The organism is Noviherbaspirillum sp. FW303-A3, assembly GCF_058788695.1.
The window spans coordinates 1-55,033 of record NZ_JBYTAZ010000004.1 but is presented as its reverse complement, the minus strand read 5'-3'; the positions used below and the strand labels follow the sequence as shown (position 1 = coordinate 55,033).

Genomic DNA, 55,033 nt, shown 5'->3' with positions numbered 1-55,033 from the left:
ACACCATCACCGAGCAGACCGACCGCTACGGGTTGTCCGAAGAGCATGCGCAACGCATGGCCGCGCACAACGAGTCGTATGAAATTCACGCCATGGGCGCGACGTACGACCTCCCCAACCTGTTCGACCGTCTCAAGGGATTGGCAGTGGCGCATCCGGAAGCCAGCACGGAAGACGTGTTGACCGAAATCGGCCTCTACAAGTACCAAACCGGCGGCGGCTGCATGGCGTGGGCGATCTTCAATCCCGACGACATGCATATCCTGATCACAGACGAAGACGGATCGGCCCTTCCGGCGACCATGGGCGAAGCGATGATCGGCCTGTACGATGCCGAAGGCGACACGTTGCAACTTTATGACCCGAAAGGCCAAGCATGAACGGTTTCCCCAGCCACTGCGCGCGCTGTAATGCCGACCTGAGCAAGACGTCCAGCATCATGTCGCGCTTCTCCACCGAGACAATCTGCTCGGACTGCGAGAAACGTGAACGCGTGCATCCGAAATATCAGGAAGCGCACGACCGCGAACTCGCCGAAGTCAAGGCCGGCAACATGAACTACGAGGGGATCGGCTCGCCGCCCGAGTTGTATAGGCCAATGACCGGCGCCGAAACGCTTGCGGTCGCCGTGTATGGCAAGAGCGAAACAGAAGCGTTCGCGCTCGCCAAGGAATCCAGCGGCACCATGGTTGATCTCGATCCGCAGCACTTTGTGTATCGATTTGATGACGGAAGTACCGTCTCGATCACCAAGACGTCGCCGGTAAAGGCAGTAGTGGCCTTTCCGCCCAGCGCCTGAATTGGAACCGCGAATCGGCGGGTGATATAACAGGATCACCCGCTAAGAAAGGAACTGCAATGGCAGTGCTGACCAAAGTCACACCAGCGCTGCAGGAAGCGCAGCGGAATACCGAAAGGAACCCCATGCCACATCAATCGTTGTCGTCCCAGTTTTGATTCCAGTCCGGCGCGAGCCGGATTCCCGGATTGCAACTCCTCTTGAGGGAGTAGGTACCGAAGGAGCGATTCGCCCGCAAGGGTACGGTCAAAGGGCCGAAAGCATCGTTGGTCACGCCTGAACAGGTGATCTCCGGTTTGGCCGGGTGAAGTCCACCCTACCCAACGGAGAAGTCAAATGAACGAATCCCCCGATACTGCGGCGATGACCCCGCTGCAGTTGTCGATCGCCAGCCGCGGACTGCTTGAACAGTCTGCGATCTGGCACCTGCCTACCGGAAGCGGCAAGACCTGGTTGGCCGGGTGCGCCATCCGGAGAGCGCTCGGCCGCAGTCGCCGCGCCGCCTATCTTTGTCCGCTGCGCTCGCTTGCGCGCGAACTTGCCGTCGGATGGTCGGACTGGCCAGAGACCGCTACACGCGGAATTGCCGCCTTCACCGGCGAGCACGCCGCCGACGACGCAACTACCCCTCCCTCTCCGCGTGATGTGGCGCTGGGCATCTACACCGCCGAGAAGTTCGACGCCTACCTTCGCGCCTGGCAGGCGAACCTCGACTGGATTGCCGATCTTGACCTGCTGGTTGTCGACGAGCTGCACCTATTGGGGGCAGGACGTCGCGGCGCAACGCTCGAAGGCGTCATCGCGCGCTTCCGGCTGATCAACCCGTACGCCTGCGTGATTGCCATGTCAGCAACCGTGGGCAATGCCCCGGAGTTAGGAGCGTGGCTCGACGCGGGCGTTGCAGCAAGCACCGAACGGACGGTTCCCCTGCAGTGGCGGATCGTGCCCTTTGTCGCGGGCAGCAATGCCCAGCAAAGCAAGGCTGACGCGATCGCCGCAGAGGTCGGCGCAACGCGCGGCGCCGGCGGGCAGGTTATTGTGTTCTGCCAGTCGCGGCCGCGGACCGAAACGCTTGCGGCACACCTACGGGAGCTCGGCTTTAGGGCCGAAGCACACCACGCCGGGAGGTCGCGCGCGGCGCGAATTGATGCGGAAACGGCGTTCCGCCGGCGGCAGCTCGACGTCCTGTGCTCGACCCCCACCCTTGCCATGGGAGTCAACCTTCCAGCCCGAAAGGTGATCATTGCGGACCTGCAGCGGTTCGACCATGGGAACTGGAGCAACCTGCCGGTCAATGAGGTCTGGCAACTGGCGGGCCGCGCCGGTCGGCGGGGGCTGGATACTTGTGGCGAGGTGGTGTTACTGGCGCCCAAGCACAATCAGAAGGCGGCACGCGCGTACATCCTTGGGCGCTTCGAGCCGATCCGCACGCAATGGATGCTTCGAACCCATCTGGCCGAGCAGGTCCTCGCGCTCTTTGGGAGCGGGATTGCGCGTTCGCGCGCCCAGGTACTGCGTGCAGTGGGCACCACGCTGTTCGCTAAGCAGGCTCCGGGCGCCGCAGCATCTGTCCGATCGGCGATCGATGCCATGCTCGAGGCCGGCATGCTTGCCGAAGAAGACGGAAAACTCCGGGCAACACGGCTTGGTGCAGTAGCGGTACGTCATCAGCTGTCGCCGGAAACCGTGCTGTCGTGGCAGCGGTTCCTCGCGAACCGCGGTAGCGGCATTACGTTTCTCGATGCGCTCGCTCTGGTCGCGGCGTCCGGGGACTACAACGGTCAGCTTCGCGCCTCGTTCGAGGAGCTGGATGAGCTGACGGGCATCCTCAATGCCGAAAAAACGGTCCTCCACACACTTCCCGTTGACCAATGGTGTGCGGCGTTCGGGCAGCCGAGTGGGCGGGAGATGGTCGGCGCGCTGAAGACGGCACTGGCGTTGCGCGCGTGGACGAGGCTGGGCGAGATCGATGAGGCAGCCAAGATGTTCGGCGTCGATCCCCATGCGCTTGACGAGGCCAGAAAGGACGCCGTGAGAATGCTCGGGGCGCTGCGGGCAACCGTTGCCATCGCATCAACGGCTGACCAGTCTGATTTGCAGGACGAGGTGCCGATCGCGGAGCGTCTTGCTGCCGTCGCCGCCATGGTGGCGACCGGACTGGACGAGCAGGCTGCCACGCTAGCGCTGGTGGACGGTATCGGCCCCGTTTTTGCCAGAAAGCTTCTGGCTGCCGGGGTGGAGGACATCGAGGACCTCGCGCTTGCAGATCCCGAACAACTGGGCCGCATCGACGGGCTAAGTGAAACCCGGGCAGCGCGATGGATTGATGCCGCCGCGGATCTGCTCTCCGCAGGCGGTGCGTTTCGGTACCGGGAAGCTGCCGGCGCCGGAACGCTCTCCGCTGGCAAGGCGGAGTTGGACTTCTACCGCTGGCGGCGAGCGGCGGATTTAAGGGTTGAAAGAGACGGAAATGGCTGGTGCGTGACCGGCGGCGCCGCGCCGCACCGCGTTGCGGCAGACGGACAGCACTGTGACTGTCCGGACGCAGGCAAGGGAAATCTGTGCAAGCACCGGATTGCGGTGTTGCATGCGCTGGGCGACCCATCGATCCCACTATTCGACCGTGCCTGGACTGATCAGCCCCTGGCTACGCTGGCCGACCTCTGGAATAGCGCGTTGCCGTGCGCGTCCGGCTGGCGCTAACCCATTTCGAAAGGGAACAAACATGCTGCGAGGATTCATCCCCGTCACCACGTTCGGGTCGACCTACCCGCTGGACAACCTCATTCGCCCGTTCTTGCCGCGCTTTGCCAGCACCATCATGGTGAGCTACCACTACGCGCGCCAGGCCACCTGCCCCCTGCCGCTGCCTGCCTTCGTTGACTCCGGGGGCTTTGCTGCGCTCCTGCCCGGCGCCTACGTCGTCCCGCGCGAGGATGGTACCGGTGAGATCGTCATTCCGACGGAGGATGGCGAGGACGTCGTGTCGCCGCAGGCAGTGTTGGCGTTACAGCGGCGCGTGGCGACCTATGCCTGCCCGCTGGACTTTCCGCTCCCGGCCCATCTGGGGGCGACGGAGCGCGATCGCCGGGTGGAGCTGACCTTGGCCAACGCCCGGTGGTTGCTGGAGCAGGATACGGGCGAGCTCGTGGTGTTCGGGGTGGTTCAGGGCTGGGACGCAGCCAGCTACCGGGCGTGCGCCGAGGCGCTGCTGGCGATGGGCTACGAGCATCTGGCCATCGGCGGCATGGTTCCGCGGTTTGCCGACGGCGATTTCGCTGAGTCAGTTGTGCGTGGCGTGCGGGCGTTACTGCCGGAGGGGGCCATGCTGCATGTGTTCGGAGTCGGTAGGCCGGAGCGGGTGCGCTCCATGCTGCTTGCGGGTGCTACCTCAACCGACAGCAGCAGCTACGTCAAGGCAGCGGCGGACGGGTTGCGCTGGGATGGCATGCAGATGCCGGGCGATCCGAGCCCGCTGGAGCGCGCACACCTTGCGTTAGCGAACCTCCGCTACCTCAACGAGGCAACTGCCGATGCGGGCGCTTCCGCCTCTGGGTGATGCCGGTCGACGGGTGCGGGATGGACGTCAAGTTCTCCTGTCCAAAAGTATTCAGTGCGGTCCTTTGCACGTGCGGTGGCGTCAAGGTGGACGTACCACAAGCCTTCCGGCCTCCCGAAGCCGTTCTCTCCGACAACCGTACCTTCACGGCCGGGGTATTTGGGTCCACCGAGGCGGCGCTGGTCGCGTCGCACCGTGACCCTGGCGCCAAGATGGACAGCGCACTCGCCGAGCGGATGGGTGTCGGCCCACGTGATCGTTCTGGGGTTGGTCATGAGCAGTCCTTACCGATTACAAAGACAATGTACCTGTGGCGTCATGCGTCGTCGCCTTGATTCCAGTTTTTAAGCGCATTGACCTGAATGTCTGGAACCTCGTGTGAAAACAAGCCATTGGTGTAGCAGAGTCGCAAGAACCGGCGCACCTGATGTATCGGCACAGGCGAAAGCACAATGGGGTCATGGTTACCGTAATCACCGCGGATTTCGACGCGACATTCTTCCTCGACCGGCTCGACCGTCACCACCGCTTTGTACATCGACACTGTACCGAGCTGCTTAACGTGGTTGTCGGCAATGCAGAAAAAACTTGCCTTCGCCGCCAGCATACCGAGGCCGTCCGGATCAGGTACATGAAATACGCCTACAGCATAGTCCCCAAGATAAACTAGATGGTCGCCCGGAAGTCCCTCCCGCGCGAGCGAGGCTTCCAGAACGCCTTGGGCATTGTTCTCCTGATACAGCACGCCACGCCCGAGCGCGGTGCCGTCGCCTTGCATCAGTGTAGCGAGCACGCGGAGTGCCGCATCGCCAAACGTTTCGTCGGCGTTGTCCGCAATGCTCCAGTAATCGTTGTAGCCACAGTGAATCACCGGCTCCGGCAGGTACATAAATTCAAGACGTCGCTTCTCGAAGTCGGCGTGGGTGATGAACTGGATGAAAACCTGATAGGTCATAGAGCCAAGGTCGAACCTATCCAAGAACACGGGGTCTTGCACTTGCCTTAGAGCGTCACCTATCGCAAAGATGGCTTCCTCCGAGGTATGGTAGAAACGCTCAACGGCACCGCCCGGCCCTTGATAGGTAAGAGCCACTGGCATGGTTGATGGGTCGAGTTCATGTTGATGCCGTATGAGCTGGTGCCAGTCGCTCGCGCCAAAAAACACGGCGGCAAGCTCCTGGGCTTGGCTCTGTTTGACGGAAATACCGACCTGTTTAAGGGCGCTTCTCATGGCAAACGCCCAGTTCGCGGGGAATCCGAGAAGCAGACAAGCATCCGCGCGCTCGTCGTCCGCCTGGGGGACAACGTCACGGAACATGTCATAACCGGGCAAGCGCGCGACGCGTGACCGGAGCATGGAGGTATGGTATCGGCGCACGCCCTTGAACGCCGTACGTACGCGATCCCGCACGTCGACGTCGAAAGGCTCGTAGGTAATCGGTCCAAGCTGCGCGACCACCGTACCTTCGATTATTACCGCGACTCCCCCTTCTTCGTGACGAAATGCGTCTATGCCAACGGAATCAGAATCGCATGCGCAGATGATTGCGGCAATCGCGTCCTTGAGCGACGGACACAGCATGTTGGGGCCAATTTCGCGCGGACATTTGTCCTCGTCCAACACTCGAATGACATACCAGTCCTTGCGAGGCTGCCGGTAATTGATCAGCGCTTGCGCTTGATCGTAGTCGCGACCTATAAACCAATCGAGCATCGCGTGTTCAAGGCGCGTGAATTCCTGCCACGGCTGACCCGGACCAGTATGCGGCGGGATTTCGAGCGCCTGCCGAGGAACGGTTATTCCCATTGAGGCCAATTTCGCGACGACGCGCTTGGTTCCGGAGGTATAGTAATTGCCGGCGTGAATAGCCGACGACCTATCATTGGACGACATGATCAACTCCTGTTATGGAACGCAGTGAAGAATGGTGTGCGCTTTCCATTCGCGTCCCGAAGCGATCATGGGAGGAAAAATGCATACTGCGACCGAATTCGTCACCCACGTGGGGCGCACTAACAGGTGTTCGGCAACCAGTTAGTAGGATAGCACGCCCGTAGCGGCGCGTCATCGCTCTTGCTCCAACCACACGGCTAGGCGCGACCAAAGGCATTTCAGTCAACTCGGTGAAGGTTTTCGACCAAGAAAATGTCGTCTGTCTGGCGCTCCCGGCGCAGTTTCGTCTGCCGTCGGGTCCATCGCGGGTGTCTTGAGGGGTAGATAGCAATGGGTCACGGAGTGACCGCTGCGGCTTTGACGGCGGCGATCGCTTCTTCCACGGTACGTGCGCGCAGGCATTTGAAATCATCGAACCGTCCCTCCTTGACCAGCAACTGATCCCAGTAGCCGTCCGTGTCGCGATAGACCACGTGCATCTGATGGACGGGAACGCCTGCACGGACAAGGTCCGCAATGACGTTCTCCGCATCGTTCGTGACCGATTTGCCGTCGTCGTGGTCAACAATGCAGACCACGCCTTCCCGGATGGAGGACGAATAGCTGCTGCGATGGGCTTGCGATCTCATGGTTCTCCTTATCTCACTGTAGGCGCCGGGCCGGCGGCGCTGGTGCACGAAAGTTGGGTCATTAGGCCGACACAGGTCTGATCGGGAAGTTGGCCGCGCTGAAGCAAGTCCCCCACGAAATGGAGGAAAGCGTTCTGGATCGGCGTCAGGGTCGGTGACGGCTGGATGTACGCGTGATCCGGTATGCCTGCCATCTGCTTCCACTCAGCATGCACGCGTTTGATCGCGGCTTTTGCGATGGTGCGTGGAACGCTGGTATCGCGCTCCCACTTGGAATATGTCTGCTGCCGCACGTTGATCTTGCTCGCGAATTCCGCCTGGCTAAGCATCATGGCCTCGCGAAGTGCGCGCAGCCACGCTCCAGTCAGGACTGCGGGCATGGTAGCTAATGGCGTTGGGAAGACTGGGTTCATGACACTTATGATTGCACCCGGCGGCGGCCGATGCAATTTTCGGGCAGGCGGGCTGAACCATTTCCGTTGTTGCTCTGGCTGCCCGCCCGTGCCACGATAGGCGCTGCGCCCGATCCTTGGGCTTCTCCGTCGATAAAGGCCGTCCATGAAAAATTCCCTGATCGGATTGCTGCTGGCAGTCGCCGCCGGCGCGGCGTGTGCGGAGGCATACGAAGTCACGGTGTCTCGCAAGGACAGCAACCTGTACGCGGTGTCAGGGAAGGATGTGATCATCCAGACGCGATACTGCTACGTGTACGCCTACTCTGAAGATGCCATCCTGAAGACCAACGGCTATGGGGGTGAACTGATCTTCCCCGACAGCCGCGATAAATGCGACGTGAAGGCCGTGTATGGCGCCAGCACGCAGAAGCCGGGGAAATACCGGGTCATGGCGACCAGGGAGGACGACAACTGGTACGAGGTGTTTGGCACGAACACTTTCATCAAGACTGCCATGTGCCTTGAGCTGGCACTGGCGGATGATGCGGTCCTTGTGATCCGCCCGCCCGCCGGCGGCACGCTCATCTTCAAGAACGGCACCAATTGCATGGTCGAGCAAGTCTATTCAAAGATGCGCCCGCAGTAAGGCCGCATCCCTTGGTGCGGTCGGAATTTGAATCCGGAAAGCGTCTCCGTATAGTGGTTTTCATCACCACACAGGAGGCAACATGCTCACCCCGGACACCGTTATCCGCACCGAAGATGGCTACACGTTCAAGGTTCAGGCCGATGGGACCATTTCCGATGGCGACCTGACGTTTGATTCGGAGTATTCCATGGACGTGCGATTCGAGGTCCTTCAGCACGGGCCGCAAGTGGATCTCACGCCGGCAGCGCCGACCGCTTTCTTGGGCCGACGGTTCCTCGTCAAGGACGAGGATGTGCAGCGCATCCTGTGCGCCATCGTCGAGCGCCATATCGAGGTCGAGACCGACAAGGGCATCCAGGGGATCGGCTGGAGCCTCCTTGCGCGATTGTCGCCGGTTCTGGTAGAGCTGCAGGGCGCCGAAGCCCCGGCAGTCATCACCGTAACACCGCTGGTTTTCGAGCTGCTTTCCGAGGCAGTGGACGTGCAGCGCGGCGGCTTTGATGGCTCGGCCCCATTCATCGAGATCCTGTCCCAGTTCGGCCTGATGGTGCCAGTCAAGTCCAGCGGCGATGATGTGGTAGTGCCCGACGTAGCGCGTGTCAGTATTCTCGATATGGGCGACGAAGGCAGCCGCAAAACCCGCGTGCCCACCATCTGGGTCAAGGGCCCGTTGACTGACCTTCTGATGACGTGGCAGCAGGCCCGCGTCCTCTCTGCCGGTATCGAATCCGTTACAAACGTGGGTGAGTTCGGCTGACCAAAAGTTGACTTACGGCAAGGTTTCTGCAAAACGGGTCGGCGGCAGCGCCAATAGCTGCACCGCCTCTTTGTGGATCGCTATAGACTGGAATCGTGCCATATCCCGATAGAGCCTATGCAAAACACGATCCCGGACGTCTCCCAAACCTCTGTCCTGTTGCAGATGGGTTTCAAAGTCATCAGCATCCAGTACGGGGTCTATCATCTTCAGCAGTTCGAAGGCGAGAGCGGCGCGCTGTCATTCGACGGCGTGGGCATGTTTGTCAGCCCGCATCCGGTCAGCAGCGACAAACCGGTGATGTTCTTCGAATTCAACGGCATCGCCTTTAGCAGCGACGCGAAGGCCTTTTCCAACCTGATCCGAAACTGGGCCGAGCTCGATGCGCGGCGGCTGGAACAATCCGGCGTGTACGGTGTGCCGATTCCCCGTCACCAAGACCATTTCGGCCAGATCGCCAAGGACATGCAGGCACTGACCCGCCCCTGCGGCGACCGCTTCCGCATGTACGCGCTGATGGAGTCCGGCGACGTCATCTGCTACAACTAGCGGAATCTGCCTCGCGATCAGTGGTTTGCCGGCGGCGCCTCGGGCGCTTGACCCAGCATGTTGAACCACGCCCAGGCTAGGCCGCGCTCGAAATCTCCCAGCCATCGTACCGCCCCAACCAGGACTGTCCCGGCCGGTTCAAGGCGAACGGCGCACCAAGCACCTTCCGGTGGACGCATGGCGTTCGTGGCAATCGGAAGCGTTGCGCCCTCGTGCAGGTTGCGCCATAGTCCGGCGCCGTCCGGGTCTCCCGGGCTGACGGCGCAGGTCGCGACAAGCACTTCGTTGATAGCGCCCCGGGTGCGGCTGAAGATCTGCAGGTGAAGACTGCGCCCGGCCTGCCCGGCGGCGATTCCCACTGATTCACCGTTACCCAGTTCCACCAACGCGGGCTCGCCCGCCAGCGCGCGGCCAAGCAATACGCGCCCGACCTCGATCGCATCGGGGTCGATGTCCACTTGATACGACTCGGTTGAATGGCCGGTGGTGACCGTGACGTGATGGAAGTAGTCGATCATTCAGTTCTCCGGTAGCGCTCAAAGCCGATCCCGGCCCACGCGGTCAGGATCATAGCAACGGCAAGGACGCTTGGCGACCTTCCGTCAGGTGATGGGCGCGCACTCCATGTGGAAGCCCTCGTTGATGACCATGCCGTACTGCCCACGCTGCGCGTAATCCTGTTCGGGAACAAGGAAGTAACGGGTGCGACGGTCGCACCGTCGCATTGCCTTCACGACCACCATCCCTTCCGGGACCGCCTGGTGCCACGATCCCCATGCGGCCTCGGTCACGAAGCGTTCGCAGTGCTCGGCAAAAAATGCCTTTCGCTCGCGCTGCATTTGCTCGATGTGGCGCCTTGCGGCTCGTGCGAGCGCCGGACGGGTCAGGGACTTGAGCTTCTCGTGCGCGGCGGCGGCGAAGTCGCGGTCAACGAACTGGTACAGCCTTTCGGCAAGCGCCGCATTGACCTGCGCACGGCGAAGCAGCGCCTCAACAACGTACTCGTCGTCGCCCTCCTGGAAGCAGCGGGCATAGCCTCGGGATCGACGTCGACCGGCCAGTATGCAGGCCGCCGCGTAGTTCACACGCTTCTGGAACGGCGCCGGGCCGTGGATGGCACTCATTGCGCGCCCTGTTACGCCGCTTTCGGGAATTTCTGCTGCAGCCGGGCAAGGTATTGCGTGCCCTTGACGGTGATCGTATAGCAGTCGCCCTCGTGCGCCACGCAGCCGTTCTCGGCAAGACCCGCCATGAACTGCTGGTACTGGGTGAGCGTCATGCCGAAGAGCTGCATGGCGACGTAGAGATGCCCGCCGGGAGCGCCCAGCTCCCCTGCTTCCTGGATCGTTTCGAGCACGGCTTTCGAAACACGCTCGATGGCTTCAACCTTTTTCGCTTCGCTGGTCATACACATGGCTCCCTGTAGTGAACTTAATATCGGTGTGTTGACTAGTGTTGCACCGTCGTCCATGGTTTTCCAATTTCCGCACTGCCCTCGTCGGGCGGATTGATTTATCGAAGTGGTGCTCATATTTTGAAAAGCGCGTACATGGTCGGTAACCTGGTTGTATTCATTGAACAGGAGGTCACCATGGCAAACGACAAACCGTCCCGCAGCGATAACCCCAACGAGAACTGCCTCGTGGATATGCAGTGCCCCAAGTGCGGCGCGTTCGCGCCCTTCACCATCGAGGTCGTGACGACGGTGAAGGTGTATGACAGCGGAACTGATGCTCCGGGCGGGGACGTGGCATGGGACGACAGCGCTTCGTGTTCCTGCGTCTCCTGCGGTCATGCCGCTACCGTTGCGGAGTTCAAGGGCATCGACTCGACGGCGGCACCGCAATCGGCACGCGGGGTGATTGCCGCGATCAAGAGGCATGAGTCCGAGCTGGAGCGCCTGCGCGATGAGCTGGAGACGATGTATGTCAAACGTGCCGATCTGAAGGTGGGCGCCACCTATACCTTCCGCGATAAGTACGACATGTATCAAAGCGGGAAGCTGGAAAGCCTGACGTCTCCTGTCGGCCCGCACTATGTTGAGCTGCGTGTCGACCTCGGGTTGTCCTCCGGAGCGGTGTTGTGCGCCGTGCCGGGGGACAGGTTATTCGCTGAGTAAGTCCAGACGAAGCAAAGCGGGCGTCCAAAGCCCGCTTTTTTTTTGCGTGATGCTGCCGATCTGTGCCTAAGCGGTGGAAGCGCCGTCGCCGATCTTCCAGAATGACCAGTTCATCGTGTTGGGCCGTACCGTCTGAAGGACGGGGACGTAACGGATGGCGACCAGTGAAGGAGGCGCATCAACTGTAAGGCGCTTGTACAGCATCTCGATGCGTTGGCCCACGGCCAGCGGAAGGGGCGAAATCGCTGACACGCTGTTGCGGCGCAGAGTCCGGTCGCCGGGTGTAGAACTGGTCTCAAGGGTATAGGCATGGCCGCCGTCTGGCCCTGGTGACGGGCACGGGGTCGCGCACCGGATATAGTGCGCCACCGTACAGCCGAACGCGCCGAGGTCAATCACTTCGTCGCTGGTGATAACTGGGATAGGTAGGGGTTGTTCCACGATGCTCTCCGGAGGCCCATGTGAGTCGGACCTCCCCTTCATTATGCTCACGTCTCGCCCCGTGTCCATTTTCCGCTGGTATTTTGAATACCGACGGTGCAGTCGATAGGATGGGTCTTCAACTGAAGGAGCTTCCCTATGCATGCCACATCCCACTCCATCCCGTCATTGCCCGCCCCCATCCATGCTGGGCTGTCGGTTCACGATCTCCAGCAGCAGTATCGCTTCGGAGATTGCGGCGTATTTGCGATTGCCGTATCCCGCGAGACCGGCTGGCCGGTTGTTCTGCTGCGCGCGCCTGGCGGGATGGTTGTCCATGCCGTCTGCCAGGTCGCCAGGGATACGTATTTCGACGCGGCGGGGCATACCGACGTGTCGGCCCTGCGGCAGTGCTACGGGCATGATGTCCAGATCGACAACGACTGCGACGAAGATGACCTTGCCTTCATATTTGCCCCGGACGAGGCGGAGATCGACAAGGCGCGCGAGGTGTACTTCCAGCTCCTGCTTACAACGCCCTCGGCAAGCTGAGCGTGCGGCGAAGGCGGCCGGCAGTGCCACCGCCTTTGCATCACAGCTTGAACAAATCCTTGTGCACCAGGATCACCTTCAGGTGACTCTGACAGATGTTCCTGAACATGTCCCGGTGCATCTTCTTCTTGCTTTGCCTATGGTCGATAAAGAGATCGACCGCGTTCATCATCTCCACCAGGCTCCTGCGCAGTTGGTCGTTCTCCTGTTTCAGCAGCTCCAGTTCGGACTCCGCCGGCGGGGGTGCTGAAGCGACTGGGGTCTTCGGCTTCTCGATGTCGCGCTGTTTCTTGCGCATCCGATAAAGACGGGCGCGTTCGGCGTCGCTCTTGGCGTTGCCAGTGGACGGCCTCCCTCTTCCCCGTTTGGGCGGTGTTACTGCATTGTCACGGGATTTTTTGCCGCTCGTTGCCATTGGTTGCTCCAGTCTTTGGCGCATTATCCGTGACGCATCACGATAATACAAGACGAACGCGCGCCGTTATTAGCAGCTAATTTGCCCAGCCCGTAGGCTGGTACGCCGGATATTGAATGCGGAAGTGTGCTCGGTATATTGGGATCAATCACACGAAAACATGGAGGTAGTACCGATGGCCCGACTTCACCCCTACCCTTATCCCGGCTTCCAGCGTGATCCCGCGGAGACGTTCGAGACCCATTTCACCCGCACCGCTGCGCTCCTGGCGCAACTGCGCGCGGCGTCCGATGCCTTGCCGGAGGGCACGATCGTTGGCGGCCTGCTTTCCTTCCCGCGCGGCGACGGCAACGCCTTTTACGTGGTCGTGTCGGCCAAACCCTTGACGCTGCAGCATGTCCCTTTTGGCGACGCCTACCGTCTGGATCCAGTGACCGGAAGAACCCTACAGGTTCTTGACGTTCAGGACATGCTCGCACGGCGCCGCGGCCTGCAGTCCCTGCTTAGCCGGAGCGACGCATGAAGAAGGCACTCCCGGGGGCTATCCAGCAGGCCAAGCGCGCTGCATTTCGCAGCATGATCGACAACATGGAATCCGTGCTCCGTGTTCGAGGCATGCTGAGCAGTACCCCCGCGCACACGATTGCCGAGAACCAGGCACTCTGCCGCCGGCACTTCGAGACCCTCGTCGAGCTGAACGCGTTGCTGCCGTCCGTGCGGGAGGACGACGAGCCAGCCGGCAGGATTCGGTTCCTGCAGATCATCCTTGAGCACGACCTCGAGCGCGAGGTCCGGTCATACGCCTTCTACGACGTGTTCGAGGTCGGTGATCGGCAACTCGACGCGTGTGTCGAAGCCGGTGACGGGGAAGCTGTCGTGCGGGCTCTCATTGCCTGGTCGCGTGACAGGCCAACCACGCGGGCGGCCATGCTGCGTATGTTCGGGCAGAACGTGTTCGAGCGGTATCCTGACCCCTGCCCGTCCAGTTAATTCATGTCGTGGAGCGGTGTTTCGGTACGGAAATTGCTTTTTCCGATACTGTTTTCAACCACTTCCATACATCATGCGCAGCAAAAACCTACAGCGGGGTCACACCCTCGCCGGCCTCCTTGGCTTCATCACCATTGCCGGATCCATCGCCTTCGTCGCCATGAAGGTCGTCCCCACTGTGACGGAATACGGGAACATCAAAAAGGCGGCTGCCCAGGCGAAGGCGGCTGGCAGCACCGTGCACGAAGTGCGAGCTGCTTTCGACCGCGCGGCCGAGCAGATGGGTATTACCTCGATCTCGGGTCGTGACCTGTCCATCGTTCGGGCCGACAGCGGTGTGGACGTCGAATTCTCCTACGAGAAGATCATTCCGCTCGTGGGGATTGCAAGCCTCGAGATCGTTTATGAGGGTAGTACTGCAGTGGCACTTGGCCGTGCCCCAAAGGGTCTCGATTAGACCGTCTCGGTATAACGCACTGTCATCCTGTTGACGCTCCTTGCGCCGTTGCTGTTACGCTCTCTCGCTGACTTGAGGGGTAACAGCGACAGGCGGGATTGACCCGCCTCGCCCTTGGTCGCGCCGGTTTACAGCAGTCTCGACACTGACGTTTTCGGGAAATTGAATCCCTCGCGTGGGTCGGTATTCTGGTTCTTGTAGCACTAACCTTCAGGAGCCAACTAATGAACGCAATCGTCGATTTCCCCCTCGCCCCCGCTGGCGCAACCACTACCCTCGAACAAGTCTCCCTGCGTTTCTGCCAAGGCAGCTCGGACAAGGTCTATCACGCTCAGCTGATCCAGCACGCCGACGGCTTGTGTGACGTGACGTTCCAGTACGGGCGCTACGGTTCCACCCTCACCACGGGCAGCAAGACCCCGTCGCCGGTCGAACTGGCGAAAGCGAAAAAGGTGTATGACAAGCTCGTCGCCGAAAAGACCGGCAAGGGTTACACCAGCAGCGAGTCGGGCGTGGCTTACCAGAACACCAGCTTCGAGGAGCGTGTCGTGGCCGGGATGGTTCCGCAACTGCTCAACGAGATCGGCGAATCTGACATGCTGGCGCTGCTGGAGGACGACCGCTGGCTGGCGCAGGAAAAGCACAACGGTGAGCGCCGCATGGTGCGCAAGGACACCGAGGCGACTGGCGTGAACAAGAAGGGACTCGCCGTTGCGCTGACCGTGCCGATCGCAAGCACACTCGCCGCCTTCGACGGACGTACCATCGAGGCCGACGGCGAGCAGATCGACGATACGCTCTACCTGTTCGACGTCCTGTTTGACTCCGCTGCGGGCGGCGATCTGCGCGGCCTGAGCTGCGAGCAGCGTGTCGCGGCGCTGGAGAAGCTGCGTCCGGCGTTGGACGGCTCGCCGGTCAAGATCACGTATACCGCGTACACGACCGCAGAGAAGAAGGCCTTGTACGAGGCGGTGAAGGCGCGAAACGGCGAAGGCCTTGTGTTCAAGCTCAAGGCATCGCCCTACGAACCGGGCTGCCCTGCTTCCGGCGGAACCCAGTTGAAGTTCAAGTTCTGGAAGATGGCTACGGTTCGCGTGTCGGCGGTCAATGACGGCAAGCGAAGCGTCGCAATGGAAGTGTTCCGCAGTGACGGTATGGCGATCGCGATTGGCAACGTGACCATTCCTGCCAACAAGCCCATCCCGGCAGTCGGCACCTTGCTCGAAGTGCGCTACCTTTACGCCTACCCGAACGGTTCACTGTTCCAGCCGACCTACCAGTTCGTGCGTACCGACAGCGACCTGTCGGCGGCGAGGGAAAGCCAGCTCTACTACATCCCGGACGACAAGAGCGGCGCGATCGCGGCCTGATCGGGACAGGCGTGTCTGAGAGACGAGGGGCGGAATGCCCTCGTTTTTCATTTGAGCAACGATGTATCATCGTAGCGGCGCGTCGGCATCGCGCGAAAGGGAGCAATGAAGAAAATCAGTGGAAGCAGCGATACAACCCCGTATGCCGGGTTGAGCCGCGAAGGCCAAGTCATGTTCCTCATGCTGGCAGTAGGTCTTACCCTGTGCCTCGTGGTGGGTTTTGGCGCAATCGTACTCGCGTGACAGAAGGGCAATCTGCTATGGATGACGTTCGCGAGGATAGGCAAGCTGGCCGAGGCAGACCACAAGTCGGCGACCGCGCCAAGGAGGTGGCGGCACGTATTGCGCAAGCGCGCGTTCTGGCCGGGCTGTCGATCGCAGATTGCACCGCTGCGCTGGGGATGTCGAAGAGCCAGTACACCTATATCGAGCGGCAATGCAGTGCGCGGCAGGAGACCGCTTATCTCGACCGCCTGGCCGAGCTGTTCAAGGTATCGCGTGAATGGCTGGCCAGCGGTGACAAGGGCACTGGCACTCCGCCAAGCGCAGACGGGGATATCGTGGATTCCGCCGAGCGGGCGCAATGGCTGGGAGATAGAGCGCGGGCGAGACGCGAGGAACTGTCCTTGTCTCGAAACGCCGTGAGCGAGCGCATCGGTTCTGGGGCAATGAGTCTGCTCAGTTGGGAAAGGAGCCTTCCCCGCAGGCGCCGCCCGATCGAGGAGGAGTGGGAAAAAGTCTTGTGCGTACCTCCTGGATGGCTGCGCAATACGGCGTTGCAGCCCTACCCTCCTCCCAGCTTTCCCGAGCCTGCATCTGTGGAAGGCGTCACAGTTGCTCAGGAAATGCGCGCAGTGGTGAACTGGTTCTCCCGCCAGAACCGGTTTCGCCGAACCATCGACTTCTCGGCGTTGACCCCAAGTGAACAACGGATGGCCGAGATCATGCTATGGCGTTTCGGCGTCTACGGTGAGGACGGCAGCACCTTGCAGGATATTGGCGACCGTATCGGTCTTACGCGTGAACGGGTGCGGCAGATCGAAGAGGACTTTGTCGCCAACCTCGATGACACCGCTGTCGCCACACCGGTGATCGATACGCTTCGCCACGCGCTGCAAGCCAACTTGCCGGGCAAAGTGGACGACCTGGACCGAACTTTCCGCGGCCTGCTGGGCGAATCCCTTTCGCTGGTTGGCGTTGATCGCTTCGCCCGCGAGGTATTGGGCAAGAGCGTGGTCAAGATCATCAGGAAACCGGCCAACATGCAGGGTTACTCCGAGCCGGTCGCGGTGCCGGACGACACGCCCGATGACGACGTGGTGCGCGCAGTGCGGCAAATAGCGCTCGCGATGGTCAGAACGTGCGGCGCGGCCCAGCTTCACTACGTCACGGGGATTGCGTCCGCGGACCTTGGACGCGGGCTGATGCCGGATTACGTTCTGCAATGCTGTCGTCTGTTCAGCAAATTTGAATGGTTGATTGAAGAGGACGGCTGGTTCTGGTTTGGACCGGACACTGAAAACCGTGCAAGGACGGCCGCGCTCAAAGTCCTCTCGGTGGCAACGCGCAACATAGACGTGGAAGAGATCCATGACGCGATGTCGCGGGCGCGAATGACGCGCTACGAGGCGGACCGTCCCCGGCTGCACCTTCTGGACGCTCCGCTGCCCGTGCTCCGGGAAGTCCTTCGTCGGATACCCGGCGTAGAACAATTGCAGTACAACGATTTCCGGCTTGATGTCCTGGTGTCACCGGAAGAAGTGCTGTCGGTGACGGAGATGGCGATACTGCGTGTCATCCAAAGACACGGCGGTGTCGCCGCGCGGCGCACCATCGCCGAGGAGGTGTTGGCCGATATCGACGTTACGCTTGTGGCGGTCAATTTCGCGCTCGACGGCTCGCCAGTTTTCGTCCGCCTGGACAAAGGCATGTGGGGCGTGCGCGGCAACCGGGTTGACCATGTCGCGGTTGCTGGTGCGCAAGCCAGCGTCGGCTATAGCGGTAACGGTGTCAGATATACCGCGCAGTCGCCGGTGCCCGTGGACGGCTGGTGGAAGATTCGTGTTCGGCTGCCAGACAGCGCATTCCCCCGCCGTCACTGGATCGTGCCCGTCGCAGTGGAAAGCCTGCTACAGCCAGGCGAGTATGCGGTGGATGGGTTCGAGGAACCGGCTCAGTACGTGGTGGCATCCAACCCGGCGCTCTGTGCGTTTGTGGGGAAGGTGATCGAGATGGGCATCCAGCCCAAGGAGGTGTTTTCGCTCGGTATTCATGAAAGCGAAAAGCGTCTGCGCGTCGAGCGCGTAGCGCAGCCGGAAGCCCTGCCCAACATGACGGACGGAGAGAAAGACGCAGCAACGAATTGACCATCACACACGGCGCTGGTAATTGGAAATCCGGGGAGTGAATTGCGAAAATGGATTCATCGAAAACGCCTTTTGCGAGAATCCAAAATGACCTTCACCAACTTGCCCATCGTTCAAAGCGTCGATCTCCATTGCATCACCAACACGTCCAACAAGGTCTACTACCTGCGCATCGTGGATTGCGGCGGCGGCCAGTATCGCGTCGAAGCGAACTACGGTCCGACAGGGAACGCCAACCGCTACGAGGATAAGTCCAAAGGGCTTGTGACGTTGGGGAAGGCGCAGCAGGTGTTTGACAGCGTCAAGAACCAGAAAGTGGGCAAGCGTGGCTATGTCGTTGTCGGGAGTTCTCCTGCCTCGCAGACCAGCGCCGCCGCTCCTGCGCCCGCTAAACCAGCGCCTGCTCCGCAACCCGTGAAGGCGTCTGCGCCGCCTGCACCTCCCGCAATGCCCGCTCCGGTCAATCCGGAAATGGCGAAGCTGCTCGCTTCGGTCGGTGGCGGCATCCCGGTTTTCAACATGGAGTGAACATGATCTACGTTGAGATTGAACTGAACGACGTAACCTGCCCGAAGCGCTGTCCGAATTACCGCACGGCGGAGGGCGACCTGGACCGCGAGCGCATCCGGGAGTATTTTGGCCATATGGGTTACCGGGTGGGGTCGATCCGTCTGCTTTAGCGTGACGGCCGCCCGGCTCCGGGAACCGGTGTCGGCAGCGGCCTATGCCATCTCGAAACTGGTGTGAGGTGCGGATCTCCGCGGCGATCATTCCTCGTCGGTCATCACATCGAATTGCATGCCCTGCGGCCAGCCGTAGGGATTGACGCCGAGGGCGTCCTCCAGGATGAGCTGCGGTGCGACGTCCTCGTAGCCGTCGTCGGTTCCGGTGATCTTGACGAAGGCGCAACTGCCGCCGGTTGCCGCACGCACCAGGTCGGCCAGCCGGCGAATCTCCTTTTCCCATGCCTCCACCTTAGCCGCAATGAGGGTCTGTTCGACCGGTGCGGCGTCCTGCTTCTGCATGTCGATTGCCTTCTGCAATTGCGCGTCGAAACACGGATCGCATATCGGCCGCCGTGACGGGTGCGGATGGGCATGCATCAATGCCCCCTTGGGCTGCATGTTTCCGCAACGGCAGCAACGCATCGCGCGTCCGTAGGTGACCGCTTCCATGCGAAGCAACAGCCCCCGCTCCATCGCCTTGCCTGCCTCGATTGTGCTCATGTCCGGTTCTTCCAAAGGGTGTTGGTCAAGAAGTGTATACGTGGCGCTGAGCGTTGCCTACTCGCCATCGCAGCGGCGCGCATGGCACCGCTACGGGACCCCCACTCCGTGCGCGCTTCGTTTGTTATCCTGCCCGGCACTGGAGAACGGCAGGCAAAGCGTCGACCGCCGTCGCGAAAGTGCAATCCCAGGCAACGGAGCTGGCTGTACGGGTCTGTTGATGCAGAATGCCGCGCTTGCGCCACTCCGCCGCGACATCATCGAGGTCCGCGAACTTGCCCTGGGCGAGGTTCGCGGCGACGATCCCCTCCTCAATCCGGCGGTCTGCTTCCGCGTCATCCATCCAGCCGGGAACGAGCACAAGCGCGTCGGTCTCGAACCCGTCCACGCCAGACACGGATACGGCCTTGATCGGAAGCGCTATTGCGAGTTTCTGCAGCCCGATTACCAAGGCTTCCGCCTGCTGGCGCGCTGCGACGCTGACCGCCCCATTCGAGCCAAGTAGATCGCGGAGGGCGACCGCAGCCTGTAGCAACGGCATGGCGTCGGTAACTACCGCGTCCTGTGCCTGCTCTGCACCCGCCGCGAGCTCAAGTGCCTTGGCGTCGCGGTGGATGACTTCACCGGTCTCCTGTGACGTCGACTGGATCTTCACGATGGGATAGCTGGCCAGATGGTAGGTGGCGAACCAGCGGGCTTTCGCGAGCGTCTCAATTCCTTCGGTCGTTTCACAGAAGCGGGCCTGCTCGAAATCCTCCTTCGACGCATAGCAGATGACTTCGTACGAAGCGCCGTCGCCGTCGGTCAGCGTTTGCTGAACCGCAAGATCGAGCGCCAGTCCGGAGACGAGAACCTTCTCGACCAGGTCGTCGATCAGTTCGTTGTCTTCCAGCGAGCGCCATTGGCCGCCGGTGAGATCGACCGACGACTCCACACCGTCTGCCGTCAGCGTGAGCGAGGCCGACTCGGTACCCAAGACCGGCTCGGTATCCCAGCTTCCGTCACTGCGAATGGTGCCCTGCTCGGCTCCGCGGGTGAAGGTGATGTCGCAGTGGGCACCGCAGCCGCTGGTGAGGGCGATAACGAGGGTACGGGTAGACGGGTGATGGGTCATGGATGGATCTCCTTAAGTGATGAAACCATCGTACCCATCGCCGTCGGGAATTCAAATTCCCCAAGCCGCGGTGCGGCGAGCGGCAAGTTGACGAATCTCCATGCGAGGCGGTCGTGCGCCGCTACAGTCAAATCAATAACAAGAAGCGGAGACAAAACACATGCTGCTGTTGGGACGCGTCGTTGCGGTAGTGCTCCTGATACTGCCCTGCCCCCAGGTCTTTCAGTGGCTGCGTCACGGTATTTCATGGACGGCAGACGTGGAATCGGACATAGCCGCCGTCGCGGTGCTATGGATGCTCGCGGCGATCGTGCACGCCATTGTCCACATCGCGAACCGGGCCGACGCGAGCCCATCAGTGCATCGGAAATTGGAAGAAGGCACGCCGGCCAAGTAGGATGGGTTCATTCTGAAGGAGCCATCCATGAGCGACTATTCCCGTATCCCCACGAGCGCCGAAGTTTGGGCCGTGATTCATGCGCGCCATAAGGACGACCTCGGCGTTTACGCGACTTTCAGCGCACCTGATGGCGATCCCAACGGTAATGCAGACCTCGGGCGGATGGAAACGGCCTACGGCCTCCGTGGCTCGGATTATCCCTTGATGGAAGCGCGCACGACCTGGGAGATCGACCGGAGCCAGCCGCATCGGCGGGTAAATGAAAAGCACGAATACTGGCTCTGCGTGCCGAAAAAAGACGATTGAGGACCAATCCCTCCGTACTTATACGCAGCCTATATTTGCGTTTTGTTGCCTTTGATCAATGTTGTCAGCATCTTGTCGTCGATATGATGTGCGCCCATCGGTTGTCAGGTTAGAAAGGTTTTTGTGATAGTGGAATGTGCTCCAAAGCGGGTGTCCGAACAGTCCCGCGACATGCTCGACGGCGGTGCTGCCGCCAGTTTCGTACGTGCCTTGTACCCAGAGAAGGTCGGCCGCTTCGAGGCGCACCACCATGCGCTGATCAACGGCGCTGCGGCAATCGAAGATATTCCGCATTCCGTCGGCATCACAACCGGCCGACCGCTCTATCGACTCGAAGACCTCGCCCTTTGGGCTGACCAAAGCTAAGCTCCGGGCTGCGTTGACCGCCGCTGCACAACGCGGATAATCGCGGTCATGAAAACGCGCACCCGCCTCCCCCGCTTCGCATTCGACCTCAGTCGCCCGCTCTCCGTCGTCCAGCTGCCGAACTCCGGTGGCATGGCGCTGCCAGTGCTTGCCGCGTGCGACTTCATCGAGCTGGAGTTCGTGCACAACGCGTCGCCCAGCCTGCAGGCGAAGATGCAGCAACGCTTGCTCGATCTGCGCGTACGCGAATGGACTGCGCCCGCCGGTTGATCGAGATCATCTTTCCCCGTTTTAACATCAAAAAGTCGTCAAACCGACCCGTTTGCGCTTAAGTGACCCCGCGTCGTGATATAGCCTAAGTAATGCCGGATCCTCGGCGTCACCTATGGTTAGAAATGAACACACGACAAAAAGCCACCTACTCCCTGATTGCCCTTGCCCTCGCTGCTGCGCTCTTTCGCCTGAAAAGCGCACCGGCCTGGATCGCGGTCGCCTTCCTTCCGACCCTCGCCCTTGTTGCCATGATCCAGTGGCGCGAACGGCTGGCCGCCCTGCCGACGACACACTGGCTCAGGCGCATTGCCTTCGTCAATGATGTCGACGCGCTGGTCCGCCGCACGCTTGCACTGCCCCAGTCCATGCGTGTCCTGACGCTGGCCGGATGCCTTGCCTGGTGCTACGTGATATTGGTGATCGTGATGCCTGAAGCGGTGTCCGTGTAAGGCGCACCGCGGGCGCTTGCGGTAATTTGAGTCCGCAGCGTGCTTTGGCAGAATGGTCTGCATGGATACCCCAGCCACCACCACCATGACCGCACTGCTCCTCGTTGCCCTTGGCACGACCGCTGCCACTGCCGTCATCCTGGTCCTGCTTGCACTTGCTACTCCGGTGCTTGGGTATCCAGCGGTGGGCCGCGAGCCCACCACCCGCGCAGGAAGGCTGATGCCAACCACATCACGTTCCGTTCCGGCCGGATCGACCTCCCGCCCATGGACGCTCGACTACGGCTGAACTCCGCGCGGTCCTTGTGTTGGCGAGGATCGCGCGACCCTACCAAACAACGTCACGTGAATAGCCCGGCGCCCATCGTCGGGCTATTTGCATTGAGGGGCGCTTCCTCACATCGGGATAGGGATTGTCTTGTAGCCGACGTAAAGGGGATGCTTTGGCGTACGGTCCTGATTGAGTTGAAGCGCGTACGGTGTAACGCCGGTTCCTCGCAGTAGCCGCAATACCGCTTGGTCCCTGCCGCCCAGGACGCCGGGCTTCCCCCATCCGCACACCACCACAGCCGCATCGCGCGCTGCATCGAGGATCATTTCGTCATTGTCCGGTCCAACCAGGTCGAATCCTGAAGCATGCAGGCCGGCAAGCTTGGTGGAATCGGTTTCCCTGTAGGCGAAAGCGTTCGCCACTTCCAGCCCACCCACATGGAATTGAAAGCCGATCTTCGGCCACATTTGGACGCGCTGGATCTGGCGCTCGACGGTGGGGTCGTTCGCCACTTCATCGGCGGTACTGGGATTCATCATCAGCAACAGGGCACGCGGAAGCGTATCGTCCCATACGCGCCAAAGCCGGTAGCGGTATGTCTCGCAGTCGGAAAAAATTGCGCCGGTCGTTCCGAACAGTGTTTTCAGTTCACGGCGAATCACTTTCACCCCCCCCTTGGTTCTACGCTTAGTTCGAAACCCTGATACGAGCGGAGTGCGGTCCAGACGTTTTCAGGAACTTGTGCCTCTCATATGCGACGCATAGTGGATCTTCCTGGCGCCGCGTCACGCTCAGCATCGGACAGAGCGCCTTGGCTTCTTCAAGCCCCTTCCCTTGCTTCATCTCGGCCAGGCGGGTCTGCACCTGACGCGCGAATTCTTCGTTGGACATTGCTGACGCAGTTGCAGAGACAGAAGCGAGCAAGGCGAGCATAATTATTCGACGCATAGTTTTCCTAGTCCCTGATACCGTATTCTCTGGGCGGCCGGTCCATGCACATCCGGTCGAGCACCGCCGGCGCCTCGTAGGGCGTTCCAAATATGCGCTCCAATCGCGAGCGGAATCCCTGTGGCACTGTGCCGTTCTGTTCAAAGAATTCCGGATTGGTCATCGCCTCGAGCGGGTCGAACGGCTGCAAGCCTAAGGTCGGCCGCGTGCTGGCGTGCCAGATCATTGCGTCTTCGAAATCAATCGCAGTTACAACAAACGGAAGGATTACCGGAGGTGGCGCAAACTCTCTGTCCGGAAGTGCATGTAATTTCGCCCATGCCGAGCGTACATCGACGACCTGGCTGTCGGTATTCCTGGCGCATGCTAATAATGCTTCGTACATGGACGCCCCCAGTTTGCCAAGCGATCAATCATGTGAGGCGAAGGTAAAGATTGCACCCGTACATCCGGACTCTGCGTTTGGCTTTTTGCCAAGGTCCCTAATGGGATTTGCTGGTTGGCTCCTCAATCGCCAAAGCGCACTTGTTGTGCCATAAGCAAAGCGGGGTTTGCCAACCACGGTCTGACCTGTTCGCCATCACTGCTTGATTGCTTGAGCAACCGAGACATTCTCCTTTTACTGAAACTGCTTACTGTCGTACTTCTTTATCGACCGCAGCGATTACGCGGCAGCGTAATCGCTGCGGAAGGTCCGGTCGCGTGCCAGGAGCGCCCATACAATTCTGGCGTTTTTGTTGGCTAGTGCGACCGCGGCAACATTCACATTGCGCCGGCTGATCAACTTGCCCAGCCAGCTGTTTGCCTGGAGCTTGTGCCGGACATGCCATATGACGGCCCTTGCGCCATGAATGAGCAATGTTCGCAAATACGTGTCGCCACGCTTGCTAATCCCCAGCAGAGTCGTCTTGCCGCCGCTCGAATGCTGTTTGGGCACCAGGCCCAACCATGCCGCCAGCTGGCGGCCATTGGCGAAGTTCTTGGCATCGCCGACCGAAGCGACCAAGGCACTGGCGGTGATTGGACCAATGCCGGGAATGTGTTCCAGCTTGCGTGACAGTGCATTGGACCGATGCCAAACCTGGATCTGCACCTCGATCTCTCCGGCTTGCCGGTCCAGTTCCTTGAGATGCGCCAGCAGACGTTGTACCAGTTCGCGCATCAAGCCTGGCAGTTCGTCATTGGCTTGATCGAGCAACGCGGGCACATCCTGGTAAAGCGCGTTGATTCCCTGCGGCAGAATCAGGCCGAATTCGCTTAGCAAACCGCGTATTTGGTTGGCGGCGGCAGTGCGTGCTTTGACGAATCCCTGCCGCGCTCGATGCAGCGCCAGCACGGCCTGCTGATCCACATTTTTGACAGGCACGAACCGCATGGTTGGGCGGGTGACTGCTTCGCAGATGGCTTGGGCATCGGCAGCATCATGTTTGTTCGCCTTGACATAGGGCTTGACGAACTGCGGCGCCATCAGCTTGACGGTATGTCCCTGCGCCTGCAGCTTGCGCGCCCAGAAATGGGCTCCGCCGCAAGCTTCCATACCGATCAGGCAAGGCGATAGCTTGGCGAAGAAGGTGGCCATCTGATGCCGCTTGAGTTGTTTCTTCAAAACAGTATTTCCTTGCCGATCCACACCATGTAGCTGGAAGACATGCTTTGCCAGATCGATGCCAACTGTCGTAATCTCCATAATGACGCCCCTCTCGATTCAGGTGGAAGTTTGACGCTCTCACTTTGGCACATCGATGCCGTTGCGAGTAGGGGAGGATCGGCCGGGATTAATGTTTTTTTCGCCAAAGTTAAGTTAACTCGATGATTTATAAGGTGAAATCGAGTTTGTAGTTGATCGGCTCAACTCGCCGATCCAGGTCCAGCGGATATTCACCGAATCGGTTGATGTGCTCTCTCCGGTACGGTGCCGTGCCGCGCAGGAGATCCTCGGTCAGCGGGAAACCTTTGGCCTGCAGTCCCTTCAACACACGCGTCATGCCCTGCACGTTATGCAGGATCACCATGTTGGCGACCAACTGGTTGTACTTCACCACCTTGCGCTGCTCGTGCCGGATGTTTTCGGCGATGATGCCATCTCCGCCGAAGAACAGCCATTTGACGAAATCGTTGAACTCCTCGCTCTTGTTCGTCGCAGCGTTGATCGTCCGGCGCAATTCTGCGTCGCTGATGTACTTCAGCAAGAACTGGGTGCGCACCGCCCTGCCCAACTCGCGGAAGGCGTAGTACAGCTTGTTCTTGCGACTCGCCGTGCCGAGCCGGCGCAGGATTGTCGACGGCGCGATCTTGCCGGCCTTGATCGAGATCACGACTCGCAGCATGTCCTTCAGGTGCAAGGCGATCAAGTCCCAATCGATGGCGCCGCGAAACAGGCTGTTGATGTGCTCCAGCTCATCGTCGCGGCCGGCGCGGTAGAACTTCAGATCCTTGATGTTGCGGATACGCGGCATCAGGTTGATGCCCAGTAGGTAGGCCAGGCCGAACACCGGCGTACTCTGCGCCTGTGTGTCGCCGTGCAAGGTGTCCGGCTGGATGTCGGACTGGTTGTTGATCAGGCCGTCTAGGATGTAGACCGCCTCGTAGACGCCACAGGGAATGAAGTGGCTGAACAGTGCAATGTACTTGTCCGAGACGTGATAGTAGCCAATGCCGCCGTAACCGCCATAGCGGATGTGGTATTCCGATAAAAGGTTCTGCTCGTACATACTCCACTTGGTGCCGTCGGCCGAGGCACTTTTGCCGGAGCCCCAGTAGCGCGGCAGCGCAAAACGATTGTAGGCGTTGATCACCTTGAAGATCGCCTTGTCGAGCCGCTGCTCGGTCACATGCTTGAGATTGAGCCAGGCGACTTGCTTGCGGCTCAGTCCCTTGACCGATCTGGCCGTTTGTGTCGGTCCGAGATTACAGCCGTAGCAGAACAAGGTCGTGATGAAACGCTTGCGTGGGGCGTCGATTTTGGACTCGAAGCCGGACAGCGGGCCGAACAGACGATGCAGGTCAAGCCAATTTTCCACCTCGGTCAGCACGTCGAGGATGCTGGCCTCGGGAAGCTGGCTGCGGATCGCTTCGTCGACCATTTCCTGTTCCGCGGGCGGCTTCTGCTTTTCCGGACGGCGGATGATCAGGCCCGATTCATCGATATCGACGCCTGAGTTTTCCGGGAAATTACGGTCGACCGCGCGTGCCAGCTCCTTCATCTCGCGTCGCAGCTTGGCAACAAACTCCCTCGGCTCGACCGGCAAGCCGACCATCTCGCTATAGCCTTGCACCTCGCATTCATACTCTTCCCAGCTCACCAAGTGGTTGCGGTAGTCGTCGTAGTCGCCGCTATGTTCAACGAACAGGTCGCCCGACTTCAAGGCGATCATCACTTCGGAGAACACGGCCAGCTCGTAATACTTGCGGTGGTAAGTGGACGGCTCGACGTGCTGGCGGCGTCCAAAGACCAGATCGCGCCACTTGTCTGCCATCCAGTCGTGGTCGGCGACGTCCATGCCGCTCTCGGCAACCGAAATGTGCTCGCGGTGACTGGAACGGTATTTTTGAACCTGCGCGATCGAGCGCAACAGGCTCGTGTCCTGGGAGCTTGAGCGTAGTTCCAATGCCTCCAGGCATTTGAACAGGAGACTGCGCTTGCCCGGGTAGTTGTTGAGCATGAACGGGAAATAGTTGTTCCCGGCGTAGGCCATGTGTTCGTCACAAGCGCCAATCCACCGTTCGGCATCGCCGTCGAGCACAGTCTCAACGCGGGCAACGCGCTGATCGTTGGTTCCCTCTTCGCTAAACACGGTTAGCACATCGCGAAACTGACCGATCAGGCGCTCCACCTGCTGGGCCTGCTGCAGATGATATTGCCGTAAGCGCTCTTCGGCCGCGCTGTGCATGTTGCGCAGGGTCTTGATGAAGATGTCGGCAATATCGTCCATCGCCTTTTGCAACTGGGTCTGGACCAGCAGCACGGCAAGCGTGTAGCGCTTGAGCGGCTTCATCGCCCGCATCTCGGCCAGATCGAGCGCCCGAGCCTCCAAGACCAGTTGCTCGCGCTTGGCGGCGGCAATCTGGCTCGTATCCGGCAAATCCTTCGACAAGATCATCATGTTGTCGATGTGGGACAGGAAATCGGTCACTTCGCGCACATTGGGCTGTTTCGGCTCCCGCTTCAAGCCGTCCCACTGACTGCGGCCGGCCACGGTCCTGAACAGGCCATCCAGGCGGGCAATAACGGCGTTCGGCAATTGCCCCGCAACCGACTTGTAAATGCGTTCGTTGACGGTTGCCCGCGCGTTGATCGACATCCGATACAAGTCGGTGTAACTCGGCAGCTCAAAGCGGCGCTGCACCAGTTCCTCAATGAGCACATTGATGATGTCGGCCAGTTCCTGCTTGGTCTGCGCTGCCTGCAGCGCCTGGCCTTGCAGCCAGGTTTCGTCGGTTGCTGTCAGCTCTCGGATGCCGACAAATTCACGCAAGTATGCGCGGTGCCGGTGTTTGGTGCCGGATTTGTCATAACGGGCCAACGCCGCCTTGGTCGGTACTCTAACCTCGGCGCGGCTGCAAACGTGCTTGACGATCTCCGTCGGTACGCCGGTAAGCGCGACGAAATAACCCAGGCGCTGCAGCAGTTTCAGCTGGACCAGCAAGAAGGTCTGGAGAGTAACTTGGCGGTAGCGCGCTGCAACGAATTTTAACTCCGCCGGCGTCGGGGTATAGATGGCAATGAGTTCCTGCTCGGTGAACTCTTCCTTGAGTCGAGGATATGCGGTTTCGTATGCGCTGCTCATTGCACCTGCTTGCCTGGCGCTTGATGGTCAATTGAATAAGGCGAGAACTTGATGGCCTGCGACTGCGCCGGAGAACGGGTTGGCGCATTTCTGCAAGTGGTCCGTCGACTGGAGCACAGGGCGTAAACGCCAACTCGCCTAAGCGCGCCATCGATGTCTCATTCCGTCCCCATGGCACTTCGACCTTGCCATTCAGCAGCCTTTGTGCGGCGCGCTGAAATCTCCGGGGTTAGTGCGACGACTGCAGCCTCAAGACCGCGTACATATTGTCACTAAAGGGATTTCGATCCAGGACAGTCATTCTCGCCAGTCGAAGCCCGGCCTTATCCGCCATCAACCTCAGCGTTGACGGCGTAAAGTAATTGACATGGTCAGGCCAGCGAAAGCCGCACCACCGACGTCCGCGTAACATGCGGTTCAAACACCCGTAATTCGGGACCTTAACGATGATCGAGCCACCGGGTTTGAGTCGAGCGCCACAGTTCCGTAAAACCGGAAGCGGGTTTGTCTCGTGCTCAAGGTATGAGGCCATGATAATGACATCGAAATAGCGCTCGCCAAAGTGCAAGATCCCTTCCTTCGCCGAAGCATGGACGCAACTTCCGTTCAGGCGCTGCAGCTTTTCGTTTGATATGCGCGACAGTTCCTGGGAAATTTCAACGCCGTGGGGGATGCAACGCTGCTGCAGCGCTGGCGACAATGTCTTGAAGAGCTCCTTCAACAGCGATCCCCATCCGCACCCGACGTCGAGAATGTTGATGCGTTCGCCAGGTATCGTTTGAATCAAACTGCGAACCAATCTTAAGGTTTTGTTTCGCTTCAAGACCCGGCCGCGCAAGCGCTTGAGTGCAGTGCTGAACGCATATCTCAGCGGTTCTGCCTGTCTGCGTGCATTCGACTCCCTCTCGTACGTTACCTCATATGCAAAGTCGACTTCCAGCTCTTCATACGCCGGAGGATTAGCCAGAAACACAAGACCGGTTTCCATGCATTTCTTCAATATCCACGGTGCCGGCGCATACGGAACATCGGCTTCCTCGCCGCGGCGTTCCAGCAGGGGGGATACGCGATAAGCGCCCTGATTTTCCTTCACAGCTTCCCTCATTGTCTACGTCCTCACATTCAGCTCGTTTGTCCGCGAACCATAGCGTGATCGCATCGCGCTTCGACGATAGCCGGCCCGATGTGAAGATTGTGTAAAGATGGCCAGGTAAAAGCTAAGTTAGCGGAAAGGACAGGACAAAACGGCTTCCACCTTCCGTGCGCGTTTCCAAATTGATTTCCCACCTCAAGTGGTCGACAACGCGTTTCACGATAGGCAATCCCAAGCCCGTGCCGGTGTGTTGATCATGATCCCCGCGAACGAAACGCTCGAATAATCGGTTGCGTACCGAATCGGGGATGCCGGCCCCACTGTCTTCGATGACAAGACGACCGCCTGTCAACCGGATATGCACGGCACCGGCGTCCGTATATTGGCAAGCGTTACGAAGCAGGTTACCAACGGCGATACCGGCAAGCTCTGTCAAGGAGGGAGACGTACCTATTCATGCGCCATAAATAATTAAGTGTGTCTATGAACGCCGCTGCATGGTCCTGACGGCAGTAAGGCACAAGGCAAGCCAGGCCACCCCTTCCGCGATTGCTGCGAGCACATCACTCAAATAATGGACGCCCAAATACACCCGGCTAAAGCCAACCAGCATGATCATCGTTATGGCCACGAGCACTGCCAACACCTTCCACTGCCATGTCGTTGCCATGCTGACAATCAGTGCGGCGGCAAATCCATAGAGCACGGTCGCGGCCATGGTATGACCACTAGGAAAACTGTACGTGGTCGGGTTCAGGTCGACATTTCCCAAGGCAGGACGCGCGCGGTGAAACGCGAACTTCAGCAGCACGTTGAGCAGCATCCCGCCAGGCACCGTCAGAGCGAGCGCAAGCAGCCGATGCCAGAGGCGTTTCCATCCTAGATACGCCGCGAGCAGCAAGGCGAGAAGGCCGATCCCTGTAACATCATGGACTCGGCTGACAGACGACATAAATGCAGTCAATGGCGCATTTGAATGCGCATGGAACCACATGGCGACTGCCTGATCGACCTGGGTCAGGGAATCATTTGTGACGACATCTTCGGCGATCCCGCCGAACATCCAAGTGGCGGTAATGAGCACCACCAAGCCTACCGTCAATTGGAGTCCCAAATAGCTGCCCGGCGTCAGTCGTTCCTGCAACCAGACAATTTGCGGGTAAAAACGGCGTCGCAGCGCCTTGACGCGTGGCCCCTGATCTATGCGCGCCCAGCTCCGCTTGATGCCTGCCTCATGGCGTACCAGCCAGCGCCACACCCAGCCAAAAACGATGACGAGCAGCAACGCGCCGCCGAAGATCACGCTCGCGCGCCCCATCCAATGCTCGGCGAAGCGCCAACCCCTGCCCAGAACATATCCCAGCAAGATAAAGCCGACCGACCAGAGCGTGGCACCGAGAGCGTTATAGCAAAGAAAATGACGATAGGGCATGCGGGTGAAACCTGCAACAAAAGGCACTAGCGCACGCGCAAAACCGATGAACCGGCCAAAGAAGACTGCTTTGCCGCCATGGCGCGAAAAGACTTCCTGCGCCCGTTGCAGCCGCGCAGCGCTTATGCCGATGCGGTTGCCATGATGCAGAATCCATGGCCGGCCGAGCTGCCGGCCTAATTCGTAACCGATGTTGTCGCCCAGGATCGCGCCGATCACGGCCATGAACACGACGCCGTCGAGGTCCAGCATCCCTTGTGCCGAGAGAAAGCCGGCCACCAGCACCAAGCTTTCCCCCGGCACGAATACCCCTAGAAAGGCGGCAGACTCCAGGGTCGCCCCCAAGAAGATCACGAGGTAGCTCCACTGGCCCAACCGGCTGACGAGATCGATCAGATAATCAGGCATGATGACTCCTGATCGCATCGAGCCCCATCAGATATGCGGTGCGACGGCAAATGTCCAAACAGCCCAAGTGAGCGCAACCCAAATCCCCACGACTAGGGCCGCGCCCCAATAATTGCGAGGCTTGCGCCCCTCGCGCGCCATCCATGCATCCCCTTGTTCCCGGCATTCCTGCAGCACACCAGGAGGTACCAACTTGACCGCGATCCAGATAAGACCGGGTAACAATATTGCGTCATCCACATACCCCAAAATTGGAATGAAGTCGGGAATCAAATCAATTGGGCTCAATGCATATGCAACGACAAAAACACACAGCGCCTTGGCAAGCAACGGCGTCGCCGGATGTCTGTACGCGAACCAGAGCGTGATCGCATCGCGCTTGATGCGACGGGCCCAAAGGCTGATTTTCTCGAATAACGACATAGCTAAAACTTCTTTTACTGGTTTTTGAATAGTTTGCCGGACCGAGCGATCGTCATATCCGGCACCGACAGACACAAGCACGCATATCGACACAGCCTTTCGTTTCGTCTGCGTAGTATGACAGTTCCCTGATCATCCACTCACTGACTGCTCGGAACCGGGCTTTCGATTGCGCAATCATAGATGATGGCAGGCAAAACGCGAAAACCGACCGGTCTTTCATGGCGCCGCGTCATTCATTTTGCATAGCCGACGCGCCAGAACTCCTCCGGCTGTCAGGTTGAGGCAAAAGCGCCTGGCTTGCAGTTTCTTGGGATGAATCATTCCTGCCGGTTCGTGCCGCGAGCGGTCCTAAATCCGGCTTCTCCTTCAATGCGAGCAGTGCAAACTTCCCGTATTGACCGACAGGCATCAACATACGCCCGGCTGCCTCCGGCAGGTTCTTCATTTGTTCGCTTTCCATGGCGACCATCGCCGGCCCCTCTTCCAAACGCCGCAACAGCAGATCGGGGCGGGCAAGGCGCTCAGCTCTTCCCTGACTATAAAAGGCGGCGGAATACAGACGTCCGCCGCCGATAATAACCAATGGTTCGTCGCCATGACGTCTGGCCTTGTATGCGGCGACCAGTGACTTGGCCGACTTGTACTGATCCCGATCTGCCACGCGCAAATTGATGAGGAATCCTGCGTAGCCGAAACCGGTAATAACCAACCCCAGGGTCAACAGCTTTTCGACCCTTTGTTGCGGTAAACGAGAGAGGCAGGTCGCAATCCATAGCGCCAGAGCTGGCATGCCCGGCAAGACATAGGCCCACAATATATTTCCCGCCAGCGTGAAGAACACGCAGGGCATCAATCCCCAGCACAACAAGTAAATCGGCCACGATCCTTCGTCGCTGCGTCCGTGTCCGACAAGTCTGATATCCCGGTGCCAAACGATCGCCGCCGCTGGCAATAGAAGACTCCATGGCAGCCAATCCGCCAAGGCGAACAACCAGATCGTTCCGCGAGGATATTCATGCGCACTGCCGTACAAATCCCCCGTCCAGCCTGGAGTCACAAACCGATGCCAGTGCTCGCCGATTAAAAAATAGTCGAGAAAGCCAGGCGTACGCAGTTCAGCGGCGATGTACCACGGAAAGACAATGGCGGCAGACAGAGCAGCCCCGCGTACCCAGGGCAACGCGCGCCAGACCGTCAGGAAGCTTTTGGAGGCGAGTGACCATAACGCGATCGGCGCCCCGATCAAAATGAGAGCGACGGGGCCTTTGGCCAACAGTCCCAATCCGAGCCCGACAAATAGCAGCCAGCGTTGACGTGTTTTCTGCTCGGGCGTCCCCTGCAAGCCCAGCCAACATCCACGCATGGCAATGACCGCACTCAACGTTAATGCCATATCGGTCATGACCATGCCGGCCGATAAAAAAAACAGACCCGACCCAGTCAGCAGAACCACCGAGTAAAGTGCCTCACGTTGAGACCGTTGCGCAGCGGTTTTCCATACCAGCCAGACCGTGACTATCCCCATCACCCAATGGGGCAGACGCGCGGCAAATTCATTGACGCCAAACAGTTTAAAGCTCGCCGCAGTCAGCCAGAACGACAAGGGCGGTTTGCCCCAAAACGGCACGCCATAGTCAAACCACGGCGTTATCCAATTACCAAGTTCGACCATCTTGCGGGCAATCTCGGCGTAGCGGGCTTCTGTTGTATCCATCAATGGATACATGCCAAGGGATAACAATCGAAGCAATACGAGCGCCACGAGGCATGACACGACCCATCGATTTTTCAACACTGACAGTGTCTGCGTCATTTGAAGGCCCCAACAACTTCGGCGTGTTGTGGCGCATCCGCGATGGATGAAGGTTGATATTCTTCAAGCAAATAGAGCGGGCGGCGCTTGCTTTCAACAAACAACCGGCCCAGGTACTCGCCGATCACGCCCATGGCCATTAACTGCAAGCCGCCTAAAAACAGGACGGTGACAATTAACGTGGGAAAACCCCTGACAGCATCGCCCAAAAAGAGCGTCTTGAATAAAAAGTACAAGCCGTAAATAAATGCCGCAGCAGCGCAAGCGAATCCAAGGTAAGTCGCCGCTTTCAAGGGTGCGATTGAAAAGCCCGTGATGCCCTCAATGGCAAAGTTCCATAACCGCCAATAACGCCATTTTGTTTGTCCCGCAGCGCGGCCGTCCCGGTCATAGTCGAGGGTGATTTGGGGGTAACCGATCCAGGCGAACATCCCCTTCATGAAGCGATTGCGCTCCGAAAGCAAGTTCAACGCATCAACCGCCCGCCGGCTCAACAAGCGGAAGTCGCCGACATCTTCGGGAATCGGCACTTCGCTCAAGCGATTGATGATGCGGTAAAACGCATGCGCCGTGGCTTTTTTGAGCCATGATTCGCCGCGGCGGTGACGTCTGCGCATGTTCACCATATCGGCGCCGTTCGACCAGGCGGCGAGCATGGCCGGGATCAGCTCCGGAGGATCTTGCAGATCGGCATCAATGATGATGACGGCATCTCCCCGCGCGAGTCGAAGCCCTGCGCTCATCGCTTCTTCCTTACCGAAATTGCGGCTAAAGCGTGCAATGCCGACATGCGGAGTCAGCAGACGCAATTGCTTGAGAATCTGATGAGAGTTATCGGTGCTGCCATCATCAATGTAGACGACTTCCCAACCACCTTGCACACCCGTGAGTGCGTTCACCAGGCGACGATGGAATACTGGCAATACTTCTTCTTCATTGAATACCGGCACAACAACAGTTAACGTGAGCGGAGGCGGTTCGCCAGCATCAACGCTGTAGAGCGGGGGGGAGGTGTTCATCGAAATGTCCAGACACGGTTGAAGCCATAGGTGAAAAACAAGGCAAGCAAAGTCGCCGCAATCTGGCCTATCATGTAATGCCATGCAAAAAGGGCCGTGCTGGCCCAGACCAGAGCGGCACTCAAACTTGCGCCCATCGCCGCCACCACCAGAAATCGGCTGAGCGCGGACCAGTGCGGGGATGCACTGGAGAAGGTGAATCGCCTGTTTCCCCAATAAGCGACCAAGGCGCCGCAGCCGGAGCCGATCGTTGCGGAATAGGCTGGACGTAAATGCCCGCCTTCCACCAAGAGGAACAGGACGAAATAATGCACGCCGGTCGCAATGCAACCGACCAAGGAATAACGTAGAAATGCCATCACGACCTAATGCAAATCAGACTGCCCAGCGTTCAACGATAGCCGGTCCGGTGTGAAGATCGTGTAAAGATGGCCAGGAAAAAGCTAAGTTAGCGGAAAGGACAGGACAAAACGGCTTCCACCTTCCGTGCGCGTTTCCAAATTGATTTCCCACCTCAAGTGGTCGACAACGCGTTTCACGATAGCCAATCCCAAGCCCGTGCCGGTGTGTTGATCATGATCCCCGCGAACGAAACGCTCGAATAATCGGTTGCGTACCGAATCGGGGATGCCGGCCCCACTGTCTTCGATGACAAGACGACCGCCTGTCAACCGGATATGCACGGCACCGGCGTCCGTATATTGGCAAGCGTTACGAAGCAGGTTCCCAACGGCGATACTGGCGAGCTCCGACCGGGCATAGACCCACACTTCATGCGGTGCGTCAAAGCGACACTTGACAGGCTTGCCGACCAGAAGAGGCTTGTAGCGCGTTAATTCCCGCTCAACCACGGATCTGAGTTCTATTCTGGGTGCATCGAGCGTCTCTGGAGCACGGGACAACAGCAGCAGCGCGCTCACACGCTCGGCCGTGTCGGCCGCGGCACGCCGGATGCGTTCTGCAACCGCCAGCTGCTGCGGCCGGCCATCAAGCTGGAGTTTTAACAGTTCGGCTGCGCCGAGAATAATCGTCAGCGGTGTGCGTAGTTCGTGGCTGACATCGCCGGTGAAAAGCCGCTCACGGTTCAAGAAGCGTTGTAACTCATCGGTGCGAGTCGCAAAAGCACGGGCGAGGACACCCATTTCGTCTTCCGATTCAAGTGATGGAAGTGTACCTGGGGGGACGTTGTGGTTGATCGCCTGCGCTAACGCGGTAACTGGCGCAATCACGCGTCTGGCGGTTGCAAGGCCAAGAAAAATGGCGAGCGCCAGACTGGCGACAAAGCCTGTACCCAACGCAATATGAATGAGTTCCTCCACATGCTCAAACTCACTCTGGTCATCCACTACGACAAAGCGCCGCCCCGCATCTACCAGAACAAACGCATGCAGTTCCTCTACATCGAAGAAGAAATCATGAAACCCTGCTTCTAATTGCCGCAAACGCGGGGGGATTGCATCATCGACATAAAACCTAATCCCGGGAGGGGTATCAAGGGGCTCGCCTCGCAGATGTCGACTGATCAATTGCGTGGAGAGCGATTGAAGGCGTTTATCGACGAGATATTGTTCTGCGACTTCAACGGAAATATAAGCGACGCCGGAGAAAAAAATGCCGAGTGTGAGCGCAAGCAATACATACGACCAGGCAATGCGGCTACGCAACGACAACTTATGCTTCATTGCCGTCAACCAATCGGTAACCCACTCCCTGCACCGTTCTCAGCATCGGCACTGGAAAAGGCTTATCCAGCGCCTGGCGCAGAGCGTGCATATGCGAGCGTAGCGCGTCGCTCTCCGGCGGGTCATCGCCCCAGATTGCTTGCTCCAAGGCTTCTCGCGTCAGCACGTGTGGTGCTGCCCGTAACAGCGCAGCCAACAGTTTATAGCCGGTTGGAGTGAGTTCGAGACGGTGGCCGGAACGTGTCGCCTCGACGCGACCGAGGTCGAAACGTAAGTCGCCGAATTCCAGAATGGCGTCGATGTGCTCATTTCTGGCGCGGCGAACCAGCGCCTTCAGCCGGGCATCGAGTTCGATCAGCGAAAATGGTTTCACGAGGTAATCATCCGCCCCGCAATCGAAACCGGTCAATTTATCCTGTATGGTGTCCCTGGCGGTCAGCATGAGTACCGGCGTCGGCCGGCTCCACTCCTTACGCAGCTTCCGGCACAGTTCCAGGCCGTCCAGTCCGGGAAGCATCAGATCCAGGACGATCGCGTCGTAATGGCCCTTGGCCGCATATTCAAGTCCAACGATGCCGTTGCGGGCGCAATCCAGCGTATAGCCGAGCGGTTCAAGAAAACCGTACAGGTTTGCGACGATATCGGGGTTATCTTCAACGAGTAGAACACGCATTATGATGTTTCATGAATTTTGTATTTGCCAATACAGCGCACTGCGATTTTGGTGGAACTATATACGAAAGAACAGATATTCTCGGCGCAAGCATTCTTTCTGATCCAAAAGCAGACTTGCTTGGACGAAAGCACTCCTATGCTGATGGCCTCGAACATACCCGCGTTGACGGCAATTGAGATTCACCGCACGGCCATGACTGAGGGGCGGCCGGGTCTTGGGTTATGCCAAGATGGCCGATGGTCAGGGACGTGGTGGCCCCAGCGTCGAGGGAACTTCGCCACTCCACCTTTCGCAGCAAACTGCCGGCCGCATTATCCTGGAACTGGATGGCTTCCTTCATAGCGCTACACGGTGCCGTCGTGGTGCCAGCCGCCTTTCCACTTGATGTCGTGGAATTGGGCACCGGAGCGGTGCGCACTCGTGGCCATTCCCTGGTGCAGACTGTGATCGGAAAGCTGCGACACTAGCTGAACCGGCTTTGCACATGCCTCCAATATCGCCTTGACCCGCCCGTATGCAGTGATTCAACGAAAACGCAAGACCACCAGATAGCTGAATTATGGTCGCCTCTTCACTCGGCAGCGACTTGCAGGAAATTCGGAAGAAGTTGCACGTTAGGCCAGCACTACTTGAGATAGGATTTGAGCACGGCGACTACCTGTTCCAAATCCTCATTTCGCTGCCTTGATGAAACAGCATCCGGACCGAGGTGTTCCCGGATATGTCCCTCCAGTACCTCTGCCATCAGGCCGTTCACCGCCCCCCGAATCGCGGCGATTTGCTGCAGTATGGCGACGCACTCAGTCTCATGTTCCAGCGCCTTCTCCAATGCCTCCGACTGCCCCCCAATGCGGCGTACGCGGGTGAGCAAATGCTTTTTCGTTTTGATGGTGTGTGGCATGGCGCTCTTAGTGCAGCAAGGTATAGTGGGGTATAGTATATTGATTTGCGGTAAAGGACACCATTCAATGCATTCTTCTTCTGTTGAGGACTGGCGCCACTCCCACGTTTTTGACGGGGGCAATCCGCTGGCCGAGAGAAATACACGCTGGGCAGTTATGCTGACCGTCATCATGATGGGTGTCGAAATTACCAGCGGCTGGATGTTTAATTCAATGGCGCTGCTGGCCGATGGTTGGCACATGAGTTCGCATGCCTTGGCGCTCGGCTTGTCCGTGCTCGCTTATGGAGCGGCGCGGCGATTCGCCCATGATGCGCGGTTTGCCTTTGGTACCTGGAAGATAGAGGTGCTGGGCGGCTACACGAGCGCGCTCTTCTTGGTCGGGGTTGCCGGACTGATGTTGTACCAGTCGATTGAGCGATTGATCGCGCCGACGCCGATTCACTACGACCAGGCTATTGCGATTGCCGTGGTCGGACTATTGGTCAATCTCGTCTGCGCCTAGCTACTCAAGGATGTGCATGGTCACGAGCATCACCATGCACATCACGATCACAAATCCCACAACCATCATCACGACTTGAATCTGCGCTCCGCGTATCTGCACGTCGTGGCCGACGCCGCTACCTCGGTTCTGGCCATCGCGGCGCTGTTTGGCGGAAAACTCTGGAGGGCAAGTTGGCGGGATCCACTCATGGGGTTCCTTTGATTTCCGTGCACTATACGACGGTTGCCACCTCTAGCATTCATGCGGGTTCCAGCGGTGTGCGTCGCAGCATTCCCTTTTAAATCAATCACTTGCTGTTTGTCGTTTTCGACAGGTATGATGGCGCGCATTGTTCTTTTCGCCAAGAATAACAATGGACCACTGGCACGCCTCTTACCTCGGCCTGCGTCACATCCCGCCTGAACTCAACGAGTTCGAACTCAACACGTTCTTCACATTTTCCTCCAAAGAGCGCGTCCTGATCGACGAAAGGCGCCGCGACCTGTACCGCCTGGCTCTGGCCCTGCATCTCGGTTTCGTGCGCATGACCGGCCGCACGCTCGATGCGTACCGGCAGATCCCGAAGGCACTGTGGACGCATCTTGGCGAACAACTGGGCATCGCGCCGCCCGAGATCGGCACGCTGCGTTCGCTGTACGACACCCGGCCGCGCACGTTGATCGACCACCAGCAACTCGCGTACCAGGCGCTCGGCTTTGCCGCCATGACCGAGCACCAGCGCCGCTACCTGGTGCGCTGGCTGAAGGAAACGCTGGTCGGCCGGCCTGACACATCGACACTGCTCGCCCAGGTCAAGTGCTGGCTGTACGAGCACCGCATCCTGATCGCGCACGACCGCCTGCTCAAGCGCTTGATTGCCGAGGCGATCCGCAGCCATGAGGCGTTCCTGGAGAGGACGCTCATGCAATCGGTTGGCGATACCACGATCGCTGAGTGGGGCCGGCAGCTCGCCGCGCCGGAGGGCGAGCACGGCAGCCTGCAGCAATGGCTGTGGGCGGTACCGCTGAAACATTCGACGGTCCAGATGGCCGAACTGTTCGACAAGATCGACCGGCTCTACGCGCTGAAGGTGGCCGCGGCCTGGCCGGCGGACGTGAACGAGACCCTGGTGCGCCATTACGCGCGCCGTTGCGCGAACCGCCCGCCGTCGGTCAGCAAGCGCATTCAGTCGCAATCGCGGCGGCTGGAAGCCGCCTGCTTCATGCGCTATGCACTGTGCTCGGCGACGGACCAGCTGCTGGCGATGTTCCGGCGCTGGGCGATCGACGTCACCAACGAGGCCGGCAGGCAGGTCGACGCCGGCCGCCCCGATCTCAAGAAGCAGCTGTGTGGCTTCGCCGAGGCGGTCAAGGCACTGGCGCTGGACAAGACCCTTCCTGCCGACGAGACGCTGGACAAGATTGCCGATCTGGCCGACCAGACGCTCAAGCAGCATGCGCCGAGCCGCCGCAGCCTGATCCGCCTGCAGCTGATGACCAAGAGCGCCCAAGCGCGCGCCATGCTGCACAAGCTGGTCAAGCTGCCGTTCGAGGCGGAGACGCAGCATCCCGTGATCGACGCGATCAACATCCTGCGCCGCCTGTACGGTCCGAACGGCGGCAACGAGCTGCCGGCCGACACCGAGACCAAACTCGGGCGCGTGTGGCGCGAGCTCATCCACGGTAAGGACCGCGTCGAGGCGTTGCGCGCCTTCGAGTGGGCGACGATCTCCGCGCTGCGCATGGCATTGCGCAACGGCTCGGTCTACGTCGACCACAGCTTTTCATTCCGCAGCCGCGCGACGCTGCTCATTCCCGAGGACGAATGGAAAGCCAAGCGCAACCACTACTACGGCCATCTCGAACTGCCGCAGGACCCGAAAATCTTCCTGGCCAAGATCGTCGGCCACCTCGACCAGGGCCTCGAACGCCTGCGCGACGCCTATCTGCGCGGCGAGGTCCGGATCGAGGACGACGGCGTGCACAACGAAGCGCTCGTGGCCGAAGACAAGAAGCCGCATCTCGACGCCCTGCGGCGCGCAATCTTCGAGGACCGGCCGGTCGGGCAACTCCCGAAGATCATCCTCGACATCGACAGCGAGGTACGGTATTCCTGGATGCTGCTGGGACGCGAACCGCGCTCGCGCAGCGAGTTGCTGCTTGTGTACGCCGCCGTCTTCGCGCACGGCACCTCGCTGTTGGCCGCCGATATTGCGCGCATGATTCCCGAATTGAAGCCGGCGGCGATCCGGCAGATGATGAAGCTGGTCGCCGACGAACGGAAGCTGCGCGAGGCGGCCGACGCTGTGCTCGGCTTTATGCACCGCCATCCGATCGCGGCCCATTGGGGACGCGGCGACTTGGCATCGTCCGACATGATGAGCCTGGAGACGACGCGCACCATCTGGCAGGCGCGCGCCGATCCGCGCCGGCGCACCGCCTCGATCGGCATCTACACCCATGTGCGCGACCGCTGGGGCATCTTTTACGACATGCCGATCCTGCTCAAGGAGCGCCAGGTCGGCGCCGCCATCGAGGGCGTCGTGAGGCAGAGCGGCACCAATGACGTCGCCCAGCTCGCAGTCGACACCCATGGCTACACCGATTTCGGTATCGCCGTGGCCAAGGGCTTGAAATTCGACCTGTGCCCGGTCCTGCAGCACATGCGCGACCGCTACCTGCATGTGCCGGTCGGCCACCTGGTGCCGGGCGAAGTGCTCCCCGTGGTCGCCGGCGACGTGAACCTGCACGCGATCGAGGCGATCTACGACGAATTCGTGCGCGTGGTCGCGTCGATCCAGAGCGGCCGCTGCACCGCGGTACAGGCCTTGCAGCGCTTCGGCTCGGCCGCCCGCGGCCAGGACGTGTACGACGGCGGCGTGCAGCTCGGGCGCCTGCTGCGCTCGATCTTCCTGATCGACTATTTCACCAATCCGGCGTTCCGGCGCGAATTGCGGCACGCCCTGAACCGCGGCGAAGCGGTCCATGCGGTGCAGCGCGCCGTCCACACAGGCAAGATCCCGACCGAGCTGGCCAAGCGGCCGGAGTCGCTGGCGGCCGTATCGTCGAGCCTGTCGCTGCTGACGAATGCCCTGATGGCGTGGAACACGCAGCACATGCAGCGCACCATCGAACGGATCGAGACGGTCGGCGGCGAGAAACTGTCACCGGAAGACCTGCGCCGCATCGCGCCGACCAACCTAGAAGGTATCAACCTACGCGGAACGTTCGAGTTTCCGCTGGCGGACTATGCGCTGCGCATCTTGCCCAGCAGTGCGTCCATCCCACTGGAGACAACCAGGACACGGTCAATGTGATGGCATCCATGCAGATCGGCGCTACTCTCTCAATCGACAGTCATGGCATGGATGCCCGCTTCGGCTTGTGCCGCGCGAGCGACGCGCTTACCGGCGGTACCGCTCCGCAAGTCGAATCGATGCTGAAACCCAGCAATTGCAACTGCTTCACGCGTACGGTCAACGCCAGCCGTAGCGTGAGCCGCTCCTATTAAGTTCTTGCCAAAAAGTCAATTGCGAGCCCAGCTACGGCAGCAACGATTTCTTGACAAAATCGCTACATCGTTCTCGGGAGCGAACGCCTTTTCTCGAAGTACTGCCAAGGGCACGTCGGTTTCCGGCAGGACCGGTGCAAAGTGATGCCTGGTTGTTTTATAAGGAAGTATTTCTTTGTTGAACAGAATTGAACGAAAGATGTGGTCGACGGAGAACGGCTCCGCAGTCCACCAGTTCACGACCGTCACCCTGGGATCCCGGTAACTCAGCAATACGCATGGTAAATAGCGTAGTCCCAGAATCTGCGCCGCGCGTATTCTATGGTTGCCATCCATGACGATACCGGTTTCGCGTTCGACCGGGACCGGTGTGGTCCATACATCGGCATGCTCGATGGCGGTTGCGAGAATCTGTACGGCCTCCGGATCGACTTGTTCGGATGGAAGGAAGAAGGTGATCGGCTTGATGGCGATGCGGTAGGATTCGTTATTGAGCACTTGCCTTCCCCTTGAAAAATAGATCGATCGCTTCAGCGATCGTCTCAATTTCTTGCTCGGTGTTGTAGGCATGGACTGACGCACGCACGACTTCGTGCAATCCGCGCGCATGCATGTCCAGCATGGTGGAGCGAAAAGTGGATGTGGTCACATTGATGCGCTGCGGCTGCAAGGCAAGCATCCGCTGTAACTCTTTCGGTTCGCGATCCTTGACAGTAAATGTCACGATACCCGACTTCACCAGACCGCCGTCGCGAATCCTCACTCCGTCGATTTCCGCAAGCCTTGCGCGCAGTCGATCGGCAAGCGCCTGAATGCGCAGCCAAATCGCGTTGACACCTAGTCCCAGTGCGTAGTCGACGGCCGCTCCCATCCCCAGTTTGGCGGCGATGTTGCACTCCCAGTTCTCGAAGCGCCGCGCGTCGTGGCGTATCTCGAACTTGTCTGGCGATTGCAACGTCGCTGCATGCAGATGGAGGAAAGCCGGCTCGAGCTGCTGGCACAAGTCCTTTTCGACATAAAGAAATCCCATGCCACGCGGCCCGCGCAGATACTTGCGGCTGGTGGCCGAGAGCATGTGACAGCCGATCTTCTTGACATCGATCGGCAAGTGGCCGACTCCCTGGCAGGCATCGACCAAGAACCATACACCGGCTGCCCTGGCGATCGGTCCGATCGCGCCGATCGGTTGGATGGGGCCGCCATTCGATGCGATAAATGGCAGTGAAATGAGCTTCACGCGCTTGTCGTTCAACATCTCGCGCAATGCACGCACGGATACCTGTCCCTGCTCGTCGTTTGGAATGATCCTGATCTCAATTCCCCGATTCCGTTGCAGCTGAAGATACGGGATATAGTTGCCGGCATATTCCGTCGTCGAGGTTAGAATGACATCCCCCTTCGCAAGTGGAAGGGAATAGAACACCATATCCCATGCGCGCGTCGCATTCTCGACCACGGCGATCTCGTCCGGATGCGCGTTGAGCATGCGCGCGACCGAACCATAGACTTTTTCCAGGCGGTCGCCTGCCGCATCCGCAGCCTCGTACCCGCCGAGGCGGCCTTCCAACTCGAGGTGGTCAATGACTGTATTCAGCACGACGCGAGGCATCAGGGCGGCCCCCGCATTGTTGAAATGAATGGCCTCATTTACTCCTGGCGTGTCGGCCCGCAGTTGCGCTACGTTGAGCATCCGTTCCTCGATCTGAAATTCAAACAACGCCGTCGACAATCACGTGCCCAACCCCCATCGAGCAGCACTCGATGCGGGCATCGATTCTGTACACTTCGCGCAGCATTCTCTCCGTGATAACCTCGCGGGCTAGGCCGCTCGCCCTTGCAGTGCCGCTCGCGATCACGAGCGTCTGGTCGGAAAATCGCAACGCTTGGTTGAGATCGTGGATGGCGATGAACACAAGCATCCCCTTCTCCCTGGCCAAGCGCCGCATGAAATCGAGCACCTGGATCTGCCGGTGCAAATCGAGCGCACTGGTGGGTTCGTCCATGAGCAGGATTTCCGGTTCGCGCGCAAGTGTCTGCGCGATCGACACCAGTTGACGCTGTCCTCCGCTCAGTTCGCCCAGGTTGCGAAACGCAAGGTCGGCGATACCGAGTGATGCCATGGTGGCATCAATTACCTTCAGATCGTCGTCATGCACCGCCCAGCTTGGCGTCTGCTGCTTGCGTGCCAAAAGGACAGATTCGTAGACCGTCAGTCTCGCATTGGCGTTGATTTCCTGCGGCATGTAGCAGATCCCGTCGAGCCCCTTGCGAGAGCCTTCGAGATGAATGTTACCCGGCCCTTTAAGCAGTCCGGCCAAGCGCTTGAACAATGTCGACTTCCCCGCTGCATTGGGGCCGATGACCGAAACAACCTCCCCGCCGTGGAATGCGGGGGTATTGATTCCGGAAATGACCAAGTGTCGCCCGTAAAGCGCACCGATATTTTCCAGTCGTAGTCTCACCATGCGTTCCTCTTGCTGCCAAGAATGAGCGAAATGAAGAACGGCACACCGATGAGCGACGTTACCACCCCGATCGGGAAGATGGCGCCTGGCATCAGGGTTTTACTCACCACTGAGCTCAGCGAAAGTACAAGCGCTCCAGTCAGCAACGAAGCAGGCAGGAAAAAGCGCTGGTCTTCCCCGATCAGCATGCGGGCAATATGCGGCCCCACGAGACCGACGAAACCGATCGTGCCAACGAAAGCAACCGGAATCGCGGCCAACAGGCTGACCATTACCAGGGTCTGGAACCGAAGGCGCGGCACATCGACCCCGAAACTGGCAGCCTTGTCGTCTCCCAAGCGCAGCGCAGTCAATGCCCAAGCCCGGCGTGCAAAGATCGGCAGCGTGACCGCAATGACGAGACAGGTCACGGCCAGCTTCGGCCATGTGGCCTTGGTCAGGCTACCCATGGTCCAGAACACGACAGCGGCAACTGCCTGTTCAGTCGCAAAGTACTGGACGAGTGCAAGCAGGGCATTGAAGGTAAACACCAGGGCAATCCCCAGCAGCACGACCGTTTCGGCGGTCACGCCACGGCGCATCGAGAGCAGATGGATCAACAAGGCGGACAACATTGCCATCGCAAATGCATTGAGCGGGACGAGGTATTCAGTCGCCACCGGGAAAAGCTTGACCCCGAAAGCGAGTCCCATTGCAGCGCCGAAACTTGCGGCGGCTGAAATGCCCAGCGTGAAAGGACTTGCCAGCGGATTGTTCAGTATCGTTTGCATCTGGGCGCCGGCGAGCGACAGCGCAGCGCCAACGACGATCGCCATCAGGGCGACGGGCATGCGGATCTCCCACATCACGACCCTTACCTGCAAGGAAGTGCTGTCGGGAAGAAACAAGGCGCGCACGACTTCGTCGAGGCTGTACCGTGCTGGTCCGAGCGCCAAGTCGAGCAGGAGGCTCAACAGCAGCAGAACGATGAACGCCGCAATCAGCAGCCGCTTGCGCCTGACGATTGCCCGATAGACGGTGCGCTGCCCGCTTTCCGTCAAACAGACCGCGCTCATTGGTGGGCCTCCATCTTGTTTTTCAAGCTCACGAAGTAACCGGGCCTGTGTTCAAAGGGCAGAAAGCGCTGATGCAGTTCGCGGAAGGTTGCATCCGGGTCGAGGTCGGGGAAGAGCGTCGGATGGAACCATTTTGCAAACTGCTGGATCGCGACGAACTGGTAAGGACTGTTGTAGAACTGGTGCCAGATCGCGTGAAATTCCTGATTCCGGTTCGCCTTGATACCCGCATAAGCCGGCCGCTTTGTGTAGGTTTCGAGTTTTCGCGCCGCTTCCGTCAGGTCTGCACCCGGTCCGACTCCTACCCAGCTTCCGCCCGGCACATACGCTTCCCAGTTGGCGCTGGTGACCACCACCTGGTCGGGATTGACCGCCACGACCTGTTCCGGATTCAACTGACCGAACGTGCCGCGAATGACGTCCTTGGCGATGTTCACGCCGCCGGCCATCTCGACGAACTTGCCGAAGTTTTCATGTCCAAAGCTCAGGCAGCAGTCCTGGGTATATCCGCCAATCCGTTCGATGAATACCTTCGGGCGTGTCGGCTGGCGGGCCTGGATGACGTCGGTGACGCGTTGAATCTGCCTAGCGCGGAAGGCAATGAACTCCTCGGCGCGCTGCTCCTTTCCGAACAGTTTGCCAAACAGCCGCATGGTCGGCTCGGTGTTTTCGATCGGATAGTGGCGGAAATCGATGTAGACCACCGGGATACCCAGTGCGCCGAGCTTCTCGATGGTACGCGCGTCCTGGCTGGCGCGTTCGGCCTCGATGTTCAGGAAAACGACATCGGGCCTTTGCGCAATCGTCTGTTCGATATCGACCGTGCCGTCTTCAAAGCCGCCGAAGGTGGGAATGTCGGCGATCTTTGGAAACTTTTGCAGATACAACGCGTAGGTATCCGGATCGGCCTGGATCAGGTCCTTGCGCCAGCCGACGATGCGTTGGATCGGATTATCCGTATCCAGCGCCGCAACCAGATACAGCTGGCGCCCCTCTCCCAGGATAACGCGTTGTACGGGCACGCGGACCTGCACCTGCCGCCCGAGAAGATCGGTTACCGTGACCGTGCCGGGTGCGGCGTCGGCAACGGCCTCACCTCCCTTTGCCGGATTAAAAAAGAAGAAGAATCCGGCGAGAAGACAGACCGGTACGAGGAGAATGAGGGCTACGGCCCAGCGACGTTGAAATGCCATGATAAAGACTCTTGCGAATGAAAAGGATTACTGCCGCGTCATGCCGGCGGGTTGAATCACAGCGTGTCCCCGTCTCATGGCCAGCGCGGCAACCGCGGCCATGGCGTAGAAAAACGCAACGAAGAAGTAGGTGTATTCCAGCCCGACGGCCTGACTCAGCCAGCCACCCAGCACAATGCCGCCGATCGATGATAATTGCGATGTGCTGTACGCGACGCCGAGGATATAGCCCTGCCGCAGGCTGCCAGCCACCCTGGATATCTGCGACATCAATACCGGCGTGGTCGCTCCCAGCAGGATGCCCCAGGCGAAATGCACGCCGATAAATACGCCGATATTGCGCGTGGCGCCAGCGACCGCCGTCAAGCCTGCGCAAGCGCCGGCGATGCAAGCGATCCAGCGGATCGTCTCGGACAGGGATTTCTTCTCGAAATGCTTCGCCCACATCGCCGCCGACAGAATGAAGCCCAGCGCGAGCAAGCCGTAGCACAAGCCCACCACCCAGTTGCTCACATCAAAGATCGAGCGGACATACAGGGAGAACGGGGTCTGGGTAATCATACGGCTCACGAGCAGTATGCCGATGACGCCAAGCAGGCCAAGAATGGGCGGCGAGCGCCAGGTGAGCAGCGCGCCGGCGTCCGCCGGACCGACGGCCGTTTGCGCGGCTGCTGGTGCTGCCTTCGCTGCCGGTGGTACGTTCGGCAATATCAGCCACGCGGCCAAGGCACACAAGGCGCACAGGGCCGATGCAGCAGCATTGATCCAGAAAAAGGTCGTGTAATCGAGAATCAGGCCGCCGACGACCGCACCGGCGAGTGATCCGACATTGGTCGATACCTGCAGGTAGGCGAACAGGCGGGCCCGGCGCGACGGCGATTCGATGGTGACTCCATAGGCTTGCGCAGGGGCGATGTATCCTGCGCAGGCGCCCTGGACGAAGCGCAGCGCGAGGATCATCCAGATATCGCTCGTGTAGGCCAATGCCAATTGGGTCAGGGACAAGCCGAGCAAGGCCCGGATCATCATCGGCTTGTGCCCGAACCGGTCGCCGATCCTCCCCCAGAATGCGCCGGTCAACACGATGCCGAGCATCGGCCCCACGTAGACTGCAATGCCGGCAAAACCTAACAAGAGCTCAGAGGCGTCGAGCGACTTCAAATGAAGGGGCCAGAAGGGGCCGCTCATTTCCATGGCGCCCATGGAAGTGAGCTGAATCACGAAGAGAACGTGAATCAGACGCGACGCTTGGCTCGGCGCTATGGCGGCGTTCGACATCGGTCAGATCCCGCCGTCCGCCGATACCAGCGGGTTGGGCAGATCATGCTGCAGACGGTAATTGGAGTACTTGAGCAGATGCATTCGCAGTACCGAGCGCGTCGGCCAGGGCTGCTCGAGAAACGCCTCTCGCTCCGTTGCCCATAGCGCCTGGGATACCCGCGGTGCCAGCACGTCGAAGGCACCCGCCGTCTCTTCACGCAGGATTTCCCACAGGCGAGCCGAGCCGAGTTCATACTCGCGCGTCAGCAGCATCGCCAGTTCGTGCAGGTGACAGACGAAGCAGGCATCCAGCACGAAAGTGCGAACCGGTTCGATATCGTCGGTGAAGACGGTAGGGAGAATTCCTGGATGGACATAGGGCTCGAGCCCGTATCCACGCTCGGAAAGCAGAGGCGCATAGGTGCGGCCATCCCCGAAATCCCGTATCAGAAGGCTTCTTGGCGTCCCATCTGCGGCGAACAGCACGGAAGTGTTCTGCTGATGCGCTTCAAGTCCGATTCCGTAGAGCAGATAGATGGCGATCACTGGACGCGTAACTGCTCGCGCATACTGCTTGAACCAGGTTTCCACCACTTCCGGAGCAGGACGAGTCCCATTGCGCTCGATCAGTTCCGTTACGAGCGGCCTGCCGTTCGCAGGCGAACCGGTGAATAACGCAGCGACCGTGACTGGAAGAAGGCCATCGGTCCGCTCGAAGGCATCCCGGCTCGCGCGATACGCGACCGACAAATGGCGCCCGGGCCGGTCTTCCTGCTTCACCGCATGCTTGTAGTGGAATGCCACTTCTTCCGGGAAGATGTCGAGCGCCTTGCCGAGTTCCTTGTCGGCGGCAAGAATGCTTTTGATCACCGTGCTGATGCGCGGCCCCATATGGATCGATTTCGCCTGCAGGCTGCGCTGTTCGCTCGTGAGCCACAACGCAATGGGCAGTTTGATGAACGGGGCGGCTTCAGGCTCCTGCGGCATCATGGTCCGGAACGACATGGTCGGCAGCGTCTCGACGTCCGGGCCATCCAGGATCAAAATGCCCTCAATCTCTGCGGCATACTCCTTCCCCACATAATTTTCGAGGTGCCAGGAATGGATAGGCAGCGGAAGCCAGTCCCGTTCATTCAACCGTTTCGCGTTCAATCCGTCTTTCCAGCTGTTCCACAAGTCGGGAAAGTTGTCGGCGAACCAGTCCTGGTAACTGTGTACGTGGGGCATGCGTTCGATATAGGCCATGTCCGCACGCAAGGACGCGATGCGTACCCGGACCTTCGCATTGAACTCCGGCGACAGCAGGGCCACTTCCTCGGGGCTCAGGTCCGGCTTGGATTTCCAGGTCGGGTAGAACGGGTGGCCTTCGAGCGAACCCCATTGGTCCAGCAGCATCGCGGCGTCCTTGATGGTGGCGTGCTTGTGCAGGTAATCCGCAAGGCCGCCGGCACCGGCGGAATCGATGAGTTTGTTCAGGTCCGCAGCCCACGCATCCCGGTGGATACGGGCAAGCGCATCGTTGGCGATACTGTTCTCGATATCCGCCTTCAGGCCGGCAACGCCTTCTTCGCTGAGGGAAAAATCGAAGCAGGGGCGCAGCAGATCGATCAGTTGATCGGACGTGTCGATGGCAGTGCGCGCACCGCTGGATTCGATGAGGGTGATGGCTCCACGGTTGATGAAGGTATCCGCAGGCGCCGCCCACAGGTCTTCGAAGAAAACGAGCGCGTGCTTGTGCCAGAGTGGAAACCATGCACAGCATCCCTGAGGAGCGAATATGAGCAGGCTCTTGTCGAGGATTTTCTCGGCGAACAGGCAGCGGACGACGCGCCGCAAGGCATTGCGGTGTGCGAATGCCAGCGCGTCATTCTTGCGCTCCACATAGAAAGCGCTGTCGGGTTGCAACAAAATCGGATTGGTTTTCATAGGATAGAGGTGTCAGGCTGGCCAGGTTTCGGGAAAGTAGTCGAGCGCGGACCCGCGCAGACCACCCATGTAGGCGACATTCCAGTTGAATATTTCTTCGATATGCGGGACATTCAGATTCAGCCGCTTCGCCATCTTGACGAGCAGCGCGAGACCGTAGGCCACGTCCTCATGGAATGCGCGGCTTTCCTTGTCGATGACGTAGCCGGCATTGCCGTCCGCAGGCACCAGCGGCGCCTGGATCTCGTCATAGGCCCGGTTGGTTCGCAATACCGACAGCATCGTGCCGTGATCGCGTATCTGGTCTTCGTAGGCCTCGATGATTTCCTGCTTCAACGGCTTCACCGAAGACAGGTCCACGCCCAGGCGCTGCTCGATGGCCTTGCAAAGAAGCTGGCTCTCTTCGTCGCTGCGTTCCAGGAAGTACGCGCCCAATTCGGGGCAATCGGTCCACCAGCAGATGGGCGACGAAAACGTCTTGTTGTGCCACTGGCCGTATGGCCCGACCAGCCCGTATACCACCGAGGGGTGCATGATCGGGTTGCCGGGCGTGAGGGTGATTTCCAAGTAGTGGTTCAGCAGCTCGACGGGAGATTCGTACAGCCGCTGCAAATGTGCCAGGAGGGTTTGGCGCGCCGCTTCGGTCTCGCGCACATGCGTCCCGATGTAAAGCGTGCTCTTTGCCCCGCCCATCTTGACCGACACGCCAGGCGTCAGGTCGTAGGCAGTATGGGGCACGTCCTTCATGCCCCAGATGACGGCATTGGGCCGCTCGGCCAGGGCCTTCTCCGCCAGCCAGTCGAAGCCGCAGAAGCCGGGAATCGCTCCCACATAGACGGGCTTGTGCGACGGCAGGCTGGATGCGATCGACTGCAGCAGGTCCGGCCGCGCCTGCGCCGGCACCGTGATGACGACAACATCCGCGTCCGCCATGATGCCTTCCGGTTCACGCGCGACGGCATCCAGGCGGGCGTCGAGCGTTTTCCCGTCTGGCAGGATTGCCGTGACAAGGCCTTCGTCACGGCAATGCCGGTCAATCACGTCCTGACGGCTCGTGAGCAGGGATACGCGCACGCCGGGAAGCTGCTTGAACAGCACGGCATTCAGGTGCCCGGTTCTGCCCCCGCCGCAAACGACCACGTTCAACGGCTTCATCCTGCAATCCCTTTCCGGAGTCATGCCACGCTCAGACGTGGGACCGCGCGCGGCGCTGGTTCGCTCACGCTTTCCTGGGATAGCCAGGCGTCGAGACTCTCCCAGATACCCGGATCCAGCAGGTTGCGCTCTTTCAGCCAGTCCTCATTGAACACGGTGTGGAGATATTTTTCTCCGCCATCCGCCACCGCGGCCACAACATTGCCGCCAATCAGTCCGCTGTGAATGAATTCCAGCGCCTTGTAGATGACGCCACCCGTCGAACCGCCCCACGAGCAGCCCGGTGTGTTTGGCGACATACCGGGCTGTCTCGAAGGCCTGCGAATCGGTGACCTGCACCCCCATGTCGATGCAACTGTAGTCGAGCACCAGTCCGACGGTATCGCCCTTGGGCGTGCCGGTTCCCGATTGATAATAGGGGCGGCCCGGCTGGCCGAACACGATCGAGCCGTCCGGCTCGACAGCGATTGTCTTGGTGTGGGGATTATGCAGCTTCAGTCCGCGTGCGATCCCTGTCATCGATCCGCCCGTTCCGACGCAACCGACATAGGCATCCACGGGGCCGCCGATCTGCTCGATGACTTCCCGTACAAAATCGAAATATCCGCCGGCATTGGCGATATTGTCCGACTGGTTCATGAACACGGCGCCCGGAATCTGGCTGGCCAGTTCGGCGGCCATGCGCTGGCGTTCGACGACGGCAACTTCGTCCTCCCGATAGTCTCCTGCGACGTAACGGATCTCCGCGCCGAGTGCGCGCATCACGGCGATCTTGTCCTGGGCCGCATGGTGGTCGACCACCGCGATGAAGCGCAGGCCGAATTCGATGGCCGTGATGGCAAGGCCGATCCCGGTATTGCCGGAAGACGACTCGACAATCACGCCACCCGGTTTGAGGCGCCCGGATTTGAGCGCCGCAATGACCATGTTGCGAGCCATCCTGTCCTTGATGCTGCCACCCGGATTGTTTTTCTCGATCTTGAGCAGCAACCTGGAGTTCTTTGCAGGAATCGGAATGCTCAGGATAGGGGTATTGCCGATCAAATCAGTCACTTTGTTCAGAATCATCTCAATTCTCCGTACTATCGTCAGGTGAAATAGTCATCTTTCCAGCTGCGTCGTAAGCGGCGGCAATCCTCCGCGGCATCGGATGACGGTGAAATTCGTTCTCCAGCAAGTCCATCTGGTAACCGGCCGTGTTGGCATACACGAGCAGGTCGCCGGCCTCCGGCATCCTGTCGAAGCCGATCAGCCGATTGGTGATGACGTCGTCGTCGAGGCAGCTGTGCCCCGCGATATAGGCCTGACCTGGCGCTGCACCGTTGTCGCCGGATTTCTCTGTCGCCACGAGTATCGGGTCGACCAGGAATTCGGAGGCGAACCAGGTTTCGCACGCGCTGAAGCTGCTTCCTTCGACGAAAATCACATGGTTTCCCGCTGCCAGCGGCTTCACGCGGGTAACCTTGAATACGGAAATGGCGGCCTGGTCGGCGAGGCTGCGCCCCGGTTCGAGCGCCAGAGTGAGATCCATCGCGTTCAGATATTCGGCGACCGACTGGCCATCCGCGCACGGCGACTTCAGCAGGCGGTCCAGCCATTCGCAGGCGCCGATGCGTCCGCCATAGGGATAGAAGGATTCGGGTACCTTGCCGTTGCGGTAATGCTCCTTGCACGGGTATTGCAGGAACGCCTCGTACTCGTCGCTGTCCACATACCGGATCGGCAGTCCGCCGCCGATGTCGATCATCCGCGGGCCGAGGCCCAAGCCGCGCGCCGCATCGATATAACGGACAAGTTCGCGCAGCGCCTGTGCCCGCGTTTCATGCGCATAGCCGCCGAGATGGAAATGGAATCCCTCGAATGCAAACTGCTTCCTCGCCTCAACGAGGCGATGCAGGCATCGCATGAGATCCTCTCCCCCCATCCCGAACCGGCTCGCGCGGGAGGCGTCGGGACGATACCGGAGAAGAATCCGCGCCCGGCGATCCGGTGCGAGCCTGCGGACGGATTCTTCCAGTTCCGCAAGCTCTTCGGCGGAATCGATCGAAATCAGTGCGCCGTTGGCGATCAGTTCGGCATGGAACGCCGCCGTCTTCGCCGGGCCGGTTGCGCAGAGTCTTGCCGGATTCGCTCCGGCACGCAGCGAATCCCTCATTTCATGGATGCTGGACACGTCCACGCCGATGCCGGATTCCACGGCGGCGCTGACCAGCGCCTGCGACTTGTTGACCTTCGCGCCGTAGAAGATCTCGAATCGCACCTGATGCGCGCGCAATACGGAACGAAACGCTTCCACGTTTTGCTTCAGGATATGCGGCCAGACAATGTTGAGCGGCGATCCATATCGGTCGGCCAAGGCCAGCAGCGTCTCCGGCGAGGAATGGACAAGGTCGGCGATCGACCGGTCGAGTATGGGCTTGAGCGACATCGGCTCCCGGATCTGTATCCGTCCCATGCCTGTTTCGGTCAATGGCTTGTCGCTTCGCATAGGCCGCCTCCCTTTTCCAGTATTGCGATTGCAGGTGGGATCAGAAATCCACCGAGGCGGACAACAGCACGGTACGCGGCGCCCCCTGCACGAAGCCGCCCCACGATGCCACGCCCGACAGTAGTCGCGGTCAAATGCATTGAGGAGATTGGCCCGGAAGGTCGTGGATTTGCCGGCGACCTTGGTGGCATAACGCGCGCCAAGATCAACCTTGGTCCACGCGGGAAGGCGTGCCGTGTTCGCCTGGTTGACGTATTGCTTCCCGGTGTATGCAATGCCGCCGGTCAAGGTGAGTCCGGTTACCCAAGGCGTGTCCCATTCGGCGCCAACGTTGGCTTGCACCGACGGCACGCCGATCGGTGTCTTGCCGAGCGTGGCGGCGCTGTTGGTCTTCGTCAGTTCCGCATCGATCAGCGTCACGCCGCCAAGCAGCCTGACGCCGCGGGCTGCCTCACCCAGCACGTTGATCTCCAGGCCGCGGTTGCGCTGCTCGCCATCGACGCCGAAGACGTTGCCGGTCATCTGTCCGCTGGGCTTGGCGATCTGGAAGAGGCTCACCGTGGTCATCACGCGGCCATGATCGAACTTGACGCCGATCTCGTGCTGCTTGGCCTTGTACGGCGCGAAGACCTCGCCCGCATTGGCCGCCGTCGACGGGGCGGTATCGCCCTTGCTCAGCCCTTCGATGTAGTTGGTGTAGAGCGAGACGTTCTGCCAGGGTTTGAAGACCAGGCCGACCAGGGGGGTGACGGCGCTCTTGTCGTAGGAAGAAGTGACCGCGCCGGTGGTCGGATTGAAATTGTCCGACTCGACCTGCTGGTGACGCGCTCCGAGGAAAGCAGCACGCGATCGTTCAGCATGGACAAGGTATCGGCGAGCGCAACACCGGAAAGCTTCGTTTCCGAGATTTTCGATACCAGAGCCGGCGCCGCGACAGCCTGGCTGGGATATGCCGCCGCGAGCACGCTTGAGGTTACCGCTGTGCCGTTTCTGGAGACCCGATTCAGCGATCGCGATAAGTGCTTGCCTGCAGCGTGACGGTATGGCGTACCGCCCCGGTATCGAAGCGGGTACGCAGGCCGGCGTCGGCGGTCGACCGTTCGATGTCGAAGATGAAGTGAGCGGGGGTCGTGCGTACATCGCCGGCCGCATTCAGAATCTGCGGGCCTCCGAAAATGGGTTAACGTCGGTCTGACTGCCGCCGGCGTTGGCGAACAGCGTCAGCTTGTCGTTCACGTCATATTCGGCGCGCAGCAAGACCGACTGGTCATCGATCTTCGCCCATTCCCATGCCTGGGAGACATTGCGGCGGCCGTCCGGCGCGTCGGGCACGGCGACTCCCGCCGCAATGGTAAACGGGCGCGAGGGAGCATCGAAGCGCTCCCGCTGATCGATCACATCGAGCGATGCCCGCAGCCGTTCGCCCTGGTAGTCGAGCGCCACGGCGCCGACGGTCGCTTTCCGGGACTGGTTGTCCACCGGCGTGTCGCCCTGGTGATGACTGCCGTTGAATCGCACGCCGAACTGGCGATCCGCGCCGAAGCGCCGGCTCACATCGAGATGGCCGCCACCCTGGGAGCTCGATGCATAATCGGCCGTGAACCGCGTGAGGTCGGTATTCAACGCGCGCTTGGGAACAATGTTGATGACGCCGCCGATGCCGCTGTTCGGGGACATGCCGTACAGCAGTGCCGCGGGCCCCTTGATCACCTCGACGCGCTCGACATAATCGGACAGCACGCGGAAATTGGGCGCCACGCCGTATTGCCCGTCAAACGCGATTTCGCCCAGGTTGCCTTCGCCAATCGGAAATCCGCGAATGAAGAAGGCGTCAAGGATGCCGCCTGTCTGGCCGGTCGCGCGCACTGACGCATCCTTGGCCACAACATCCGCCACAGTGGCGGCCTGCTGGTCCTGGATCATCTGTGAGGTATAGCTGCTGATGCTGAACGGCGCCTTCATGGCGTCCGCGTTACCGAGCAGC

The 55,033-nt window shown here is 59.9% G+C and carries 60 protein-coding genes and 3 pseudogenes (1 of these 63 cut by a window edge); 26 read left to right on the top strand and 37 right to left on the bottom strand.

Annotation, left to right across the window (positions count from 1 at the left end):
• The 4 genes from AC3WOY_RS28405 to AC3WOY_RS28390 all read left to right on the top strand — a co-directional run.
• Nucleotides 1–380: the 3' portion of a hypothetical protein gene (locus AC3WOY_RS28405; protein ID WP_492429889.1), read on the top strand. Its footprint begins 157 nt before the window's first position; 380 of the gene's 537 nt are visible here — the last part of the coding sequence; its start codon lies beyond the left edge, outside the window; its stop codon occupies nt 378–380.
• Complete coding sequence (locus AC3WOY_RS28400) at nt 377–799, top strand: hypothetical protein (protein WP_492429887.1); 423 nt, start codon at nt 377–379, stop codon at nt 797–799. The genes AC3WOY_RS28405 and AC3WOY_RS28400 overlap by 4 nt, the downstream gene beginning before the upstream one ends.
• A gap of 336 nt (nt 800–1,135) precedes the next feature.
• Nucleotides 1,136–3,502: a DEAD/DEAH box helicase gene (locus AC3WOY_RS28395; RefSeq protein ID WP_492429885.1), complete on the top strand. Its 2,367-nt coding sequence runs from the start codon at nt 1,136–1,138 to the stop codon at nt 3,500–3,502.
• Between the two features lie 22 nt (nt 3,503–3,524).
• The gene (locus AC3WOY_RS28390; RefSeq protein WP_492429883.1) at nt 3,525–4,358 is read left to right on the top strand and encodes a tRNA-guanine transglycosylase; all 834 of its coding nucleotides are present in this window, start codon (nt 3,525–3,527) and stop codon (nt 4,356–4,358) included.
• Here the strand turns inward: AC3WOY_RS28390 and AC3WOY_RS28385 are convergent.
• From AC3WOY_RS28385 to AC3WOY_RS28370, 4 genes are all read right to left on the bottom strand, one after another.
• The gene (locus tag AC3WOY_RS28385; protein ID WP_492429881.1) at nt 4,310–4,633 is read right to left on the bottom strand and encodes a hypothetical protein; all 324 of its coding nucleotides are present in this window, start codon (nt 4,631–4,633) and stop codon (nt 4,310–4,312) included. The genes AC3WOY_RS28390 and AC3WOY_RS28385 overlap by 49 nt on opposite strands.
• A gap of 41 nt (nt 4,634–4,674) precedes the next feature.
• The gene (locus AC3WOY_RS28380) at nt 4,675–6,252 is read right to left on the bottom strand and encodes a hypothetical protein (protein WP_492429879.1); all 1,578 of its coding nucleotides are present in this window, start codon (nt 6,250–6,252) and stop codon (nt 4,675–4,677) included.
• A 335-nt stretch (nt 6,253–6,587) separates the two neighbouring features.
• Nucleotides 6,588–6,881: a hypothetical protein gene (locus AC3WOY_RS28375; protein WP_492429877.1), complete on the bottom strand. Its 294-nt coding sequence runs from the start codon at nt 6,879–6,881 to the stop codon at nt 6,588–6,590.
• Nucleotides 6,882–6,889: 8 nt separating this feature from the next.
• Nucleotides 6,890–7,294 carry a helix-turn-helix transcriptional regulator gene (locus AC3WOY_RS28370; RefSeq protein WP_492429875.1) on the bottom strand — a complete coding sequence of 135 codons (405 nt, stop codon included), beginning with the start codon at nt 7,292–7,294 and terminating at the stop codon, nt 6,890–6,892.
• Nucleotides 7,295–7,439: 145 nt separating this feature from the next.
• Here AC3WOY_RS28370 and AC3WOY_RS28365 point away from each other — a divergent pair, with 145 nt between their 5' ends.
• The 3 genes from AC3WOY_RS28365 to AC3WOY_RS28355 all read left to right on the top strand — a co-directional run bounded on the left by AC3WOY_RS28365 (nt 7,440) and on the right by AC3WOY_RS28355 (nt 9,231).
• Entirely contained in the window at nt 7,440–7,922 is a 483-nt protein-coding gene (locus AC3WOY_RS28365) for a hypothetical protein (RefSeq protein WP_492429873.1), read from the top strand.
• Between the two features lie 82 nt (nt 7,923–8,004).
• On the top strand, nt 8,005–8,682 hold the full coding sequence (locus AC3WOY_RS28360; RefSeq protein WP_492429871.1) for a hypothetical protein: 678 nt from the start codon (nt 8,005–8,007) through the stop codon (nt 8,680–8,682).
• 117 nt (nt 8,683–8,799) lie between these two features.
• Entirely contained in the window at nt 8,800–9,231 is a 432-nt protein-coding gene (locus AC3WOY_RS28355) for a hypothetical protein (protein ID WP_492429869.1), read from the top strand.
• 17 nt (nt 9,232–9,248) lie between these two features.
• Here AC3WOY_RS28355 and AC3WOY_RS28350 read toward each other — a convergent pair whose 3' ends face one another.
• The 3 genes from AC3WOY_RS28350 to AC3WOY_RS28340 all read right to left on the bottom strand — a co-directional run bounded on the left by AC3WOY_RS28350 (nt 9,249) and on the right by AC3WOY_RS28340 (nt 10,639).
• On the bottom strand, nt 9,249–9,749 hold the full coding sequence (locus tag AC3WOY_RS28350; protein ID WP_492429867.1) for a hypothetical protein: 501 nt from the start codon (nt 9,747–9,749) through the stop codon (nt 9,249–9,251).
• A gap of 84 nt (nt 9,750–9,833) precedes the next feature.
• Nucleotides 9,834–10,355 (bottom strand): hypothetical protein, encoded by a 522-nt coding sequence (locus AC3WOY_RS28345; RefSeq protein ID WP_492429865.1) that lies wholly within the window; start codon nt 10,353–10,355, stop codon nt 9,834–9,836.
• An 11-nt stretch (nt 10,356–10,366) separates the two neighbouring features.
• Complete coding sequence (locus tag AC3WOY_RS28340) at nt 10,367–10,639, bottom strand: hypothetical protein (RefSeq protein WP_492429863.1); 273 nt, start codon at nt 10,637–10,639, stop codon at nt 10,367–10,369.
• A gap of 183 nt (nt 10,640–10,822) precedes the next feature.
• Between AC3WOY_RS28340 and AC3WOY_RS28335 the strand changes: the two genes are divergently transcribed.
• Complete coding sequence (locus tag AC3WOY_RS28335; protein WP_492429861.1) at nt 10,823–11,350, top strand: hypothetical protein; 528 nt, start codon at nt 10,823–10,825, stop codon at nt 11,348–11,350.
• 66 nt (nt 11,351–11,416) lie between these two features.
• On the opposite strand, the gene AC3WOY_RS28330 is transcribed toward AC3WOY_RS28335, so the two are convergent.
• On the bottom strand, nt 11,417–11,791 hold the full coding sequence (locus AC3WOY_RS28330) for a hypothetical protein (protein ID WP_492429859.1): 375 nt from the start codon (nt 11,789–11,791) through the stop codon (nt 11,417–11,419).
• A gap of 138 nt (nt 11,792–11,929) precedes the next feature.
• Here AC3WOY_RS28330 and AC3WOY_RS28325 point away from each other — a divergent pair, with 138 nt between their 5' ends.
• Nucleotides 11,930–12,322, top strand: a complete 393-nt coding sequence (locus AC3WOY_RS28325; RefSeq protein WP_492429857.1) for a hypothetical protein — start codon at nt 11,930–11,932, stop codon at nt 12,320–12,322.
• Between the two features lie 40 nt (nt 12,323–12,362).
• Here the strand turns inward: AC3WOY_RS28325 and AC3WOY_RS28320 are convergent, their stop codons facing one another.
• Entirely contained in the window at nt 12,363–12,737 is a 375-nt protein-coding gene (locus tag AC3WOY_RS28320) for a hypothetical protein (RefSeq protein WP_492429855.1), read from the bottom strand.
• 175 nt (nt 12,738–12,912) lie between these two features.
• On the opposite strand from AC3WOY_RS28320, the gene AC3WOY_RS28315 reads away from it, so the two are divergent.
• From AC3WOY_RS28315 to AC3WOY_RS28285, 7 genes are all read left to right on the top strand, one after another.
• Nucleotides 12,913–13,260: a hypothetical protein gene (locus AC3WOY_RS28315; RefSeq protein WP_492429853.1), complete on the top strand. Its 348-nt coding sequence runs from the start codon at nt 12,913–12,915 to the stop codon at nt 13,258–13,260.
• Nucleotides 13,257–13,727 (top strand): hypothetical protein, encoded by a 471-nt coding sequence (locus AC3WOY_RS28310; protein WP_492429851.1) that lies wholly within the window; start codon nt 13,257–13,259, stop codon nt 13,725–13,727. Before AC3WOY_RS28315 ends, AC3WOY_RS28310 begins: the two co-directional genes overlap by 4 nt.
• 73 nt (nt 13,728–13,800) lie before the next feature.
• A complete protein-coding gene (locus tag AC3WOY_RS28305; protein ID WP_492429849.1) occupies nt 13,801–14,184 on the top strand; it encodes a DUF4845 domain-containing protein in 384 nt (127 codons plus the stop codon).
• Between the two features lie 224 nt (nt 14,185–14,408).
• Nucleotides 14,409–15,554: a WGR domain-containing protein gene (locus AC3WOY_RS28300; protein WP_492429847.1), complete on the top strand. Its 1,146-nt coding sequence runs from the start codon at nt 14,409–14,411 to the stop codon at nt 15,552–15,554.
• Between the two features lie 260 nt (nt 15,555–15,814).
• Nucleotides 15,815–17,920 carry a helix-turn-helix domain-containing protein gene (locus AC3WOY_RS28295; RefSeq protein ID WP_492429845.1) on the top strand — a complete coding sequence of 702 codons (2,106 nt, stop codon included), beginning with the start codon at nt 15,815–15,817 and terminating at the stop codon, nt 17,918–17,920.
• An 87-nt stretch (nt 17,921–18,007) separates the two neighbouring features.
• Nucleotides 18,008–18,448 (top strand): hypothetical protein, encoded by a 441-nt coding sequence (locus tag AC3WOY_RS28290; protein ID WP_492429843.1) that lies wholly within the window; start codon nt 18,008–18,010, stop codon nt 18,446–18,448.
• Nucleotides 18,449–18,450: 2 nt separating this feature from the next.
• Nucleotides 18,451–18,600 (top strand): hypothetical protein, encoded by a 150-nt coding sequence (locus AC3WOY_RS28285; protein WP_492429841.1) that lies wholly within the window; start codon nt 18,451–18,453, stop codon nt 18,598–18,600.
• An 87-nt stretch (nt 18,601–18,687) separates the two neighbouring features.
• Here the strand turns inward: AC3WOY_RS28285 and AC3WOY_RS28280 are convergent, their stop codons facing one another.
• Nucleotides 18,688–19,146, bottom strand: a complete 459-nt coding sequence (locus AC3WOY_RS28280) for a hypothetical protein (protein WP_492429839.1) — start codon at nt 19,144–19,146, stop codon at nt 18,688–18,690.
• 124 nt (nt 19,147–19,270) lie between these two features.
• A complete protein-coding gene (locus tag AC3WOY_RS28275) occupies nt 19,271–20,260 on the bottom strand; it encodes a hypothetical protein (protein ID WP_492429837.1) in 990 nt (329 codons plus the stop codon).
• Between the two features lie 160 nt (nt 20,261–20,420).
• On the opposite strand from AC3WOY_RS28275, the gene AC3WOY_RS28270 reads away from it, so the two are divergent.
• The 6 genes from AC3WOY_RS28270 (at nt 20,421) to AC3WOY_RS28245 (ending at nt 22,343) form a co-directional block, all read left to right on the top strand.
• On the top strand, nt 20,421–20,657 hold the full coding sequence (locus tag AC3WOY_RS28270; RefSeq protein WP_492429836.1) for a hypothetical protein: 237 nt from the start codon (nt 20,421–20,423) through the stop codon (nt 20,655–20,657).
• A 27-nt stretch (nt 20,658–20,684) separates the two neighbouring features.
• Nucleotides 20,685–20,966: a hypothetical protein gene (locus tag AC3WOY_RS28265; protein ID WP_492429834.1), complete on the top strand. Its 282-nt coding sequence runs from the start codon at nt 20,685–20,687 to the stop codon at nt 20,964–20,966.
• Between the two features lie 150 nt (nt 20,967–21,116).
• The gene (locus tag AC3WOY_RS28260) at nt 21,117–21,332 is read left to right on the top strand and encodes a hypothetical protein (RefSeq protein ID WP_492429833.1); all 216 of its coding nucleotides are present in this window, start codon (nt 21,117–21,119) and stop codon (nt 21,330–21,332) included.
• A 48-nt stretch (nt 21,333–21,380) separates the two neighbouring features.
• On the top strand, nt 21,381–21,602 hold the full coding sequence (locus AC3WOY_RS28255) for a hypothetical protein (RefSeq protein ID WP_492429832.1): 222 nt from the start codon (nt 21,381–21,383) through the stop codon (nt 21,600–21,602).
• 125 nt (nt 21,603–21,727) lie between these two features.
• Complete coding sequence (locus AC3WOY_RS28250; protein WP_492429830.1) at nt 21,728–22,054, top strand: hypothetical protein; 327 nt, start codon at nt 21,728–21,730, stop codon at nt 22,052–22,054.
• Between the two features lie 61 nt (nt 22,055–22,115).
• Nucleotides 22,116–22,343 (top strand): hypothetical protein, encoded by a 228-nt coding sequence (locus AC3WOY_RS28245; protein ID WP_492429828.1) that lies wholly within the window; start codon nt 22,116–22,118, stop codon nt 22,341–22,343.
• A 107-nt stretch (nt 22,344–22,450) separates the two neighbouring features.
• Here the strand turns inward: AC3WOY_RS28245 and AC3WOY_RS28240 are convergent, their stop codons facing one another.
• The 14 genes from AC3WOY_RS28240 to AC3WOY_RS28175 all read right to left on the bottom strand — a co-directional run bounded on the left by AC3WOY_RS28240 (nt 22,451) and on the right by AC3WOY_RS28175 (nt 36,606).
• The gene (locus AC3WOY_RS28240; RefSeq protein WP_492429827.1) at nt 22,451–22,993 is read right to left on the bottom strand and encodes a DUF1643 domain-containing protein; all 543 of its coding nucleotides are present in this window, start codon (nt 22,991–22,993) and stop codon (nt 22,451–22,453) included.
• A gap of 19 nt (nt 22,994–23,012) precedes the next feature.
• Nucleotides 23,013–23,216, bottom strand: a complete 204-nt coding sequence (locus tag AC3WOY_RS28235; protein WP_492429825.1) for a hypothetical protein — start codon at nt 23,214–23,216, stop codon at nt 23,013–23,015.
• Nucleotides 23,217–23,280: 64 nt separating this feature from the next.
• Nucleotides 23,281–23,658 carry a hypothetical protein gene (locus AC3WOY_RS28230; RefSeq protein ID WP_492429824.1) on the bottom strand — a complete coding sequence of 126 codons (378 nt, stop codon included), beginning with the start codon at nt 23,656–23,658 and terminating at the stop codon, nt 23,281–23,283.
• Nucleotides 23,659–23,937: 279 nt separating this feature from the next.
• Nucleotides 23,938–24,960, bottom strand: coding sequence for an IS110 family RNA-guided transposase (locus tag AC3WOY_RS28225; RefSeq protein ID WP_492429822.1), 1,023 nt, complete (start codon nt 24,958–24,960; stop codon nt 23,938–23,940).
• 127 nt (nt 24,961–25,087) lie between these two features.
• Entirely contained in the window at nt 25,088–28,060 is a 2,973-nt protein-coding gene (locus AC3WOY_RS28220) for a Tn3 family transposase (RefSeq protein ID WP_492429093.1), read from the bottom strand.
• 229 nt (nt 28,061–28,289) lie between these two features.
• On the bottom strand, nt 28,290–29,165 hold the full coding sequence (locus tag AC3WOY_RS28215; protein WP_492429095.1) for a class I SAM-dependent methyltransferase: 876 nt from the start codon (nt 29,163–29,165) through the stop codon (nt 28,290–28,292).
• Between the two features lie 112 nt (nt 29,166–29,277).
• A complete protein-coding gene (locus tag AC3WOY_RS28210; protein WP_492429097.1) occupies nt 29,278–29,589 on the bottom strand; it encodes a sensor histidine kinase in 312 nt (103 codons plus the stop codon).
• A 45-nt stretch (nt 29,590–29,634) separates the two neighbouring features.
• Complete coding sequence (locus AC3WOY_RS28205) at nt 29,635–30,993, bottom strand: bifunctional DedA family/phosphatase PAP2 family protein (protein WP_492420098.1); 1,359 nt, start codon at nt 30,991–30,993, stop codon at nt 29,635–29,637.
• Nucleotides 30,994–31,020: 27 nt separating this feature from the next.
• Entirely contained in the window at nt 31,021–31,416 is a 396-nt protein-coding gene (locus AC3WOY_RS28200) for a YkvA family protein (protein WP_492429109.1), read from the bottom strand.
• 232 nt (nt 31,417–31,648) lie between these two features.
• Complete coding sequence (locus AC3WOY_RS28195; protein ID WP_492420100.1) at nt 31,649–33,232, bottom strand: ArnT family glycosyltransferase; 1,584 nt, start codon at nt 33,230–33,232, stop codon at nt 31,649–31,651.
• The gene (locus AC3WOY_RS28190; RefSeq protein ID WP_492429099.1) at nt 33,229–34,251 is read right to left on the bottom strand and encodes a glycosyltransferase family 2 protein; all 1,023 of its coding nucleotides are present in this window, start codon (nt 34,249–34,251) and stop codon (nt 33,229–33,231) included. Before AC3WOY_RS28190 ends, AC3WOY_RS28195 begins: the two co-directional genes overlap by 4 nt.
• Nucleotides 34,248–34,610, bottom strand: a complete 363-nt coding sequence (locus AC3WOY_RS28185) for a GtrA family protein (protein WP_492420102.1) — start codon at nt 34,608–34,610, stop codon at nt 34,248–34,250. Before AC3WOY_RS28185 ends, AC3WOY_RS28190 begins: the two co-directional genes overlap by 4 nt.
• 84 nt (nt 34,611–34,694) lie before the next feature.
• Entirely contained in the window at nt 34,695–35,933 is a 1,239-nt protein-coding gene (locus tag AC3WOY_RS28180) for a sensor histidine kinase (RefSeq protein ID WP_492420103.1), read from the bottom strand.
• Nucleotides 35,923–36,606: a response regulator transcription factor gene (locus AC3WOY_RS28175; RefSeq protein ID WP_492420105.1), complete on the bottom strand. Its 684-nt coding sequence runs from the start codon at nt 36,604–36,606 to the stop codon at nt 35,923–35,925. Before AC3WOY_RS28175 ends, AC3WOY_RS28180 begins: the two co-directional genes overlap by 11 nt.
• Before the next feature lie 11 nt (nt 36,607–36,617).
• Between AC3WOY_RS28175 and AC3WOY_RS28170 the strand changes: the two genes are divergently transcribed.
• Nucleotides 36,618–36,785, top strand: a complete 168-nt coding sequence (locus AC3WOY_RS28170) for a hypothetical protein (RefSeq protein WP_492420107.1) — start codon at nt 36,618–36,620, stop codon at nt 36,783–36,785.
• A 449-nt stretch (nt 36,786–37,234) separates the two neighbouring features.
• On the opposite strand, the gene AC3WOY_RS28165 is transcribed toward AC3WOY_RS28170, so the two are convergent.
• The gene (locus tag AC3WOY_RS28165; protein ID WP_492420109.1) at nt 37,235–37,510 is read right to left on the bottom strand and encodes a metal/formaldehyde-sensitive transcriptional repressor; all 276 of its coding nucleotides are present in this window, start codon (nt 37,508–37,510) and stop codon (nt 37,235–37,237) included.
• Between the two features lie 67 nt (nt 37,511–37,577).
• Here AC3WOY_RS28165 and AC3WOY_RS28160 point away from each other — a divergent pair.
• The 3 genes and pseudogenes from AC3WOY_RS28160 to AC3WOY_RS28150 form a co-directional block, all read left to right on the top strand.
• Nucleotides 37,578–38,216 (top strand): annotated as a pseudogene (locus tag AC3WOY_RS28160) (cation diffusion facilitator family transporter); the annotation flags it as partial.
• A gap of 154 nt (nt 38,217–38,370) precedes the next feature.
• Nucleotides 38,371–41,313, top strand: a complete 2,943-nt coding sequence (locus AC3WOY_RS28155; RefSeq protein WP_492420111.1) for a Tn3 family transposase — start codon at nt 38,371–38,373, stop codon at nt 41,311–41,313.
• Nucleotides 41,310–41,507, top strand: coding sequence for a hypothetical protein (locus tag AC3WOY_RS28150; RefSeq protein WP_492420113.1), 198 nt, complete (start codon nt 41,310–41,312; stop codon nt 41,505–41,507). Before AC3WOY_RS28155 ends, AC3WOY_RS28150 begins: the two co-directional genes overlap by 4 nt.
• A 15-nt stretch (nt 41,508–41,522) precedes the next feature.
• Here AC3WOY_RS28150 and AC3WOY_RS28145 read toward each other — a convergent pair whose 3' ends face one another.
• The 11 genes and pseudogenes from AC3WOY_RS28145 to AC3WOY_RS28095 all read right to left on the bottom strand — a co-directional run bounded on the left by AC3WOY_RS28145 (nt 41,523) and on the right by AC3WOY_RS28095 (nt 55,032).
• Entirely contained in the window at nt 41,523–42,005 is a 483-nt protein-coding gene (locus AC3WOY_RS28145) for a ParB N-terminal domain-containing protein (protein WP_492420115.1), read from the bottom strand.
• Nucleotides 41,995–43,197, bottom strand: a complete 1,203-nt coding sequence (locus AC3WOY_RS28140) for an aminotransferase class V-fold PLP-dependent enzyme (protein WP_492420117.1) — start codon at nt 43,195–43,197, stop codon at nt 41,995–41,997. Before AC3WOY_RS28140 ends, AC3WOY_RS28145 begins: the two co-directional genes overlap by 11 nt.
• Before the next feature lie 19 nt (nt 43,198–43,216).
• Nucleotides 43,217–43,972 carry an ABC transporter ATP-binding protein gene (locus tag AC3WOY_RS28135; RefSeq protein ID WP_492420119.1) on the bottom strand — a complete coding sequence of 252 codons (756 nt, stop codon included), beginning with the start codon at nt 43,970–43,972 and terminating at the stop codon, nt 43,217–43,219.
• Nucleotides 43,966–45,027: a FecCD family ABC transporter permease gene (locus tag AC3WOY_RS28130; RefSeq protein ID WP_492420121.1), complete on the bottom strand. Its 1,062-nt coding sequence runs from the start codon at nt 45,025–45,027 to the stop codon at nt 43,966–43,968. Before AC3WOY_RS28130 ends, AC3WOY_RS28135 begins: the two co-directional genes overlap by 7 nt.
• Nucleotides 45,024–46,220 carry an ABC transporter substrate-binding protein gene (locus AC3WOY_RS28125; protein WP_492420123.1) on the bottom strand — a complete coding sequence of 399 codons (1,197 nt, stop codon included), beginning with the start codon at nt 46,218–46,220 and terminating at the stop codon, nt 45,024–45,026. The genes AC3WOY_RS28130 and AC3WOY_RS28125 overlap by 4 nt, the downstream gene beginning before the upstream one ends.
• A gap of 27 nt (nt 46,221–46,247) precedes the next feature.
• Nucleotides 46,248–47,441 carry an MFS transporter gene (locus tag AC3WOY_RS28120; protein WP_492420125.1) on the bottom strand — a complete coding sequence of 398 codons (1,194 nt, stop codon included), beginning with the start codon at nt 47,439–47,441 and terminating at the stop codon, nt 46,248–46,250.
• A gap of 60 nt (nt 47,442–47,501) precedes the next feature.
• Nucleotides 47,502–49,406 (bottom strand): IucA/IucC family protein, encoded by a 1,905-nt coding sequence (locus AC3WOY_RS28115; protein WP_492429820.1) that lies wholly within the window; start codon nt 49,404–49,406, stop codon nt 47,502–47,504.
• Between the two features lie 12 nt (nt 49,407–49,418).
• Nucleotides 49,419–50,561 (bottom strand): NAD/NADP octopine/nopaline dehydrogenase family protein, encoded by a 1,143-nt coding sequence (locus tag AC3WOY_RS28110; protein ID WP_492420129.1) that lies wholly within the window; start codon nt 50,559–50,561, stop codon nt 49,419–49,421.
• A gap of 144 nt (nt 50,562–50,705) precedes the next feature.
• Nucleotides 50,706–51,629 (bottom strand): PLP-dependent cysteine synthase family protein, encoded by a 924-nt coding sequence (locus AC3WOY_RS28105; protein WP_492429819.1) that lies wholly within the window; start codon nt 51,627–51,629, stop codon nt 50,706–50,708.
• Between the two features lies 1 nt (nt 51,630).
• Nucleotides 51,631–52,842: pseudogene (locus AC3WOY_RS28100) on the bottom strand (Y4yA family PLP-dependent enzyme); the annotation flags it as partial.
• Between the two features lie 247 nt (nt 52,843–53,089).
• Nucleotides 53,090–55,032: pseudogene (locus AC3WOY_RS28095) on the bottom strand (TonB-dependent receptor).
• Nucleotide 55,033 lies beyond the last annotated feature (1 nt).

Coding starts and splice junctions, on each gene's coding strand:
- AC3WOY_RS28400 (WP_492429887.1), top strand. CDS start 377: ATGAACGGTTTCCCCAGCCACTGCGCGCGCTGTAATGCCGACCTGAGC.
- AC3WOY_RS28395 (WP_492429885.1), top strand. CDS start 1,136: ATGAACGAATCCCCCGATACTGCGGCGATGACCCCGCTGCAGTTGTCG.
- AC3WOY_RS28390 (WP_492429883.1), top strand. CDS start 3,525: ATGCTGCGAGGATTCATCCCCGTCACCACGTTCGGGTCGACCTACCCG.
- AC3WOY_RS28385 (WP_492429881.1), bottom strand. CDS start 4,633: ATGACCAACCCCAGAACGATCACGTGGGCCGACACCCATCCGCTCGGC.
- AC3WOY_RS28380 (WP_492429879.1), bottom strand. CDS start 6,252: ATGTCGTCCAATGATAGGTCGTCGGCTATTCACGCCGGCAATTACTAT.
- AC3WOY_RS28375 (WP_492429877.1), bottom strand. CDS start 6,881: ATGAGATCGCAAGCCCATCGCAGCAGCTATTCGTCCTCCATCCGGGAA.
- AC3WOY_RS28370 (WP_492429875.1), bottom strand. CDS start 7,294: ATGAACCCAGTCTTCCCAACGCCATTAGCTACCATGCCCGCAGTCCTG.
- AC3WOY_RS28365 (WP_492429873.1), top strand. CDS start 7,440: ATGAAAAATTCCCTGATCGGATTGCTGCTGGCAGTCGCCGCCGGCGCG.
- AC3WOY_RS28360 (WP_492429871.1), top strand. CDS start 8,005: ATGCTCACCCCGGACACCGTTATCCGCACCGAAGATGGCTACACGTTC.
- AC3WOY_RS28355 (WP_492429869.1), top strand. CDS start 8,800: ATGCAAAACACGATCCCGGACGTCTCCCAAACCTCTGTCCTGTTGCAG.
- AC3WOY_RS28350 (WP_492429867.1), bottom strand. CDS start 9,749: ATGATCGACTACTTCCATCACGTCACGGTCACCACCGGCCATTCAACC.
- AC3WOY_RS28345 (WP_492429865.1), bottom strand. CDS start 10,355: ATGAGTGCCATCCACGGCCCGGCGCCGTTCCAGAAGCGTGTGAACTAC.
- AC3WOY_RS28340 (WP_492429863.1), bottom strand. CDS start 10,639: ATGACCAGCGAAGCGAAAAAGGTTGAAGCCATCGAGCGTGTTTCGAAA.
- AC3WOY_RS28335 (WP_492429861.1), top strand. CDS start 10,823: ATGGCAAACGACAAACCGTCCCGCAGCGATAACCCCAACGAGAACTGC.
- AC3WOY_RS28325 (WP_492429857.1), top strand. CDS start 11,930: ATGCATGCCACATCCCACTCCATCCCGTCATTGCCCGCCCCCATCCAT.
- AC3WOY_RS28320 (WP_492429855.1), bottom strand. CDS start 12,737: ATGGCAACGAGCGGCAAAAAATCCCGTGACAATGCAGTAACACCGCCC.
- AC3WOY_RS28315 (WP_492429853.1), top strand. CDS start 12,913: ATGGCCCGACTTCACCCCTACCCTTATCCCGGCTTCCAGCGTGATCCC.
- AC3WOY_RS28310 (WP_492429851.1), top strand. CDS start 13,257: ATGAAGAAGGCACTCCCGGGGGCTATCCAGCAGGCCAAGCGCGCTGCA.
- AC3WOY_RS28305 (WP_492429849.1), top strand. CDS start 13,801: ATGCGCAGCAAAAACCTACAGCGGGGTCACACCCTCGCCGGCCTCCTT.
- AC3WOY_RS28300 (WP_492429847.1), top strand. CDS start 14,409: ATGAACGCAATCGTCGATTTCCCCCTCGCCCCCGCTGGCGCAACCACT.
- AC3WOY_RS28295 (WP_492429845.1), top strand. CDS start 15,815: ATGGATGACGTTCGCGAGGATAGGCAAGCTGGCCGAGGCAGACCACAA.
- AC3WOY_RS28290 (WP_492429843.1), top strand. CDS start 18,008: ATGACCTTCACCAACTTGCCCATCGTTCAAAGCGTCGATCTCCATTGC.
- AC3WOY_RS28285 (WP_492429841.1), top strand. CDS start 18,451: ATGATCTACGTTGAGATTGAACTGAACGACGTAACCTGCCCGAAGCGC.
- AC3WOY_RS28280 (WP_492429839.1), bottom strand. CDS start 19,146: ATGAGCACAATCGAGGCAGGCAAGGCGATGGAGCGGGGGCTGTTGCTT.
- AC3WOY_RS28275 (WP_492429837.1), bottom strand. CDS start 20,260: ATGACCCATCACCCGTCTACCCGTACCCTCGTTATCGCCCTCACCAGC.
- AC3WOY_RS28270 (WP_492429836.1), top strand. CDS start 20,421: ATGCTGCTGTTGGGACGCGTCGTTGCGGTAGTGCTCCTGATACTGCCC.
- AC3WOY_RS28265 (WP_492429834.1), top strand. CDS start 20,685: ATGAGCGACTATTCCCGTATCCCCACGAGCGCCGAAGTTTGGGCCGTG.
- AC3WOY_RS28255 (WP_492429832.1), top strand. CDS start 21,381: ATGAAAACGCGCACCCGCCTCCCCCGCTTCGCATTCGACCTCAGTCGC.
- AC3WOY_RS28250 (WP_492429830.1), top strand. CDS start 21,728: ATGAACACACGACAAAAAGCCACCTACTCCCTGATTGCCCTTGCCCTC.
- AC3WOY_RS28245 (WP_492429828.1), top strand. CDS start 22,116: ATGGATACCCCAGCCACCACCACCATGACCGCACTGCTCCTCGTTGCC.
- AC3WOY_RS28235 (WP_492429825.1), bottom strand. CDS start 23,216: ATGTCCAACGAAGAATTCGCGCGTCAGGTGCAGACCCGCCTGGCCGAG.
- AC3WOY_RS28230 (WP_492429824.1), bottom strand. CDS start 23,658: ATGTACGAAGCATTATTAGCATGCGCCAGGAATACCGACAGCCAGGTC.
- AC3WOY_RS28225 (WP_492429822.1), bottom strand. CDS start 24,960: ATGGAGATTACGACAGTTGGCATCGATCTGGCAAAGCATGTCTTCCAG.
- AC3WOY_RS28220 (WP_492429093.1), bottom strand. CDS start 28,060: ATGAGCAGCGCATACGAAACCGCATATCCTCGACTCAAGGAAGAGTTC.
- AC3WOY_RS28215 (WP_492429095.1), bottom strand. CDS start 29,165: ATGAGGGAAGCTGTGAAGGAAAATCAGGGCGCTTATCGCGTATCCCCC.
- AC3WOY_RS28205 (WP_492420098.1), bottom strand. CDS start 30,993: ATGCCTGATTATCTGATCGATCTCGTCAGCCGGTTGGGCCAGTGGAGC.
- AC3WOY_RS28200 (WP_492429109.1), bottom strand. CDS start 31,416: ATGTCGTTATTCGAGAAAATCAGCCTTTGGGCCCGTCGCATCAAGCGC.
- AC3WOY_RS28195 (WP_492420100.1), bottom strand. CDS start 33,232: ATGACGCAGACACTGTCAGTGTTGAAAAATCGATGGGTCGTGTCATGC.
- AC3WOY_RS28190 (WP_492429099.1), bottom strand. CDS start 34,251: ATGAACACCTCCCCCCCGCTCTACAGCGTTGATGCTGGCGAACCGCCT.
- AC3WOY_RS28185 (WP_492420102.1), bottom strand. CDS start 34,610: ATGGCATTTCTACGTTATTCCTTGGTCGGTTGCATTGCGACCGGCGTG.
- AC3WOY_RS28180 (WP_492420103.1), bottom strand. CDS start 35,933: ATGAAGCATAAGTTGTCGTTGCGTAGCCGCATTGCCTGGTCGTATGTA.
- AC3WOY_RS28175 (WP_492420105.1), bottom strand. CDS start 36,606: ATGCGTGTTCTACTCGTTGAAGATAACCCCGATATCGTCGCAAACCTG.
- AC3WOY_RS28170 (WP_492420107.1), top strand. CDS start 36,618: ATGAATTTTGTATTTGCCAATACAGCGCACTGCGATTTTGGTGGAACT.
- AC3WOY_RS28165 (WP_492420109.1), bottom strand. CDS start 37,510: ATGCCACACACCATCAAAACGAAAAAGCATTTGCTCACCCGCGTACGC.
- AC3WOY_RS28155 (WP_492420111.1), top strand. CDS start 38,371: ATGGACCACTGGCACGCCTCTTACCTCGGCCTGCGTCACATCCCGCCT.
- AC3WOY_RS28140 (WP_492420117.1), bottom strand. CDS start 43,197: ATGCTCAACGTAGCGCAACTGCGGGCCGACACGCCAGGAGTAAATGAG.
- AC3WOY_RS28135 (WP_492420119.1), bottom strand. CDS start 43,972: ATGGTGAGACTACGACTGGAAAATATCGGTGCGCTTTACGGGCGACAC.
- AC3WOY_RS28130 (WP_492420121.1), bottom strand. CDS start 45,027: ATGAGCGCGGTCTGTTTGACGGAAAGCGGGCAGCGCACCGTCTATCGG.
- AC3WOY_RS28125 (WP_492420123.1), bottom strand. CDS start 46,220: ATGGCATTTCAACGTCGCTGGGCCGTAGCCCTCATTCTCCTCGTACCG.
- AC3WOY_RS28115 (WP_492429820.1), bottom strand. CDS start 49,406: ATGAAAACCAATCCGATTTTGTTGCAACCCGACAGCGCTTTCTATGTG.
- AC3WOY_RS28110 (WP_492420129.1), bottom strand. CDS start 50,561: ATGAAGCCGTTGAACGTGGTCGTTTGCGGCGGGGGCAGAACCGGGCAC.
- AC3WOY_RS28105 (WP_492429819.1), bottom strand. CDS start 51,629: ATGATTCTGAACAAAGTGACTGATTTGATCGGCAATACCCCTATCCTG.